The sequence below is a fragment of the Streptomyces xingningensis genome, from assembly GCF_054957865.1.
The window spans coordinates 1-49202 of the sequence record NZ_JBDJPF010000057.1; the positions used below are offsets into that span (position 1 = coordinate 1).

Annotated in this window: 51 protein-coding genes and 1 pseudogene; 18 read left to right on the plus strand and 34 right to left on the minus strand. The window is 69.9% G+C overall.

Translation table 11 applies throughout. The features are described from left to right. Window positions 1-383 (plus strand): annotated as a pseudogene (locus tag ABCR83_RS25075) (hypothetical protein); the annotation flags it as partial. Window positions 384-435: 52 nt separating this feature from the next. Here ABCR83_RS25075 and ABCR83_RS25080 read toward each other — a convergent pair. Then, a complete protein-coding gene (locus tag ABCR83_RS25080; RefSeq protein WP_462697444.1) occupies window positions 436-1326 on the minus strand; it encodes a menaquinone biosynthetic enzyme MqnA/MqnD family protein in 891 nt (296 codons plus the stop codon). A 284-nt stretch (window positions 1327-1610) separates the two neighbouring features. Here ABCR83_RS25080 and ABCR83_RS25085 point away from each other — a divergent pair, with 284 nt between their 5' ends. Continuing rightward, entirely contained in the window at window positions 1611-1814 is a 204-nt protein-coding gene (locus ABCR83_RS25085) for a cold-shock protein (protein WP_030067036.1), read from the plus strand. Between the two features lie 204 nt (window positions 1815-2018). Here the strand turns inward: ABCR83_RS25085 and ABCR83_RS25090 are convergent, their stop codons facing one another. Next, window positions 2019-3794, minus strand: coding sequence for an AMP-dependent synthetase/ligase (locus tag ABCR83_RS25090; RefSeq protein ID WP_462697445.1), 1776 nt, complete (start codon window positions 3792-3794; stop codon window positions 2019-2021). Window positions 3795-3926: 132 nt separating this feature from the next. On the opposite strand from ABCR83_RS25090, the gene ABCR83_RS25095 reads away from it, so the two are divergent. Then, window positions 3927-4964 carry an AraC family transcriptional regulator gene (locus ABCR83_RS25095; RefSeq protein WP_462697446.1) on the plus strand — a complete coding sequence of 346 codons (1038 nt, stop codon included), beginning with the start codon at window positions 3927-3929 and terminating at the stop codon, window positions 4962-4964. Window positions 4965-5046: 82 nt separating this feature from the next. Further along, entirely contained in the window at window positions 5047-5340 is a 294-nt protein-coding gene (locus ABCR83_RS25100) for a lipase family protein (RefSeq protein WP_462697447.1), read from the plus strand. 33 nt (window positions 5341-5373) lie between these two features. Here ABCR83_RS25100 and ABCR83_RS25105 read toward each other — a convergent pair whose 3' ends face one another. From ABCR83_RS25105 to ABCR83_RS25130, 6 genes are all read right to left on the minus strand, one after another. Then, on the minus strand, window positions 5374-6003 hold the full coding sequence (locus ABCR83_RS25105; RefSeq protein WP_462697489.1) for a TetR/AcrR family transcriptional regulator: 630 nt from the start codon (window positions 6001-6003) through the stop codon (window positions 5374-5376). Window positions 6004-6132: 129 nt separating this feature from the next. Continuing rightward, entirely contained in the window at window positions 6133-7503 is a 1371-nt protein-coding gene (locus tag ABCR83_RS25110) for a dicarboxylate/amino acid:cation symporter (RefSeq protein ID WP_462697448.1), read from the minus strand. 50 nt (window positions 7504-7553) lie between these two features. Further along, the gene (locus ABCR83_RS25115) at window positions 7554-7628 is read right to left on the minus strand and encodes a putative leader peptide (protein ID WP_462697490.1); all 75 of its coding nucleotides are present in this window, start codon (window positions 7626-7628) and stop codon (window positions 7554-7556) included. Between the two features lie 189 nt (window positions 7629-7817). Then, entirely contained in the window at window positions 7818-8105 is a 288-nt protein-coding gene (locus ABCR83_RS25120; RefSeq protein WP_462697449.1) for a DUF4229 domain-containing protein, read from the minus strand. 82 nt (window positions 8106-8187) lie between these two features. Beyond that, the gene (gene mqnE / locus ABCR83_RS25125; protein WP_462697450.1) at window positions 8188-9366 is read right to left on the minus strand and encodes an aminofutalosine synthase MqnE; all 1179 of its coding nucleotides are present in this window, start codon (window positions 9364-9366) and stop codon (window positions 8188-8190) included. Between the two features lie 59 nt (window positions 9367-9425). Further along, entirely contained in the window at window positions 9426-9881 is a 456-nt protein-coding gene (locus ABCR83_RS25130; protein ID WP_462697451.1) for an Lrp/AsnC family transcriptional regulator, read from the minus strand. Window positions 9882-10012: 131 nt separating this feature from the next. On the opposite strand from ABCR83_RS25130, the gene ABCR83_RS25135 reads away from it, so the two are divergent. After that, entirely contained in the window at window positions 10013-10144 is a 132-nt protein-coding gene (locus ABCR83_RS25135) for a hypothetical protein (protein WP_462697492.1), read from the plus strand. On the opposite strand, the gene ABCR83_RS25140 is transcribed toward ABCR83_RS25135, so the two are convergent. The 4 genes from ABCR83_RS25140 to ABCR83_RS25155 are packed head-to-tail and all read right to left on the minus strand — an operon-like array spanning window position 10141 to window position 13846. Beyond that, window positions 10141-10836 (minus strand): UbiX family flavin prenyltransferase, encoded by a 696-nt coding sequence (locus ABCR83_RS25140; protein WP_462697452.1) that lies wholly within the window; start codon window positions 10834-10836, stop codon window positions 10141-10143. The two genes, ABCR83_RS25135 and ABCR83_RS25140, sit on opposite strands and share 4 nt — an antisense overlap. A gap of 37 nt (window positions 10837-10873) precedes the next feature. Next, window positions 10874-11434 carry a Uma2 family endonuclease gene (locus ABCR83_RS25145; RefSeq protein ID WP_462697453.1) on the minus strand — a complete coding sequence of 187 codons (561 nt, stop codon included), beginning with the start codon at window positions 11432-11434 and terminating at the stop codon, window positions 10874-10876. 43 nt (window positions 11435-11477) lie between these two features. Beyond that, a complete protein-coding gene (gene mqnP, locus ABCR83_RS25150) occupies window positions 11478-12395 on the minus strand; it encodes a menaquinone biosynthesis prenyltransferase MqnP (RefSeq protein WP_462697454.1) in 918 nt (305 codons plus the stop codon). Continuing rightward, a complete protein-coding gene (locus tag ABCR83_RS25155) occupies window positions 12395-13846 on the minus strand; it encodes a menaquinone biosynthesis decarboxylase (RefSeq protein WP_462697455.1) in 1452 nt (483 codons plus the stop codon). The genes mqnP and ABCR83_RS25155 overlap by 1 nt, the downstream gene beginning before the upstream one ends. Before the next feature lie 88 nt (window positions 13847-13934). On the opposite strand from ABCR83_RS25155, the gene ABCR83_RS25160 reads away from it, so the two are divergent. Beyond that, window positions 13935-14240 (plus strand): PLD nuclease N-terminal domain-containing protein, encoded by a 306-nt coding sequence (locus ABCR83_RS25160; protein ID WP_462697456.1) that lies wholly within the window; start codon window positions 13935-13937, stop codon window positions 14238-14240. Between the two features lie 227 nt (window positions 14241-14467). Continuing rightward, a complete protein-coding gene (locus ABCR83_RS25165) occupies window positions 14468-15895 on the plus strand; it encodes an alkaline phosphatase family protein (RefSeq protein ID WP_462697457.1) in 1428 nt (475 codons plus the stop codon). Between the two features lie 42 nt (window positions 15896-15937). Here ABCR83_RS25165 and ABCR83_RS25170 read toward each other — a convergent pair whose 3' ends face one another. From ABCR83_RS25170 to hemL, 8 genes are all read right to left on the minus strand, one after another. Then, entirely contained in the window at window positions 15938-16468 is a 531-nt protein-coding gene (locus ABCR83_RS25170; protein ID WP_462697458.1) for an SRPBCC domain-containing protein, read from the minus strand. A 91-nt stretch (window positions 16469-16559) separates the two neighbouring features. Further along, on the minus strand, window positions 16560-17717 hold the full coding sequence (ccsB, locus tag ABCR83_RS25175; protein WP_462697459.1) for a c-type cytochrome biogenesis protein CcsB: 1158 nt from the start codon (window positions 17715-17717) through the stop codon (window positions 16560-16562). Continuing rightward, window positions 17714-19483, minus strand: a complete 1770-nt coding sequence (gene resB / locus ABCR83_RS25180) for a cytochrome c biogenesis protein ResB (protein WP_462697460.1) — start codon at window positions 19481-19483, stop codon at window positions 17714-17716. Before resB ends, ccsB begins: the two co-directional genes overlap by 4 nt. Before the next feature lie 3 nt (window positions 19484-19486). Further along, window positions 19487-20257, minus strand: coding sequence for a cytochrome c biogenesis CcdA family protein (locus tag ABCR83_RS25185; RefSeq protein ID WP_462697461.1), 771 nt, complete (start codon window positions 20255-20257; stop codon window positions 19487-19489). After that, complete coding sequence (locus ABCR83_RS25190; protein WP_462697462.1) at window positions 20254-20874, minus strand: TlpA family protein disulfide reductase; 621 nt, start codon at window positions 20872-20874, stop codon at window positions 20254-20256. Before ABCR83_RS25190 ends, ABCR83_RS25185 begins: the two co-directional genes overlap by 4 nt. Before the next feature lie 58 nt (window positions 20875-20932). Continuing rightward, window positions 20933-22126: a polysaccharide deacetylase family protein gene (locus ABCR83_RS25195; protein ID WP_462697463.1), complete on the minus strand. Its 1194-nt coding sequence runs from the start codon at window positions 22124-22126 to the stop codon at window positions 20933-20935. Between the two features lie 112 nt (window positions 22127-22238). Continuing rightward, complete coding sequence (locus tag ABCR83_RS25200; protein ID WP_462697491.1) at window positions 22239-22886, minus strand: histidine phosphatase family protein; 648 nt, start codon at window positions 22884-22886, stop codon at window positions 22239-22241. 38 nt (window positions 22887-22924) lie between these two features. Further along, entirely contained in the window at window positions 22925-24250 is a 1326-nt protein-coding gene (gene hemL, locus ABCR83_RS25205) for a glutamate-1-semialdehyde 2,1-aminomutase (protein WP_462697464.1), read from the minus strand. 127 nt (window positions 24251-24377) lie between these two features. Between hemL and ABCR83_RS25210 the strand changes: the two genes are divergently transcribed. From ABCR83_RS25210 to ABCR83_RS25225, 4 genes are all read left to right on the plus strand, one after another. Next, a complete protein-coding gene (locus tag ABCR83_RS25210; protein ID WP_462697465.1) occupies window positions 24378-24953 on the plus strand; it encodes a hypothetical protein in 576 nt (191 codons plus the stop codon). 6 nt (window positions 24954-24959) lie between these two features. Beyond that, on the plus strand, window positions 24960-25310 hold the full coding sequence (locus ABCR83_RS25215; RefSeq protein ID WP_462697466.1) for a YnfA family protein: 351 nt from the start codon (window positions 24960-24962) through the stop codon (window positions 25308-25310). Between the two features lie 48 nt (window positions 25311-25358). Next, window positions 25359-26102 carry an SDR family NAD(P)-dependent oxidoreductase gene (locus ABCR83_RS25220; RefSeq protein ID WP_462697467.1) on the plus strand — a complete coding sequence of 248 codons (744 nt, stop codon included), beginning with the start codon at window positions 25359-25361 and terminating at the stop codon, window positions 26100-26102. Window positions 26103-26184: 82 nt separating this feature from the next. Continuing rightward, window positions 26185-26565, plus strand: coding sequence for a VOC family protein (locus ABCR83_RS25225; protein WP_462697468.1), 381 nt, complete (start codon window positions 26185-26187; stop codon window positions 26563-26565). 33 nt (window positions 26566-26598) lie between these two features. Here ABCR83_RS25225 and ABCR83_RS25230 read toward each other — a convergent pair whose 3' ends face one another. Next, window positions 26599-27792: an RtcB family protein gene (locus tag ABCR83_RS25230; protein WP_462697469.1), complete on the minus strand. Its 1194-nt coding sequence runs from the start codon at window positions 27790-27792 to the stop codon at window positions 26599-26601. A 167-nt stretch (window positions 27793-27959) separates the two neighbouring features. Here ABCR83_RS25230 and ABCR83_RS25235 point away from each other — a divergent pair, with 167 nt between their 5' ends. Beyond that, entirely contained in the window at window positions 27960-28808 is an 849-nt protein-coding gene (locus ABCR83_RS25235; protein ID WP_462697470.1) for a hypothetical protein, read from the plus strand. A gap of 146 nt (window positions 28809-28954) precedes the next feature. Beyond that, entirely contained in the window at window positions 28955-29650 is a 696-nt protein-coding gene (locus tag ABCR83_RS25240) for a DUF3558 family protein (RefSeq protein ID WP_462697471.1), read from the plus strand. Between the two features lie 77 nt (window positions 29651-29727). Here ABCR83_RS25240 and lysS read toward each other — a convergent pair whose 3' ends face one another. Then, window positions 29728-31461: a lysine--tRNA ligase gene (gene lysS / locus ABCR83_RS25245; RefSeq protein WP_462697472.1), complete on the minus strand. Its 1734-nt coding sequence runs from the start codon at window positions 31459-31461 to the stop codon at window positions 29728-29730. Between the two features lie 174 nt (window positions 31462-31635). Here lysS and argS point away from each other — a divergent pair, with 174 nt between their 5' ends. Further along, window positions 31636-33399 (plus strand): arginine--tRNA ligase, encoded by a 1764-nt coding sequence (argS, locus tag ABCR83_RS25250; RefSeq protein WP_462697473.1) that lies wholly within the window; start codon window positions 31636-31638, stop codon window positions 33397-33399. Window positions 33400-33403: 4 nt separating this feature from the next. Here argS and ABCR83_RS25255 read toward each other — a convergent pair whose 3' ends face one another. The 6 genes from ABCR83_RS25255 to ABCR83_RS25280 all read right to left on the minus strand — a co-directional run bounded on the left by ABCR83_RS25255 (window position 33404) and on the right by ABCR83_RS25280 (window position 39868). Then, window positions 33404-33865 (minus strand): ATP-binding protein, encoded by a 462-nt coding sequence (locus tag ABCR83_RS25255; protein ID WP_462697474.1) that lies wholly within the window; start codon window positions 33863-33865, stop codon window positions 33404-33406. A gap of 188 nt (window positions 33866-34053) precedes the next feature. After that, window positions 34054-35037, minus strand: a complete 984-nt coding sequence (gene hemB, locus ABCR83_RS25260) for a porphobilinogen synthase (RefSeq protein ID WP_462697475.1) — start codon at window positions 35035-35037, stop codon at window positions 34054-34056. Continuing rightward, window positions 35034-36683, minus strand: coding sequence for a bifunctional uroporphyrinogen-III C-methyltransferase/uroporphyrinogen-III synthase (locus tag ABCR83_RS25265; RefSeq protein ID WP_462697476.1), 1650 nt, complete (start codon window positions 36681-36683; stop codon window positions 35034-35036). Before ABCR83_RS25265 ends, hemB begins: the two co-directional genes overlap by 4 nt. Next, window positions 36680-37672 carry a hydroxymethylbilane synthase gene (gene hemC / locus ABCR83_RS25270; protein WP_462697477.1) on the minus strand — a complete coding sequence of 331 codons (993 nt, stop codon included), beginning with the start codon at window positions 37670-37672 and terminating at the stop codon, window positions 36680-36682. The genes ABCR83_RS25265 and hemC overlap by 4 nt, the downstream gene beginning before the upstream one ends. Then, the gene (locus tag ABCR83_RS25275) at window positions 37669-39027 is read right to left on the minus strand and encodes a glutamyl-tRNA reductase (RefSeq protein WP_462697478.1); all 1359 of its coding nucleotides are present in this window, start codon (window positions 39025-39027) and stop codon (window positions 37669-37671) included. The genes hemC and ABCR83_RS25275 overlap by 4 nt, the downstream gene beginning before the upstream one ends. Window positions 39028-39091: 64 nt before the next feature. Then, window positions 39092-39868, minus strand: a complete 777-nt coding sequence (locus tag ABCR83_RS25280) for a redox-sensing transcriptional repressor Rex (RefSeq protein ID WP_462697479.1) — start codon at window positions 39866-39868, stop codon at window positions 39092-39094. 348 nt (window positions 39869-40216) lie between these two features. On the opposite strand from ABCR83_RS25280, the gene ABCR83_RS25285 reads away from it, so the two are divergent. The 4 genes from ABCR83_RS25285 to ABCR83_RS25300 all read left to right on the plus strand — a co-directional run bounded on the left by ABCR83_RS25285 (window position 40217) and on the right by ABCR83_RS25300 (window position 44193). Beyond that, entirely contained in the window at window positions 40217-40495 is a 279-nt protein-coding gene (locus tag ABCR83_RS25285; protein ID WP_462697480.1) for a glutaredoxin family protein, read from the plus strand. A 97-nt stretch (window positions 40496-40592) separates the two neighbouring features. After that, on the plus strand, window positions 40593-41522 hold the full coding sequence (locus ABCR83_RS25290) for an HAD family hydrolase (protein WP_462697481.1): 930 nt from the start codon (window positions 40593-40595) through the stop codon (window positions 41520-41522). Window positions 41523-41954: 432 nt separating this feature from the next. Further along, window positions 41955-42767 carry an ECF subfamily RNA polymerase sigma factor, BldN family gene (locus tag ABCR83_RS25295; protein WP_462697482.1) on the plus strand — a complete coding sequence of 271 codons (813 nt, stop codon included), beginning with the start codon at window positions 41955-41957 and terminating at the stop codon, window positions 42765-42767. A 226-nt stretch (window positions 42768-42993) separates the two neighbouring features. Continuing rightward, window positions 42994-44193, plus strand: coding sequence for a DUF5667 domain-containing protein (locus ABCR83_RS25300; RefSeq protein WP_462697484.1), 1200 nt, complete (start codon window positions 42994-42996; stop codon window positions 44191-44193). A gap of 45 nt (window positions 44194-44238) precedes the next feature. Here ABCR83_RS25300 and ABCR83_RS25305 read toward each other — a convergent pair whose 3' ends face one another. The 6 genes from ABCR83_RS25305 to ABCR83_RS25330 form a co-directional block, all read right to left on the minus strand. Then, window positions 44239-45258: a lysophospholipid acyltransferase family protein gene (locus ABCR83_RS25305; protein WP_462697485.1), complete on the minus strand. Its 1020-nt coding sequence runs from the start codon at window positions 45256-45258 to the stop codon at window positions 44239-44241. Window positions 45259-45272: 14 nt separating this feature from the next. Then, a complete protein-coding gene (locus tag ABCR83_RS25310) occupies window positions 45273-46319 on the minus strand; it encodes an NAD-dependent epimerase/dehydratase family protein (RefSeq protein ID WP_462697486.1) in 1047 nt (348 codons plus the stop codon). 211 nt (window positions 46320-46530) lie between these two features. Beyond that, a complete protein-coding gene (locus ABCR83_RS25315) occupies window positions 46531-46629 on the minus strand; it encodes a 30S ribosomal protein bS22 (protein ID WP_003948845.1) in 99 nt (32 codons plus the stop codon). 110 nt (window positions 46630-46739) lie between these two features. Next, window positions 46740-46949, minus strand: coding sequence for a helix-turn-helix domain-containing protein (locus ABCR83_RS25320; RefSeq protein WP_154080489.1), 210 nt, complete (start codon window positions 46947-46949; stop codon window positions 46740-46742). A 130-nt stretch (window positions 46950-47079) separates the two neighbouring features. Continuing rightward, complete coding sequence (locus ABCR83_RS25325; RefSeq protein WP_462697487.1) at window positions 47080-47877, minus strand: phosphatase; 798 nt, start codon at window positions 47875-47877, stop codon at window positions 47080-47082. A gap of 39 nt (window positions 47878-47916) precedes the next feature. Next, window positions 47917-49089 carry an acetoin utilization protein AcuC gene (locus ABCR83_RS25330; protein ID WP_462697488.1) on the minus strand — a complete coding sequence of 391 codons (1173 nt, stop codon included), beginning with the start codon at window positions 49087-49089 and terminating at the stop codon, window positions 47917-47919. Between the last annotated feature and the right edge of the window lie 113 nt (window positions 49090-49202).

Consider the following 49202-nt stretch of genomic DNA (forward strand, 5'->3'; position numbering starts at 1 on the left):
GCCTGAAGTCCGTGCTCCAGAAGCCCGACAAGTTCAAGGCCGTCATCGCCTCCGGCCCCGACATCGTCCCCGACTCCCACCTGTGGAACGGGCATCCGCAGGAGAAGCTGGCCAACAACCCCAAGCACCTGGCCAAGCAGCTGATCGCCAAGAAGGGCCCGGAGGTCTATCTCGCCTTCCAGGTGGGCACCAAGGAGCCCGCCTCCACCCGTGACCCCATCAACAACTTCATAGCGACCTACACCAAGGGCCCCATTCACACCAAGTTCAATCTCATCCAGGGCGGCAAGCACAACGCCTACACCTATGTGCCCAACATGGCCAACGGCGAACTGATCCAGTGGATCAGCAAGCACATGCAGGGCCCGGTCGCCGCGTCCTGATCCCACCCGGTCCGACCCCTGAGGAGCCCCGGCCCGGAGCCCCGGCCCGCGGTCAGGGCTCCAGCAGGTCCACCCGGACATCCTCCGGGTAGCCGGTGTCCGGCCCGGTGCGCCGCGCGAACTCCCGCACGCCCTCGAGCTGTCGGGGTCCGAAGCGGAAGTCCAGCGTGGTGAAGTAGCGCTCCAGCAGCCCGGCGTCGAACGCCTCCCAGCGCGCCGCCTGCTCGGCGACCTTGCCGACCTCCTCCATGGACAGGTCCCGGGAGGCGAGGATCGCCTCGTGCACCTTGGCCACCGTGTGCGGCTCCCGCTCCAGGTAGTCGCGGCGCGCGGCGAACACGGCGAAGACGAACGGCAGCCCCGTCCAGTCCTTCCACATCCGCCCGAGGTCATGGACCTCCAGGCCGAGCCGGGGCGCATCATGCAGCGAGGCCCGCAGCGCGGCGTCCCCGATCAGCACGGCGGCGTCGGCCTCCTGCATTATCCGGCCGAGGTCCGGCGGGCAGACGAAGTAGTCGGGCCGCACCCCGTACTGCTCGGCGAGCAGCAGCTGAGCCAGGCGCACTGAGGTGCGCGAGGTGGAACCGAGCCCGACGCGCGCCCCGTCCAGCTGGTCCAGCGGCCGCTGGGAGACGATCACGCATGACATCACCGGGCCGTCGCACCCCACCGCGATGTCGGGCAGCGCGACCAGCTCGTCCGCATTGCGCAGGAACTCGACCAGCGAGATCGGGGCGATGTCCAGCTCGCCGCGGACCAGCTGGTCGTTGAGCTTGTCCGGGTCGTCCTTGGTCAGATCCAGGTCGAGCAGCGTGCCCGTGCGGGCCAGGCCCCAGTACAGGGGCAGACAGTTGAGGAACTGGATGTGACCGACTCGGGGGCGGGCCCGGTGCTGCGGTGCCGCGTCGACGACGGTCGCTACGTCTGAGGCTGAATTGTCCACATCCGGAGGCTAGCCCCGTTCGCGCCCGGGGATCGCCCCGGGGGGTGGCACCGCACTGAGCCCGACCATCGGTCTTTTCCGGCCGACGGGCCCGGAAAACCCACCATGAGCGTGATCTTTGACTCTTTCCCCGCGAGAACGTGCCGTGCTAGGCTCGCCGCAAGTTGCAGTTTGGTTTCCCTTGCAGTACAGAGCCTGCGGAGCATGTAACCCGCAGGCTTTTGTAGTTTTCAGACTTCTCGCAGGTTCTGGAGCAGGGCAACCCTTTGGCCCAAGGAGGGCTTATGGCTACCGGAACCGTGAAGTGGTTCAACGCTGAAAAGGGCTTTGGCTTCATCGCCCAGGACGGCGGGGGCCCCGACGTCTTCGTTCACTACTCCGCGATCAACGCTGCTGGCTTCCGCTCCCTCGAGGAGAACCAGCAGGTCACCTTCGACGTCACGCAGGGCCCCAAGGGTCCGCAGGCGGAGAACGTCACCCCGGCCTGATCGCGGCCGACCCGCTGTACCCAAGGAGCCCTGCTCCCCCACTTCGGTGGGGGAGCAGGGCTCCTGCCTTTCGGTCCCCGCGGGGATCTCCGCAGCGATCCCGACAGTGATCCTCGCAGCGATCCCGGCAGTGATCAGGGATTGTCTTTCTCCGGTTTCACTCGGCATTCCCACATTCCCTGCCGCCCATTGCTTAACAGACGCTTAACACTGCTCGTACAGTGCATCGATTTCTTCGGCATAGCGTTCGATGATTGCTGCCCGCCGGAGTTTCAGGGTGGGAGTCAACGCACCGCTCTCCACGGTGAAATCCTCCGGAAGGACCGTAAACACACGGATCCTGGCCGGCCTGGCGAACTGCTCATTCGCCGCATCCACCGCCTCCTGGCACAGCTGCCACACGGCGGGGTGCCGGACCGGGCCGGCCGGACCGAACTCCACCCCCATCCGCGCCGCCCAGACGGTGATCTCCTCGGCGTCGAGGGTGAGCAGGGCGACCGGGTACGGACGCCGGTCGCCGACCATGACCGCACGGGAGATCCAGCGGGACTGCTGGAGGGCGAACTCCATGAGCGAGGGGGTGAGGTTCTTGCCGCTGGAGGTGATGACCAGGTCCTTCTTGCGGCCGGTGATCGTGAGGTAACCGTCCGCGTCAAGACGGCCGAGGTCACCGGTGTGCAGCCAGCCGTCCGCGTCCAGGGCCTCGGCGGTGGCGGTGGGGTTGGCGTGGTAGCCGGAGAAGATCCCCGCGCCGCGGGCCAGCACCTCGCCGTCCGCCGCGATCCGCACCGCACAGCCCGGGATGGGCCGCCCGACCGTGCCGGGGCGGACCGCGCCCGGGTGGTTGAGGGAGATCAGCCCGGCCGTCTCGGTCATGCCATAGCCCTCAAAGACCGGAATGCCGCAGGCCCGCAGGAAGTCCATGGTCTGCGGGGCCATCGGGGCGGCACCGGTGCCGGCCCAGCACAGCCGCCCGCCGAAGACGGCCCGCACCGGCGCGAACAACCGCTCCTCGGCGGCCGCCCAGGCGGCACCCAGCACCGCGCCGAGTTCCTCGCCGCGCTCCCGGGCCTCGGCGGCCGCGAGGCCGGTCCGTACCGCCGCCGCCAGCCGGGCGCGGCCCGGCGCGCCCTCGGCCTCGGCGAGGGCGCACACCTGGGCGTGGACCTTCTCGAACAGCCGGGGCACCGACGGCAGCCGGGTCGGACGGACCTCGGCCAGCTCGGCCACCACCCGGTCGATCCGGCCACCGAAGTAGCACAGGGTGCCGCCCCTGATCAGCGCACCCAACTGGATGATCTGGGCGAGCAGATGGGCGAGCGGGAGGTAGAGGTAGGTGATGTCGCCCGGCCCGCCCTCGACGAGCGACGCGGTGGCGTCATGGTTGGCCCCGAAGTTGCCATGGGTGAGACGGCAGCCCTTGGGCGGACCGGTGGTACCGGAGGTGTAGAAGATGCCGCAGAGATCGTCATCGGTACGGGCCCCGGCCCGCGCCAGCAGCTCCCCCGGCGGCACCCGGTCCGGTAACTCCCCGAGCCCGAGCGCCCCTTCGGCCGTACCGTCGATCACCACCAGCTGCCGCAGCCCCGGCAGCTTCGCCCGGACCGAGGCGACCCGGGCCGCCTGCGCCGCGTCCTCGACCACGGCCACCACCGCCCCCGAGTCGCCCAGCACCCAGGCCAGTTCGTCCTCGCCCGCCGAGGGATAGACCGGCACCACGACCGCCCCGGCGGCCAGCACCGCGAAGTGCACACAGGTCCACTCCGGGCGCGTCTCGCAGAGGATCGCCACCCGGTCGTCCGGCTCCACCCCCAGGGCCATCAGCCCGCGCCCGATGGTGCGCACCCGCTCGCGCAGCCCGTCGAAGCCGAGGTCCGCCCAGCCGCCGTCGCGGGACGTGAAGCGCAGGGCCGGAAGACCTCCGTACCGGTCGGCCGTCCACTCCGTGAACACCGCGAGCGTATCGGGCCGTTGGGACATGACACCTCCACCTGGAAGCCATGGCTCCGGAGCAACCGGATTCGTGCCCTCGACGCTAGAGAGCGGTCCTGGCGTTCCGGGATGACCGGAAGCGTCGGTGCCACTGACCCGGACGCTCAGCAGGATGGCCCCGTGCCCACCACCGGCGGACCGACGATCAGCGTGCACTGCGTACGGGCGGCGCTCGGCGGGGCGCGGCGCCTGGGCATCGACGCCGTGCCGCTGCTGCAGGGCGCGCGGATCCCGCCACTGCTGCTCGGGGACGACCGGGCGCGGGTGGGCCCCGAGCAGTTCACCCACCTGGTGCGTGAGCTGCGGCGGGCCACCGACGACGAGTTCCTGGGGCTCGGTACGGCGCCCAGCAGACCCGGGACGTTCGCCATGATGTGCCATGCCTGCCTGGGCTGCCCCGACCTCGGCGCGGCGCTGGAGCGGGCCGCGCGGTTCTACCGGCTGTTCCCCGGCGGCCCCGACCTCGCGCTCGAACGGCATGGCGAAGAAGTCGTGTTCGCGGTCCGCAACGATCTGCGTGGCATCCCCGAGGGTTGGTTTCTGGCCGAGTGCATGGTCCTCATCTGGCACCGGCTGGCGAGCTGGCTGATCGGGCGGCGGATCACCCTGCACCGGGCCGAATTCGCCCACTCGGCGCCGCCGTACGCGAGCGAGTACCGGGCGATGTTCGGCTGTCCGGTGCGCTTTGGCGCACACCGGACCGGCGCCGCCTTCGACCACCACTGGCTGGCCGCACCCGCGCTGCGCGACGAGCAGGGGCTGGCCGAACTGCTGCGGCGGGCCCCCGCCGATCTGCTCAGCCGCCGCACCTACCGCATGACCGTCACCGAGCAGGTGCGCAGGGCGTTCACCGGGGCGCTGCGCGAGGGGCGGCCGGTGCGGCTGCCGGAAGTCCCGCAGCTCGCGGCGCGGCTCGCGGTGAGCCCGGCGACGCTGCGGCGGCGGCTGACCGCGGAGGGCACCTCCTACCGGCGGCTGCGGGACCAGGTGTTGCGGGAGGCCGCCCTGGCCGGGCTGGCCGGCGGGCGGGAGCCGATCGCGGAACTGGCGGCGCGGCTGGGGTTCTCCGAGGACACCGCCTTTCACCGGGCGTTCCGCCGCTGGACGGGCAGCACTCCGGGGGCGTATCGCGGGGGGCGCCCCGGTCAGCAGATCTGAGCGTTCCGGTCAGCCCGTACCTACCGGTCGGTCACTACGGTTCGCCCCAACTGGTTCAGCACCACTGGACAGTGGTGTGACGGTGACCAACCCGCTGTACGAGCCGGACTGGCGGCGGGTGCTGCGCTCCGCACAGCTGGGCGCCCATGCGCCGGATCACCCCGGGTACCTCTACCACGGGGTGATCGACGAGCTGATCCCCTATGCGGTGGGCAAGCGGCTGCGTGCCGGCTGGTGTGCCAAGGGCGCCTCGGTGCGGTGGACGTCGCTGCCGCTGGGTGAGCGTGTGGCGGGGGTGATCACCCAGTCGATTCCGGCGGCGAACTGGCCGGCGGACCGGTTCGCGGGGCGGGCGGCCGTGGGCAACTGCGGCTGAGCGCCCTGGCGTTGGGGCTTTTCGGCGGACGGGCTACCGAGCCGGGGCGTCCGGCCAGCGCCGCCCGTTCATCAGGTTCTCCAGCCCCACCCAGGCGACGTTCATCAGCGTCGCCGCCGTCTCCCTGGCCGAAGGGACCACGCCGGTACGGTCGTTGGCCCACCCGGCCAGCGACTCGGCGGCGCCCACCAGGGCGTGTGCCAGGCCGGAGGCCTCGCGGTCGGCCGTCGGCCCGGCGCAGCCGGCCGACCGCGCCGTCTCCGCGATCAGCCGGGTGACCACATCGAGTATCCGCTGCCGCAGTTCGGCCACCACCAGGGCGAACGGCTCCCCGTGGGTACGGGCCTGGCAGCTGAGCACGGCCCAGCCCGCGGGGTGCTCCGCGGTGTGCGCGAAGAAGGCGTGCAGCCCGCACCACAGCCGCCGGTCGGCGGGGTCCTCCGGCTCGACGGCGGCCTTGATCCCGGCGATCAGCGCCTCGGCCTCGCGCCGGATGCAGGCGCTGAAGAGCTCTTCCTTGGAATTCAGATAGAGATAGACCAACGGCTTTGACGCCCCCGCCAGTTCGGCTATCTCGTCCATCGAGGCCGCGCTGTAGCCGCGCCGCGCGAAGACCTCCACCGCGGCGTCGAGCATCTGACGCTCGCGCACCGCGCGCGGCATGCGCTTGACCTTGGGCTTGCACTGTGCAGTTGCAGTCGTCACGACAACGTCCCTCCGCCCCCGCTACTTTACCGGCAGGTAATATCACGGAGGGGAGGGACGTCAAGGGTGGCGGTCAGGCCTTGACGATCACGCTACGGCCGCGCCGGACAGCTGCCGCGACCCGCTGTCGGACTCCTCCAGGTCGGCGGCGGTGACGCGGTCATAGGCCGCGCGGTCCAGGATCTTCTCCCGGGAGGCGACGATGATCGGCACGACCGACTGTCCTGCGACGTTCGTTGCGGTGCGGATCATGTCCACGATCGGGTCGATGGCCAGCAGCAGACCCACGCCCGCCATCGGCAGGCCCAGCGTGGAGAGCGTCAGGGTCAGCATCACGGTCGCACCGGTCAGCCCGGCGGTGGCCGCGGAGCCGATCACCGAGACAAAGGCGATCAGGAGGTAGTCCCGGACCTCCAGGTGCACCCCGAAGACCTGGGCCACGAAGATCGAGGCGATCGCCGGGTAGATCGAGGCGCAGCCGTCCATCTTGGTCGTCGCGCCGAAGGGCACGGCGAAGGAGGTGTACTCCTTGGGCACGCCCAGGCGTTCGGTGACCTTCTGAGTCAGGGGCATGGCGCCCACCGAGGAGCGGGAGACGAAGCCCAGCTGGATGGCGGGCCAGGCGCCCTTGTAGAACTGCAGCGGGTTGACCTTGGCGACGGTGGCGAGCAGCAGCGGGTAGACGCCGAAGAGGATGATCGCGCAGCCGACGTAGATGTCGGCGGTGAAGGTCGCGTACTTGCCGACCAGGTTCCAGCCGTACTTGTGGATGGCGTGGCCGACCAGGCCCAGGCTGCCCAGCGGGGCGAGGCGGATGACCCACCACAGGACCTTCTGCAGCAGTTCGAGCACGGATTCGCTGAGGGTGAGCAGCGGCCGGGCCTTCTCGCCGATCTGCAGGACGGCGATGCCGACCACGGCGGCCATGAAGACGATCTGCAGCACGTTCAGCTCGGTGAACGGCGTGATGACGTCCTTGGGGATGATTCCGGTGAGGAAGTCCAGCCAGGAGCCGTGCTTCTTGGGCTCGGCGCCGTCGGCCGCGGTGAGGCCGGTGCCGGCGCCCGGGTCGGTGAGCAGGCCGATCGCCAGGCCGATGGTGACCGCGATCAGCGAGGTGATCATGAACCAGAGCAGGGTGCGGGTGGCCAGCCGGGCGGCGTTGGCGACGTTCCGCAGATTGGTGATCGACACCAGGATGGCGAAGAAGACCAGCGGGGCGATCACCACCATCAGCAGCTGGACGAAGATGTCGCCGATCTTGTCGAGGGTGGTCTGCAGCCAGGTGACATCACCGCTGCGGGCGATCCAGCCGAGCAGGGCGCCGAGGACGAGGCCGAGCAGGATCTGGGCCCAGAAGGGGACCTTGGGGATGCGCCGGCGTGCGGGGGACGCCGTGGGGGACGTGACAGTCGATGACAACGGAAACTCCGGGGACAGGCTCGTCGGAAGGGGCATGGGATGCCAGGGAGGTCCGTACGTACAGGATCTCCGGCCGCGGAATGAGGTCAGCTGCGGCAACAGGCCGCGGACGCACAGCGGCAAAGATCGACGTGCAGGCGCGCCACGAGCGCGAGGCTCATGGGGGATCGGTGCGCTGCTGCTGTCTTCATGTCGACACGTTAACACCCGGGCTTTGAGTAACCCAAAGGGTTGCTTTGGGATCAGGGTGCCCGGAAAGCGCGAACGCCCCGCCCTGGAGCGGGAACTCCGGGGCGGGGCAATCCTGCGATGTGAGGAGGGTTACACAGGATGGGCAATGTGCCCGGTTGCTAGACGCCGTCCTCCTGGCCCGCGTTGGCGGCGATCCGGGCCTTGGCCCGGTCCACCCGCTCGGAGACCTGCACGGACATGGCTTCGCGCGGCTTGCGCAGCAGCACCCAGCTGAGCGGCGCGGAGAGGACGAGTGCGAGGAGCACCATCCAGAAGAGGTTCGAACTGCCCACGCCGAGCGGGACGACCCGCACGTAGCAGAGCCCCCAGACGACGGCGAAGCACACGATGAGCAGGCCGAATCGCAGGGCGGTGTAGCGGAGCGAGGCGTACTTCTGGCTACTCACGGACGGGACCTTCTTCTCAACGGCAACCGAAAGGGTCTCTCCCAGTCAAGCACGAACGGTTGTGGATCAGCCCAGGGGGGACTCAGACCCGCATCGCCTGTGGCGACTCGCGCAGCGCGAGGTCCGGGCCCGGGTACTCGCGGATGACCTCGTAGCGCGTATTGCGCTCCACCGGGCGGAAGCCCGCCTCGCGGATGAGCTCCAGCAGGTCGTCACGGGTCAGCTTGTTGGGCGTTCCATAGTTGTCCGCATCGTGCGTGATCTTGTACTCGACGACCGAGCCGTCCATGTCGTCCGCGCCGTGCTGCAGCGCCAGTTGGGCCGTCTGCACCCCGTGCATCACCCAGAAGACCTTGACGTGCGGCACATTGTCGAAGAGCAGCCGGGACACCGCGAAGGTCTTCAGCGCCTCGGCGCCGGTGGCCATGGTGGTCCGCGCCTGGAGCCGGTTGCGGATCTTGCCGTCCTTCATGTCCACGAAGTCGTGCTGGTAGCGCAGCGGGATGAAGACCTGGAAGCCGCCGGTCTCGTCCTGCAGCTCCCGCAGCCGCAGTACGTGGTCGACCCGGTGGCGGGGCTCCTCGATGTGCCCGTACAGCATGGTGCACGGGGTCTTCAGCCCCTTCTGGTGCGCGAGCCGGTGGATGCGCGACCAGTCCTCCCAGTGGGTTTCGTGGTCGACGATGTGCTGCCGGACCTCCCAGTCGAAGATCTCCGCGCCACCGCCGGTCAGCGACTCCAAGCCGGCGTCGATCAGTTCGTCGAGGATCTCCGACGCCGGGAGGCCGGAGATCTTCTCGAAGTGGTGGATCTCGGTCGCGGTGAACGCCTTCAGCGAGACGTCCGGCAGCGCCTCCTTGAGCGCCTTGAGCGAACGCGGGTAGTACCGCCAGGGCAGCGTCGGGTGCAGGCCGTTGACGATGTGCAGCTCGGTGAGGTGCTCGTTCTCCATCGCCTGGGCGAGGCGGACGGCCTCCTCGATGCGCATGGTGTAGGCGTCCTTCTCGCCCGGCTTGCGCTGGAACGAGCAGTACGCGCACGAGGCCGTGCACACATTGGTCATGTTCAGGTGCCGGTTGACGTTGAAGTGCACGACGTCGCCGTTCTTGCGCGTCCGCACCTCGTGCGCGAGTCCGCCCAGCCAGGCCAGGTCGTCGGATTCGTAGAGGGCGATGCCGTCCTCGCGGGTCAACCGCTCCCCGGCACGGACCTTCTCCTCCAGCTCGCGCTTGAGCCCCGCATCTTTGGCGGATGCAGCCATGAAGGACCGCCTCTCTGTACTTCCGGCACTGCGACCCGATCGAGACTACTCCCCCGGATTCAGACGCCTTCCGGCAGCTCACCCACCCTGTTCTCCCACTTGGTGGACAGCACGATGGTGGTACGGGTCCGGCTCACGCCCTTGGTGCCGGACAGCCGGCGGATGGTGCGCTCCAGGCCGTCCACGTCGCCGACCCGGACCTTGAGCATGTAGGAGTCGTCGCCCGCGATGAACCAGCAGTCCTCGATCTCCTCCAGGTCGCGCAGGCGGCGCGCGACGTCCTCGTGGTCGGCCGCGTCCGAGAGCTGGATGCCGATCAGCGCCGTGACCCCGAGGCCGAGCGAGGCGGAGTTGACGGTAGCGCGGTAGCCGGTGATGACGCCCGCCGCCTCCAGGCGGTTGATCCGGTCCGTGACGCTCGGCCCGGAGAGGCCGACCAGCCTGCCCAGTTCCGCGTACGAGGCCCGGCCGTTCTCCCGGAGGGCCTGGATGAGCTGCCTGTCCACCGCGTCCATTACCTGGAACCTTTCAATAATCAGCGAACTCGCCGTCTTGCATGTAGAATCTAAGGCATACAGGGCCAGAGGTCCTGCAAATCTTTAATCGTTTCCTTACGACACCGACGATCCTTCAGGAGTGAAGCCCCGTGTACACGATCGAGATGGCCTACGCCCGTATGCGCGAGCTGCAGGACCTGGCCAACCGTTCGCGTGCCCACCAGCCCACCGGCCGGCGTGGCAAGGCCAAGGCCCGCTTCTCGCGCACCAAGAAGCGCTAACTTCCGCCGGGGGAGCGCGCGCCGCCGAGCTCTCCCTCCCAGCGGCGGTACAGCTGGTGCGGCACCCCTGCCGCGTCCAGCACCCGCCCCGCGACGAAGTCCACCAGATCCTGGATGTGCGTCGCACCCGCATAGAACGCCGGAGAGGCGGGCAGCACGACCGCGCCCGCCTCGTCGAGCGCCACCAGCTGCTTGAGCGTCTGACCGCTCAACGGCGTCTCCCGCACCGCGACCACCAGTGGCCGCCGTTCCTTGAGCGTCACGCTCGCCACCCGCTGCAGCAGGTCCTTGGACAGCCCCAGGGCGACCCCGGCCACACATGCCGTGCTCGCGGGCACGATCAGCATCCCCTGCACGGGGTACGAACCGGACGACGGCCCCGCCGCGAGATCCCCGGCCGCCCAGTGCCGCACGTCCGACAGATCGACGTCAAAGGTGTGCGGCTTGCCATCCGCGCCCCGTTCCAGCCAGGCACGCAGGTCCTCGGGCCAGTGCGCGTCCCGGAACGCCAGCCCCGTCTCGTCCAGCAGCGTCAGCCGCGATGCCCGGCTGACCACCAGGTCCACGGCCTCCCCCGCGGCCAGCAGCCCGCGTAGCACGGCCGCGGCGTAGGGCGTCCCGGACGCCCCGGACACCCCGACCACCCAGGGCCGGCGGGCACGGTGTCGCGTTGTGTGTTCGTACGGCTCCACGGGCCGAGCCTAACCGCCTGGCGGCGGGGGGTCGTGGTCAGCGGGCGGGGTCGACGGGGAGGCCGGTGGTGTCGAACTCCAGACGGCCGAGGGGGGAGTCCACGGTGACGGTCTTGCCGTAGGGGATGGTGTCGCGGCCGAGGTAACCGTCGGGGCCCGGGTTCCAGAGGGTGACGCAGTGGGCCTGGTAAGGGTCGAAGATCAGGTAGTTGGGAATGCCCTGGGCGGCGTAGCGCCGGTTCTTGACCTCGTAGTCGTTGCGCACGCTGCTCTGCGAGACGACCTCGAAGGCGACCTCGATCAAGTCGGGCGGATACGCACCGAGGTTCTTGGTCTCCTCCGCAGCAGGGATGACAGCCAGGTCCGGGCAGAACTCGTTTCCTTCGTTGAAGGGGAAGGCCACATCGCTGACAATGGCCCACTCGGCCGGCAGCTGGGTCTCCAGCCCGTTCCACAACAGCCGGATCGTGCTGGCATGGAACGGCTTCACCGGGCTCATCATGACGGCGCCCTCGACAATCTCGGTCCGATAGCCGGGGAACATGTCCTCCAGCCTGCTCAGCCTCGAGTGCAGGCGGTCGATCTCCGAGATGGTCACGTCGCTCTCCCTTCCCTGCCCCGATGGTATGCCCGGACCGTAATCACACGCCCAGACCCCGAACCAGGAGATCCAGCAGCGCACACCCGAAAAGGGCAATGCCAATGAAGCCATTGACCGTGAAGAACGCCCTGTTCAGGCGGGACAGATCACGCGGCTTGACGATGGTGTGCTCATAGAGGAACGCCACCGCGACCACCACCAGCCCCGCCCAGAAGAACGCCCCCGCGTGCGTCGCCAGCGCGTACCAGACCAGCAGCCCCGTCGTGATGACATGGCACACCCGGGCCCCGTACAGCGCCGCCGGGATGCCGAAGCGGGCGGGCGTGGACAGCACGCCGTGCGCGCGGTCGGCGGCGACGTCCTGGCAGGCGTAGATGAGGTCGAAGGCGCCGATCCAGATGCCGACCGCGAGGCCGAGCAGCACCGCGTCCCAGGACCACGAGCCGGTGACGGCCAGCCAGGCGCCCATCGGGCCCATCGCCTGGGCGAGACCCAGGATCGCGTGCGGGAAGTTGGTGAAGCGTTTCCCGTAGGGGTAGACCACCATCGGGATCACCGCGATGGGGGCCAGCGCCAGGCACAGCGGGTTGAGCAGCCCGGCCGCGCCCAGGAAGAGCACCACGGCCACCAGCGCACCCGTCCACGCGGAGCGCACCGACATGGCGCCGGTGACCAGTTCGCGGCCGGCCGTGCGCGGGTTACGGGCGTCGATCTCGCGGTCGATGATGCGGTTGCAGGCCATGGCGAAGGTGCGCAGCCCCACCATCGCGACGGTGACCAGGAAGAGCTTCCACCAGTGGATCCGCTCGTCCTGCTGGTACATCGCGGTCAGCGAGGCGGTGTACGCGAAGGGCAGCGCGAAGACGGAGTGCTCGATCATCACCAGCCGCAGGAACGCCTTGATCCTGCCGCTGGACGGCGCGGGCCCGGGGTTCAGTACCCCCTCGGCGGATGCCATCACAGCCCGTACTCCTTCCAGCGCCTGGTCACCCGGTCGGCGACCCCGGGATCGGACTCGATCATCCGCGGCCAGCCGCCGTCCCGGGTGTAGCCCTCCTCGGGCCACTTCGCCGTCGCGTCGATGCCCGCCTTGCCGCCCCAGAACTGCTGGTACGAGGCGTGGTCGAGGTGGTCGACCGGGCCCTCGACGACACTGAGGTCGCGCGCGTAGTCGGTGTTGCCCAGCGCCCGCCAGGCGACCTCGTGCAGGTCGTGGACGTCACAGTCGGCGTCCACCACCACGATCAGCTTGGTCAGCGACATCATGTGCGCGCCCCAGACGGCGTGCATCACCTTCTGGGCGTGCTTGGGGTACTTCTTGTCGATCGAGACGATCGCGCAGTTGTGGAAGCCGCCGGCCTCCGGCAGGTGGTAGTCCACGATGTCCGGCACGATGATCTTGAGCAGGGGGAGGAAGAACCGCTCCGTGGCCCGCCCCAGCGGGCCGTCCTCGGTGGGCGGGCGGCCGACCACGATCGACTGCAGCAGCGGGCGCCGCCGCATGGTGACGCAGTCGATGGTGAGGGCCGGGAAGTCCTCCTGCGGCGTGTAGAAGCCGGTGTGGTCGCCGAACGGGCCCTCCGGCAGCATCCGGCCGGGCTCCAGCCAGCCCTCCAGCACCACCTCGGCATGGGCCGGGACCTGCAGCGGAACCGTCTTGCAGTCGACCATCTCGATCCGCTTGCCCTGGATGAAGCCCGCGAACAGGTACTCGTCGATGTCACCGGGCAGCGGCGCCGTGGAGGCGTAGGTCACCGCGGGCGGACAGCCGAAGGCGATGGCGACCGGCAGCCGCTCACCGCGCCCGGCCGCGGCCTGGTAGTGGTTGCGGCTGTCCTTGTGGATCTGCCAGTGCATCCCGATGGTGCGCTTGTCGTGGCGCTGGAGGCGGTAGAGGCCGAGGTTGCGGATGCCGGTTTCGGGGTGCTTGGTGTGGGTGAGCCCGAGGTTGAAGAAGGAGCCGCCGTCCTCGGGCCAGGTGAAGAGCGCCGGAAGCGCCTCGAGATCCACCTCGTCGCCGGTGAGGACCGTCTCCTGGACGGGCGCCTCCTTCACCTTCCGCGGCGGTACGTGCGCCATCGCACCCAACTTGCCGAAGGCCTCGCGGACTCCGGTGAAGCCGTGCGGCAGCTCGGGCTTCAGCAGCCCGCCGATCTTCTCGCTGATCTCGTCATAGGAGCTCAGCCCGAGTGCCTTGAGCAGCCGCCGGTCGGTGCCGAAGACATTCATGGCCAGCGGCATCGAGGCACCCTTGACGTCCTCGAAGAGCAGTGCGGGACCGCCTGCTTTGTTCACCCTGTCGACGATCTCCCCGATTTCCAGCCGGGGGTCGACTTCGACCTTGACGCGCTTGAGGTCGCCGTCACGCTCAAGCGCTCTGAGGAACGAGCGGAGATCGTCGTAAGCCATGCCCTCCAGTATCGAGCACGCACTACGCTGAACTTGTCACGGGGGCCGCGCGCGGCCCGCACCACGTCACCACTGGGGGCCTCCCGCCATGCTCAGGTATCTGCCGTTCCTGCTGATCCTGGCACTGTGGATCTACGCCTTCATCGACTGTCTGAACACCCCGGAGCATGAGGTCCGGGGGCTCCCCAAGGTGGCCTGGGTGATCGTCATCCTGCTCTTCGGCGAGGTGCTGCTCGGGCCGGTCGCCTGGCTGATCGCGGGCCGCCCGCGGCGGGCGGCCGGGCCACGCCTCGGGGGCGCCGCCCCCGCCGGAGGCGGCTGGGTGGCCCCGGACGACAACCCGGAGTTCCTCCGGTCCCTGAAGCCGGACAAGGACGACGACGCGAAGGGCTGAGCAGGGGCCGGGCAGGGGTGACCCCGGTCCGCCCCTTGGCCCAAACACTCCTCCCTCAATCGGGTAATCCTATTTAGCTGGCAAAGTGGCCATCCTTACCAACTCCCGCCGCTTCACGGCCATTTGACCCTGATTTCACCTACACCCTCCTGTTGCCGACATCCCCGTGCCGGGAGAGTCGACGTGGTCACACTGTGGCCCGACGCGATTTCAGGGAGGGATGAACCATGCCCGAATTGACCAGACGCAGACTCCTGGGCTCGGCGGTGGGTGCGGCCGTCGGCGGCGCGGGACTCGCGCTGCTGCCGCCGAGCGTGCAACAGGCGGTCGCGGCCGGACCGGCCGCGCGCGGTTCACTGCGGGACATCAAGCATGTCGTCCTGCTGATGCAGGAGAACCGGTCGTTCGACCACTACTTCGGCACCCTCAAGGGCGTCCGCGGCTTCGCCGACCCGCATGCGATGCGGCTGTCCGACGGACGGAGCGTCTTCTACCAGCCGGACGCCGAGAACCCCAAGGGCTATCTGCTGCCCTTCCATCTGGACACCCACCGGACCAGCGCCCAGGCCATCCCCTCCACCAGCCACGCCTGGGAGGTGCAGCACGAGGCCTGGCACGGCGGGAAGATGGACCGCTGGCTGCCCGCGCACCGCAAGGCGGACGGCAAGAACGGCCCGTATGTGATGGGCTATCACACCCGCCGGGACATCCCGTTCCAGTTCGCCCTCGCCGAGGCGTTCACCATCTGCGACAACTACTTCTGCTCGGTCTTCGGCCCCACCTGGCCCAACCGGCTCTACTGGATGACGGGCACCATCGATCCCGGCGGCACCCGGGGCGGCCCGATCACCGACAACTCCGCCCCCACGCCGTACCGCTGGACCACCTACGCCGAGCGCCTCCAGGCGGCGGGCGTCAGCTGGCGGGTGTACCAGGAGGAGGACAACTACGGCTGCAACATGCTGGAGGAGTTCCGCCGGTTCAAGGATGCCGGGCCCGGCAATCCGCTGTACGAGCGCGGAATGCGCAGGCTCCCCGAGGGTACCTTCGAGGAGGACGCCCGCAACGACCGGCTGCCCGCCGTCTCCTGGATCATCCCCACCGGCCCGCAGTCCGAGCACCCGGACTTCCTGCCGGCCGCCGGTGCGGACTTCGTCGCCAAGAAGATCGAGGCGATCGCCGACAACCCCAAGGTATGGGCCAAGACGGTCTTCATCCTCAACTACGACGAGAACGACGGCCTCTTCGACCATGTGCCCCCGCCCGTGCCGCCCAAGGGCACCAAGGACGAGTTCGTCCGGGGCCTGCCGATCGGCGGCGGCTTCCGGGTGCCCTGTCTGATCGTCTCGCCATGGACGGTGGGCGGTTGGGCGGCGGGCGAGGCCTTCGACCACACCTCCGCGCTGCAGTTCCTGGAGCGCTGGACGGGGGTGCGGGAGCCGAACATCAGCGCCTGGCGGCGGCGCACCTTTGGCGACTTCACCTCGGCCTTCGGCTTCCAGGACCCGGCGTCGAGGCCGCCGCGGCTGCCCGCCGACACGGAGGAGCAGCTCAAGGAGGCCAAGTGGGAGGTCTCCCACCTCCCCAAGCCCACCCTGCCGGGACGCACCCAGCACGTCCCCCGGCAGGAGCCGGGGTCGCGGCCGAGGCGGTGAGGGATTCCGGGGGCTTCGGCCCCCGGACCCGTCGGCCACGCCTCAGGGGAGCTCCCGCTTCCCCTGCTGGTACTCCGACCGCAGTTCCCGCCACCGGGCCGGCGTCCAGGCGGGCCAGTCGGCCGGATGCCCGGCCAGGGCCTGCAGCAGGTACTCGAAGTGGTGGTGCCAGCCCGCCAGGCAGTCCAGGCGCTCGTCGTCCGTGCCCGGCACCTCATTGGCGAAGTGCAGCAGCGTGCCCCCGACGGAGGCGGGGGCGGGTTCGAGTTCGAAGCGGATCCGGCCGTGCACCTCGACCGTGTACTCGGCCAGGCTCCGCGGCTCCCAGGCGGTGACCCGGCCGGGCGCGATGGTGACCTCGCCCTCCCGGTTGGTGTTGAGCCAGCGCAGCGTGATCGCACCGCCCGCGCGCGGTTCGAAGGGCTCGGCGGCGGCCAGCCAGGTCGGCAGGCCCTCGGGGGTGGCAATGGCGGCCCAGACCCGGGGCAGGGGGTAGGGGAGGGACAGCTCGTAGCGGAGGGTGTGGATGTCGCCATGGGTCTCGGAGGACCCGTAGGGGCTGGGGATCTCCATGGCTCCAGCGGTACCACGACGGCCCGGATCCCGCCTGTCGGAGGGCGGTACCCGGGCCGTCGGGCGGCGCGGACGTCAGACCCCGGAGTATTCAGACCCCGGAGTAGGAGTGCTTGCCGCCGAACAGGAAGTTGACCCCGTAGTAGTTGAAGATGTAGCAGCCGAAGGCGAACAGTGCCAGATAGGCGGCCTTGCGGCCCTTCCATCCGGCGGTGGCGCGGGCGTGCAGGTAGCAGGCGTAGGCGACCCAGGTGATGAAGGACCAGACCTCCTTGGGGTCCCAGCCCCAGTAGCGGCCCCACGCCGCCTCGGCCCAGATCGCGCCCGCGATGATGGTGAAGGTCCACAGCGGGAAGACGGTCGCGTTGATCCGGTAGCCGAACTTGTCCAGCGTGGCGGCGGACGGCAGCCGGGTGAGCGCGCTGTCCCAGGCCATGTGCACCAGGACGCCGAGGCGGGTCCAGCGATGGTCGGCGGGCGTGGTCCTGAGCTTCTTCGCCAGCACGCCCGGGCCGGTCCTGCCCGCCGCCAGGCGCGTCTCATAGCCGTCCCGGAAGCGGTAGAAGAGCGTGGAGACCGCGCCCACATACAGCGACGCGCCGGACAGGATCGCGCAGGAGACATGGATCCACAGCCAGTAGGAGTGGAGCGCGGGCACCAGCTGGTCGCTGGAGGTGTAGAGGACGGAGACGGCCAGGCCCAGGTCGAGCAGGATCGTGGTGACCAGCGGCAGTCCCAGCCAGCGGATGTTCTTCTTGGCGGCGAGCAGACCGAGGTAGACGCCGACCGCGCACATGCCGAAGGTCGTGGAGAACTCGTACATGTTGCCCCAGGGCGCCCGCTGCACGGACAGCGCCCGGGCGAGCACCCCGCCCGCGTGCATCAGGAAGGCGAGCACCGTCAGCGAGACGGCGATCCGGCCGTAGAGGTCGCCCTTCTCGCTGCCCCCCGCGGCACCCGGGCCGTCCGGGATGTCGGCCCGGCTGCCGGGGGCGGCGCGGGTGACGACCTTGGGCCGCTCCAGCACTGCCGTACCGCCGCCGGCTCGCGCGCTCTTGACGGTGACCGCGACCGCCGGCCGTGGCTCGGTGGTGATCGCGGCGGCCGTACGGCCGACCGCGCTGCGGCTGCCGAACACCCACTCGGTGATGTGCGCGATGAAGGCGAGGGTGTAGACGGCCATGGCCGAATAGATCAGCACATTGCTGGTATGGGCCATGTTCTCGTTGGCTGCGGCGGCGAGATTCACGCGCGCGCTCCTTCGGAGGGTTCGGACGATTCGATGGGGTCTACGGGGTCGGCTGGGTCATCCGGGGCCACCGGGGCGTCGCCCTGCAAGGCCGCCGCGAGGTCCGCGAGGTCCTCGGGCACCTTCGCGGACTCGCTGCGTCCGAGACCGGCCAGCTCCACGACAGTACGCCCGTCCGCGCCGCGCACGGCCCGCACCCAGACGCGGCGGCGCCGGATGAACAGCGAACCGGCCACCCCGACCAGCGCGGCGACCGCCCCGGCCAGCGCCGGGCCGTCGCCCGGCTTCTGGGAGATCTGGAAGGTGGCCCAGCTCTTGATGCCGTCGAAGTGCAGGGTGCCCGCACCGTTCGGCAGCGTCATGGTCTCGCCGACCTTGAGGAGATCCGAGAACTTCTTGCCGTCCGGGGTCTTGAACTGCTTCATCCTCGACACATCGAGCTTGTAGACGCTCTGCGGCAGGCCCGAGTCGATGCCCAGGCTGCCTGGGCCGCCTTGGTAGGCGGTCAGCACCAGCACCGGGTTGTCCAGGTCGGGGAACTGGGAGGCCATCCTGCCGGTCCGCAGGTCCAGCGTCGGGACGAAGTTTCCGGTGAAGCCGATCTGGCCCCTCTTGCCGTCCTTGTCCCGGTAGTCCGGGATCTTGAGGATGACATTCTCCGTGATGTTGGGGTCCAGCGGCAGCGAGGCCACCGCGCCCTGCTTGACGATGTTGCCCTGGCCGTCCCGGACGGTGACCACCGGGGCGTAGCCGTGGCCCTGGAGGTAGACCTTGGCCCCGCCGATCTCCAGCGGCTCGTTGACCTTGATGGTGGTCCTGCGCGGGGCGCCGTCGGCACCCTCCTGGTAGGTGAGGTGCGCGGCATAGGTGCGCGGGGTGCCCCGCTGCGGGCCGGTGCGCTCATAGGTGGCGGTGAAGCCGTCCAGGGTGAAGCTGAACGGCGGCAGGTCCGAGGGCCTGAACAGCGAGCCGGACTTGAAGTCGTCGTACTGGGTGAGGGTGTTGGAGAAACCGTCGCCCTCGACGACCAGCTTGCCGCCCTCGGACTTCCACAGCTGCCCGGAGGCGAAGGCCACCAGCATGACGATCAGGGCGACATGGAACAGGAGGTTGCCCGCCTCGCGCAGATAGCCCTTCTCCGAGGCGACCGAGTCATCGGACGCCTCGGTGCGGAACCGCTTGCGCCGCAGCAGCTTGCGCGCCGCGGCCAGCACCTGCTCCGGCTCCGCCTCGGTGCGCCAGGTGGCGTAGGCGGGCATCCTGGTGAGCCGGCTCGGGGCGCGCGGCGGGCGGCCGCGCAGCTGGCCGACGAACTGCCAGGTGCGCGGGACGATGCAGCCGATCAGCGAGATGAACAGCAGCATGTAGATCGCGGAGAACCACACCGAGCTGTAGACGTTGAAGAGCTGGAGCTTCTCGTAGACCGGGGTGAGCGACTGGTGCGCCTGCTTCCAGCTGTCGGTCTTGACCGAGTCGACGCTGGTCTGCGGGATGAGCGAGCCGGGGATGGTGGCCAGCGAGAGCAGCAGCAACAGGAGCAGCGCGACCCGCATCGAGGTCAGCTGGCGCCAGATCCAGCGCAGCCAGCCGAAGGCCTCCCGCCCGGACCAGGCGAGCCGGCCCAGCGCACCGGGTTTGCGCACCCCGCCGAAGGAGCCGGGCACCGCCTCGCCGGTGTCCTCGGCCGGGGCCGTGGACATCCGGTCGGCGGCGGACGCCTCGTCCGGCGCCTCGGCGGGGGCGGGGGTGCTATCGGTGTCGGTCATTGCTCAGATCCCCGGGGTGAATGTGTTGGTCCACGTCTGCAGGTCCTGGACCAGGTAGTCCCATGCGCCCGTGACCAGGAGCACGCCGACCACGACAAGCATCCCGCCGCCGATCCGCATGACCCACGCATAGTGCCGCTTGACCCAGCCGAACGCCCCGAGCGCGCGCCGGAAGGCGACGGCCGCCAGGACGAACGGCAGGCCGAGGCCGAGGCAGTAGGCGATGGTCATCAGGGCCCCCCGGCCCGCGCTCGCCTGGTTGTAGGAGAGGGACAGGGCGGCCCCCAGCGTGGGCCCGATACAGGGCGTCCAGCCGAGCCCGAAGACCACGCCCAGCAGCGGCGCTCCGGCCAGCCCCACCGCGGGCCTGGTGTGGAAGCGGAACTCACGCTGCCCGAACCGGCTCAGCAGGCCCATGAAGGCCAGGCCCAGCACGATCGTCAGGGCGCCGAGGACCGTGGAGATCGTGTCCTGGTACTCCTTCAGGGTCCTGCCGAAGTAGCCGAAGAACGCGCCGAAGGAGACGAAGACGGCACTGAAACCGAGCACGAACAGCGCGGACCCGGCGAGCATCCGGCCCCGCCTGGCCTCGGCCAGGTCCGCGCCGCTGACCCCGGTGACATACGACAGATAGCCCGGCACCAGCGGCAGCACACAGGGCGAGAAGAAGGAGACCAGTCCGCCGAGCACCGCCACCGGCAGCGCCAGCAGCAGCGCTCCGGTCAGCACCGTCTGGTTGTCGCCCGCGGCGGCAAGGGTGTACACGGCGGTCACTGCTCCGCGACCAGCGGGTCGAGGGTCGCGCGCAGGTCGTCCTCGCTCAGCGCCTTGAGGGCCCGCGCGGCGATCTTGCCCTTGCGGTCCACGAAGATCGTGGAGGGGATGGCCTGCGGATTGAGGCTGTCCGCGGGGAAGCGCAGTATCAGCTTGCCGGCCGAGTCGTAGAGGCTCGGATAGGAGACCTCGTGCTCCTTCTCGAAGGCAATGGCCTGGGACGGGTCGGGGTCCCGGGTGTTGATGCCGACGAACTGAACGCCCTTGTCCTGGTACTCCTTGGCGACCTTGGCCAGGCCGTTCGCCTCGGCCCGGCACGGGGAGCACCACGAGCCCCAGACGTTATAGACCAGGATCTTGCCCTTGAACTTCTCGGTGGCGTTGAGTTCCTGGCCTTCCAGCGTCTTTCCGGACAGCTCGGGCGCGTCCTTGCGGGCACCCTGGTCCTTGACGCGGTCCACGCCGCCCTTGCCCTGGATGAACTGGGTCTCGCCACCGCCCCCCGAGCTGCCCGACCCACAGGCGCTCAGCATCAGTGCGGCGAGAACGGAACCCATGGCCGTTGCGGTGGTACGACGGCGGTTGCGGTTGCGTCGAAGGGCGCGGCAGGCACTCATGTGAAAAGTTTCGCATGCCCTTTTCGGCGATCTTCCGCGCCCCCCTCACGGGCCACCGTCAACCGCCGCGCACCCACTTCTGGCCGACCTTCAGTCTGCGCAACCCCTCCAGAACCGCCGGGTCCTGTGCGTCCAGCCAGTCGGCGAGCTGCCGGAAGGAGACCAGCCGCACATCCTTGTGCTTCCCGTCGGCGATGCGTTTGAGTGCTTCCTCGACGGCGTCCATATAGATGCCGCCGTTCCACTCCTCGAAGTGGTTGCCGATGAAGAACGGCGCCCGGTTGGTCTCGTACGCCCGCCGGAATCCGGCGAGATACGCATCGGTGGCCTGCCGCCGCCAGACCGGATACCGGGCCGGCGGGCCCTTGGTCGAGTTTCCCGACTGATTGGCGAGGAGGTTGTAGTCCATGGAAAGCAGCTCGAAGGAGTGGCCGGGGAAGGGCATGAGCTGCAGGGGCAGATCCCACAACCCCTGTTTCTTCCCCGGCCATACCTGGAGCCCGCCCGAAGAACTCGCGTCATACCGCCAGCCGAGCTTTGCGGCGGCGGTCAGCAGATTCTTCTGGCCGAGCAGACACGGGGTGCGTCCGCCGGTGAGTTCCTTGCGGTAGTCGAAGGGCAGCGGATCGAGATCGGCGAATCCGGTGTTCGTCCGCCAGGAGGTGACGAAGGAGACGGCCTGGTGGATCTCCGATTCCCATTGCTCCGGTGTCCACCAGGCGACCGAGCGGGCCCCCGAGCAGAAATGGCCGTTGAAATGAGTGCCGATCTCATGGCCCTCGAGCCAGGCCTCGCGCAGATTCCGCAACGTCGCCCTGATGTGCTCATCGCGCAGATAACCGATGTTGGAGGCACCGACCCGGTTGTTCGGTGGTGCGTACAGTCGCTTCTTCGCCTCCGGCAGGCAGTACAGCCCGGTCAGAAAGAACGTCATCCGCGCGCCGTGCTCCCCGGCGAGCTTCCGGAATCGCGGGAACAGGCCATTGCCGACCTCGCCCGCGCCGTCCCAGGAGAAGACCACGAACTGCGGAGGCCGCTGCCCCGGCTCCAGTCGCTCGGGTGGCGGCGGCTGATTGGGCTGCGGCCCGGCATCGGCGGTGGAACCGTCGCCGATCGGCCTGGCCACGGCCTGCTCCCGCGCCTTCGACACCATCGCATTGCCGCCGGTGTCCGGCGAACAGCCGGCGACGGCCTGCGCGGCGGCGGCGCCCAGCACGGTGCCGAGGAGACCTCTGCGGCCGATGTCGCGCATGTCGCCGTCTCCGCTCGTACTCGACGCGCCCCCGCACCCATGCCATCCATATAAGACGACACTGGGTGCGGGGGCGCGTCGAGTACCGCGGTCCGGCTTACGACCTTGGTCGTTACGCCCCGAAGGCCTTGGCCCCGCCCTTGACCGGCTTGGCCCCCGCCAGCAGATGCCTGGGCACCAGATCCCGGGCCGGCTCGCTGTAACCCACCGAGACGATCTTGTCGCCCCGGTAGGTGAACGTCGTCAGGCTGGCCAGCGTGCACTGCCGCTTGCGCGGGTCATGCCACAGCCGACGCCGCTCGGCGAAGCTCCGCACGATCCAGATCGGCAGCTGATGGCTGACGCACACGGCCTCGCGCCCCCGGGCCGCGTCCCGGGCCGCGCCCAGCGCGGCCATCATCCGCACCACCTGCTCGACATAGGGCTCGCCCCAGGAGGGCCGGAACGGATTCGTCAGGTACTTCCAGTTGGCGGGCTTGCGCAGGGCGCCGTCGCCCACCCCGAAGGTCTTCCCCTCGAAGACGTTCTCCGCCTCGATCAGCCGCTCGTCCGTCGCCAGATCCAGACCATGCGCCTTGGCGATCGGCGTCGCCGTCTCCTGCGCACGCTCCAGCGGCGAGGCGACCACATGGGTGATGTCCCGCCCGGCGAGGTGCTCCGCCACCCGGTCGGCCATCTGCCGCCCCAGCTCGGACAGGTGATAACCGGGCTTGCGCCCGTACAGCACGCCATCCGGGTTGTGCACCTCGCCGTGGCGCATCAAGTGGACGACGGTGATGTCACTCTGCTCCGGACCGCTCACTTCGCCTCCTCCGTCGCCTCGGCCGCCGCCCGGGCCGCCGCCGGCAGCGCCGCCGCCACCCGCTCGACCGCCGCACCGTCATGAACCGTCGAGACGAACCACGACTCAAAGGCCGACGGCGGCAGATACACGCCGTTCGCCAGCATCGAGTGGAAGAACGCCGTGAAACGGAACAGCTGCTGCGTCCTGGCCCGCTCGTAGTCCGTCACCTCACGGTCCGTGAAGAAGACGGAGAACATGTTCCCGGCCGTCTGGAGGCGGTGCGCCACCCCCTCCTTGGCCAGCGCCTCGCTCACCAGGCCGCGGATCTCCGCGGACACCGCGTCCACCCGCTCGTACGCCGCCTCGTCCAGCAGCCGCAACTGCGCCAGGCCCGCCGCCGTCGCGACCGGGTTCCCGGAGAGCGTGCCCGCCTGGTAGACCGGGCCCGCCGGGGCCAGCTGGGCCATCACCTCGGCCCGGCCGCCGAAGGCCGCCGCCGGGAAGCCGCCGCCCATGACCTTGCCGAAGGTCATCAGGTCGGGCTTGACGCCGTCGATCCCGTACCAGCCCGCCCGGCTCACCCGGAAGCCGGTCATGACCTCGTCGGAGATGAGCAGCGCGCCGTTCTTCTCGCAGGCCGATTTGAGCCCCGCGTTGAAGCCCGGCAGCGGCGGCACCACGCCCATGTTGCCCGGCGACGCCTCGGTGATCACACAGGCGATCTCCCCCGGGTAGCGGTGGAACGCCTCGTGCACCGCCTCGAGGTCGTTGTACGGCAGCACGATGGTGTCCCCGGTCTGGGCACCGGTGACGCCCGGGGTGTCCGGCAGCCCGAAGGTCGCCACCCCGGACCCGGCCGCGGCCAGCAGCGCGTCCACATGCCCGTGGTAGCAGCCCGCGAACTTGATCACCTTGGTACGGCCGGTGAAGCCGCGCGCCAGCCGGATCGCCGACATCGTCGCCTCGGTACCGGACGACACCAGCCGCACCTGCTCCACCGGCTCGACCCGGGCGACGATCTCCTCGGCCAGCGCGACCTCGCCCTCGCCGGGCGTGCCGAAGGAGGTGCCCCGCGCGACGGCCCGCTGCACCGCCTCGATCACCTCGGGATGCGCATGGCCGAGGATCATCGGCCCCCAGGAACACACGAGGTCCACATATTCCCGGCCATCCGCGTCCGTGAGGTACGGACCGGTGCCGGACACCATGAACCGGGGCGTACCGCCCACGGCTCGAAACGCGCGCACCGGAGAGTTCACGCCGCCGGGCGTCACGACCGCCGCGCGTTCATAGAGCTTCTGCGAGACTGGGGCTTCAAATGGGTAGCTCACGCTAGCCATGGTCTCAGAGCGCCGAGGACAGTCGCGTCCGGGCGTTTCGCACGCCTGGCACGGGGGAGGTCTCTGAGACGATGATCGGGTTGCGCGGCGGGGGCTGTGCTGCGTAGAAAAGCGATCGGGTGGAGATATGCAGCGCGGTGGCGAACTCGGCGAGGGCACCGACGACCTGGGGCCCGAGCGTTCCCGGCGGTCGCACCGGGGCCGGCACCGCCGTGAGGAACGGCCCCGGACGCCCGGGGATCACAGCACGAGCGGGAGTGGCCGAGTGGGGGTGACCTACAAGTACTTCGGGGCGCCCAACGGTGCCACGGCGGCCCGGGTGCCGATCTCCATGCGTCCCGAGGAGCTCGGTGGTGACGAACTGGGCATGGGCGGCATGTTCACCCGGATCAAGCCGGAGACGGTGGCCGCCATGGTCCTCACCGGCATCCAGGGCATACCCCTGCACAAGGTCCCCCCGCTGGAACTGGTCGTCCTCCACCCCGACTACGCCGTCGTCAAGCTCCCCATGACCGTGGTCGACCCACTGCGCGGCATCGGCGAGGAGTCGGTGGGCGCCGCCGCCTTCATCTGGTCCACCGTCCCCGACCGGGGCGGCCCGCGCGACGCGTTCACGGTCTACCGCCTGCTGCACGAGTGGCAGGACTTCTCCCACCGACTGCACGAGGCGGGCCACCAGCCCTACTGTCTGGTCTGGCCCTAGGAATCCATGCTCATCGCCCGCTCCATCGCCCTCTTCCTGCTCGCCGCCCTGCTGGAGATCGGCGGCGCCTGGCTCGTCTGGCAGGGCACCCGCGGCAGCCACTCCGGCGGGGGGCGCGGCTGGATCTGGATCGGCGCCGGGGTGATCGCGCTGGGCGCGTACGGCTTTGTCGCCACGCTCCAGCCGGATGCGCATTTCGGCCGGATCCTCGCCGCATACGGCGGCGTCTTCGTCGCGGGCTCGCTCGCCTGGGGGATGGTCGCCGACGGCTTCCGCCCGGACCGGTACGACGTACTCGGGGCGCTGGTCTGCCTCGCCGGTGTGGTGGTGATCATGTACGCACCACGAGGCGGCTGACCCGGAATATTCTGCGCGCAGACGCCCGTACGCACCAGGAGGCCCAGCATGAGCACCCGCACCGCAGTCATCACCGGCGCGAGCAGCGGCATCGGTGCCGCGACCGCACGCCAACTGGCCGCCGCCGGCTACCGCGTGGTCCTCACCGCCCGCCGCAAGGACCGCATCGAGGCACTGGCCGCCGAGCTCCCCGATGCCACCGCCCACGCCCTCGACGTCACCGACCGCGCCGCGGTCGACGCCTTCGCCGCCGCCCTGGACCGCTGTGACGTCCTGGTCAACAACGCGGGCGGCGCGCTCGGCACCGACCCCGTCGCCACCGCCGACCCCGCCGACTGGCGCGCGATGTACGAGGTCAACGTCCTCGGCGTGCTCAACGCCACCCAGGCCCTGCTGCCCGCCCTCACCGCGAGCGGCGACGGCACGGTGCTCGTCCTCTCCTCCACCGCCGGCCTCGCCACCTACGAGGGAGGCGGCGGCTATGTCGCCGCCAAGCACGGCGCCCATGTCATCGCCGAAACCCTGCGCCTGGAGCTCTGTGGGCAGCCGGTGCGCGTGATCGAGATCGCCCCCGGCATGGTCAGGACCGAGGGGTTCGCCGTCCACCGCTTCCGCGGCGACCAGGACAAGGCCTCGGCCGTCTACGCGGGCGTGGCCGAGCCGCTGACCGCCGAGGACATCGCCGACACCATCACCTGGGCCGTCACCCGCCCCAGCCACGTCAACATCGACCTGCTGGTGGTCCGCCCCCGCGCCCAGGCGTCCAACACCAAGGTGCACCGGGACCTCTGACCGAGGACCAACAGCCGATCGCCGGGCCGTCCGGGACGGGGTTGGGTTCACCGGAGCGGACGACACCACCGAGGAGACCATCATGCGCGTGACCGGCTTCGACCACCTGGTGCTCAACGTCTCCGACGTCGAGCGCTCGCTCGCCTTCTACAGCGGCCGGCTCGGCCTGGAGCCGGTCCGGGTGGACGAGTGGCGCGCGGGCAAGGTCCCGTTCCCCTCGGTGCGGGTCACCCCCGGAACCATCATCGACCTGGCCGGGCGGGAGCGCGGCGAGTCCAATGTCGACCACATCTGCCTGGTCGTCGACCCCCTGGACTGGCAGACCGTCATCGACTCCGGCGACTTCCACGTCGTCGAGGGCCCCGTGACGCGCTACGGCGCCCGCGGCGACGCCCAGTCGGTCTATGTCCTGGACCCGGACGGCAACACGGTCGAACTGCGCTGGTACCCGCAGGACGCCTGACGCCGGGCCCGGCGCGTCAGCCCTTCCGGCGCGTCAGCCCTTGACGCAGATGACCTGCTTGAGCTTGGCGACCACCTCGACCAGGTCCCGCTGCTGCTCCATGACCTGCTCGATCGGCTTGTAGGCGGCCGGGATCTCATCCACCACGCCCGCGTCCTTGCGGCACTCCACGCCCTGGGTCTGCTCCGCCAGGTCCCGCGCGGAGAACCGCTTCTTCGCCGCGTTGCGGCTCATCCGGCGGCCCGCGCCATGCGAGGCGGAGTTGAAGGAGTCCGGGTTGCCCAGGCCCCGCACAATGTACGAGCCGGTGCCCATGGAGCCCGGGATGATGCCGTACTCGCCACCGCCCGCGCGGATCGCTCCCTTGCGGGTGACCAGCAGATCCATGCCCTCGTAGGTCTCCTCCGCCACATAGTTGTGGTGGCAGGAGATGACCGGATCGAAGGTCACCTTGGCCTTCTTGAAGTCCCTGCGCAGCACATCTTGAGACAGCGCCATCATGATCTCGCGATTGAGTCGCGCATACTCTTGCGCCCAGAACAGGTCGTGCCGGTAGGCGGCCATCTGCGGGGTATCCGAGACGAAGACCGCGAGGTCACGGTCGACCAGCCCCTGGTTGTGCGGGAGCTTGCGGGCCTCGCCTATGTGGTGCTCGGCCAGCTCTTTGCCGATGTTCCGGGAACCGGAGTGCAGCATGATCCAGACAGAATCCTCCGCGTCAAGACAAAGCTCCCAAAAGTGGTTCCCGCCGCCGAGCGTTCCCATCTGCTTCAGCGCCCGGCCCTGACGGAATTTGACCGCCTCCGCGACCCCGTCGAACCGCCCCCAGAAGTCGTCCCACCCCGCGGTCGGGAAGCCGTGCAGCCGGCCCGGATCGACCGCGTCGTCATGCATCGAGAAGCCCACCGGAATCGCTTCCTCGATCTTCGAGCGCAGCCGCGACAGATCGCCCGGCAGGTCATTGGCCGTCAGCGAGGTCTTCACCGCCGACATGCCACAGCCGATGTCCACGCCCACCGCCGCCGGGCACACCGCACCCCGCATGGCGATCACCGAACCGACCGTCGCGCCCTTGCCGAAGTGGACATCGGGCATCACGGCCAGGCCCTGGACCCAGGGCAGGGTGGAGACATTGCGCAGCTGCTGCATGGCGACGTCCTCGACCGTGGCCGGATCCGCCCACATGCGGATCGGCACTCGGGCGCCAGGCAGCTCGGTGTACGGCATATTTTCCTCATTCCCCTGAAAAACCAGATAACGCAAAAGCCGGACCAATCACCTGATTCACGACGGCGGACCAGCGGCCGGGCGGCGCGTGCGGTACACATTGTGTCCAGCGGCTGTCCCGGGGCGGCAACCGTTTTTCGGGCGAAGGGCGAAAGGAGCCACGGACAGTGCAGCGGAGGGCGTACGCACCGGCAGCAGCACTGGCCGCCGCCGTGCTCACAGCGGGTCTCGCCGGATGCAGCTCGGGATCCGGTTCCGGCGGCGGGGCCGACGACCCCAAGCCCGGCCAGGGCGAGGCCGCAACGCCCGCCGCCCAGCCGGGCAAATACCGCAACCTCCCCGAGCCCTGCGGCTATGTGAACCGGGACACCCTGCGCCGGCTGCTGCCCTCCGACGAGGAGCTGAGCGAGCAGGACGCCGAGAAGCTCTACCACGGCCAGGCCACCATCACCTATGACACGGACCGCCGGGTCGGCTGCCGCTGGAAGCAGGAGACGCCGGACGGCACCCGGCACCTGGCCATCGACTTCGAGCGCGTGGTCTCCTACCAGCCGGGGCTCAGCGACGAGGACCGGGCCCAGCAGCTGTACACACGGCTGGCCGACGCCGCGCACATCCCCGCCTCCCCCACGCCCACGGCGCCCCCGTCCTCCCCCTCGACGCCCTCGGCCGGCGCCGGCGGCAACAACGACCCCAGGGCGGCCGGCACCCCGGCCCGCACGGTCGGCCCCTCGGCCTCCGCCACCCCCTCGGCCGGCCCCTCCGCCGGCCCCGACCTGGCCTCGCGCACCCTGGACGACCTCGGCGACGAGGCGTTCATCGACGACAACCTGACGTCCGGCGGCTCCGCGGTGCACCGGGACGTCAAGGTGGTCTTCCGGTCCGCCAACATCCTGGTCACCCTCGCCTACGACCAGTGGCCGGCCGACAAGCGGCACCTCCCCGGCAGCCAGGACATGCAACACAAGGCGCACGCACTGGCCCGAGAGCTCGACTCGGGACACTTCGGCAACTAGCGCCCCGGCCCCCAACCGCCCGGCGAGTAATACCGCCATTTCGGCCGCCACCGCGGCGGGGCCGCGTACCGTGCGCGTAGGGAGGGGACACGCACCACGGCCGCCCCGCGCGGAACACACACCCGCACCGAATGAGCGAAGGATCCATGCACCGACGAACAGCCCCGCGACTCGCCCGAATCCTCGCCTGCGCCGCAGTACCGGTGATGCTCGTAGCCGCCGGCTGCTCCTCGGGCTCCGAGTCCAAGAAGACCTCGAGCACTCCGTCCGCCTCGGCTTCGGCGCCGTCGGCGAAAACCAGCGGCACGCCCTCGGTCAGTGCCGTGAAGTACGCCAAGCTGCCCGATGCCTGCAAGTCGCTCTCGGGGAAGACGATCGACCAGCTGGTGCCGAAGGCGAAGAACAAGGGGGGCGAGCCCTTCGTCGACGGCTGTTCCTGGAACGGCCTGAACGACTACCAGTTCCGCTTCCTGAACATCACCTTCAACAACCTCTCCGCCGACCCCAACCAGGGCTCCGGCGACAAGCGCGCCCAGGAGTTCGCGGACGACCAGGTGCAGAAGGTGTCCAAGGAGGACGGCGCCAAGAACGCCAAGATCCAGAAGGCCGGCGGCGTCGGTGACTCGGCGAGCACGGTCTCCACGGTCACCAAGAACAAGGACGGCGACGAGTTCCAGAACGAGTCGGTCGTCGCCCGCACGGGCAATGTCGTGATCACCCTGAAGTTCAGCGGCACCGGCTACGAGGGCGCCAAGGCACCGGATGCGAGCGACATGATGAAGAACGCCAAGAACGCGGCCAAGGAGGCCGTCGCCGCGGTCGCGGCCGCCAACAAGAAATAGCCGCCAACAAGAAATAAGCGCCGGAACGTTGTTGGAGGGGGGCCGCCGCGGCGGCCCCCCTCCAACACGTTCACCGGCTATGCGCCGAGCAGCTTGCGCACCCGGTCCGCGCCCACCGCCAGCAGCAGCGTGGGCAGCCGCGGGCCGGTGTCCCGCCCGACGAGCAGGTGGTAGAGCAGCGCGAAGAAGGAGCGCTGGGCGACCTTGAGCTCCGGGGTGGGCTTGGCATCCGGCGCCAGCCCGGCCTGGACCTTGGGCACGCCGTAGACCAGCGTGGTCAGCCCGTCCAGCGACCAGTGCTCGTCCAGGCCCTCGAGCAGCAGGCGCAGCGACTCGCGGGCCTGGTCGTCGAGCGCGGCCAGGGCCTCGGTGTCGGGCTCGGCGCGCACCAGGGTGCGCTGCTCGGCCGGGACCTGGGTGTTGATCCAGTACTCGGCCCGGTCGAGCCGGGGCCGGGTCTCGTCGAGCGAGGTGACCGGGTTGCCGGGGTCGAGCTCGCCGAGGATGCGCAGGGTCTGGTCGTCGTTGCCCGCGGTGATGTCGGCCACCGAGGCGAGCGTGCGGTACGGCAGCGGGCGGGGCGTGCGCGGCAGCTCACCGGCGGCGGTGCGGGCGGCCCGGGCGTGGGCGGCGGCGTCGGCCGGCAGCACGCTGCCGTCCGCGACCTTGGCCTCCAGCTTGTCCCACTCGTCGTAGAGCCGCTGGATCTCCTGGTCGAATGCGATCTTGAAGGACTGGTTGGGCTTGCGGCGGGCGTAGAGCCAGCGCAGCAGCGGGGCCTCCATGATCTTCAGCGCATCGCCCGGGGTGGGCACGCCGCCCTTGGAGGAGGACATCTTGGCCATGCCGCTGATGCCCACGAAGGCGTACATCGGGCCGATGGGCTGCTCGGCGCCGAACACCGTGCGGACGATCTGCCCGCCGACCACGAAGGAGGAGCCGGGCGAGGAGTGGTCGACGCCGGAGGGCTCGAAGATCACGCCTTCGTAGGCCCAGCGCATCGGCCAGTCGACCTTCCAGACCAGCTTGCCGCGGTTGAACTCGCTCAGCCGGACGGTCTCCGAGTGGCCGCACACACAGGTGTAGGCGAGCTCGGTGGTCTCGTCGTCGTAGGCGGTGACGGTGGTGAGGTCGCGCTCGCAGGCGGCGCAGTAGGGCTTGTACGGGAAGTAGGCCGCGCCCGAGCCGCTGCCGTCGTCCTCGCTCGCGGCGCCGGAACCCTCGGCCGCCTCCAGCTCCGCCTCATCGAGAGGCTTCTGCTGCTTCTTGGGCTTGCCGGTCGCCTTGTCCTTCGTCCGGTACTGGCCGAGGATCGCGTCGATGTCCTTGCGGTGCTTCATCGCGTGCAGGATCTGCTCGCGGTAGACACCGGAGGTGTACTGCTCGGTCTGGCTGATCGGGTCGTACTCGATGCCCAGCCCGGCCAGTGCCTCGACCATGGCGGCCTTGAAGTGCTCGGCCCAGTTCGGGTACGCGGAGCCGGCCGGGGCGGGCACCGAGGTCAGCGGCTTGCCGATGTGCCGGGCCCATGACTCGTCGATGCCGGGGACACCCGCCGGGACCTTGCGGTAGCGGTCGTAGTCGTCCCATGAGATCAGGTGGCGCACCGGGAATCCGCGGCGCCGGATCTCGTCGGCGACCAGGTGCGGGGTCATGACCTCGCGGAGGTTGCCCAGATGGATCGGGCCGGAGGGGGAAAGGCCGGAGGCGACGACGATCGGTTTGCCGGGGGCGCGGCGCTCGCCTTCGGCGATGACCTCGTCGGCAAATCGGGAGACCCAGTCGGCCTCGGTGCTCTGAGCCTGAGCCACGGCACTTCCTTCCTTACGGTCCTGGCATGCCCATTGTCCCAGACGGCGCCACCGCCCCCGGGGTTGCCCGTCCGACTTCGAACAGTCCGGCGAATTTGCACGCGAAACCTGTGATAGGGGCGTGGGATACTCGGTGCCATCCCCATCGCCGTCTACCGGAATGGCACCCACCCCATGGCTTCGGTTCCCTCCCTCGCTTCCACGCTCCATCAGCGCATCGCGGATGCCCTCTCGGCAGCCCTGCCGGAGGCCGGCGCCGCCGACCCGCTGCTGCGCCGAAGCGACCGGGCGGACTTCCAGGCCAATGGCATGCTGGCGCTGGCCAAGAGGCTGAAGGGCAACCCGCGGGAGCTGGCGGCCAAGGTCGTCGAGGGCCTGCCCCAGGGCGAGTTGATCTCCGGCCTCGAGGTTTCCGGCCCCGGCTTCCTCAATATCTCGGTGGCCGACCGGGCGATCATCGAGACGCTGGCCGCGCGCGCCGCGGACGAGCGCCTGGGAGTGCCGTTCAAGGAGAAGCCGGGCACCACGGTCGTCGACTGGGCGCAGCCGAATGTGGCCAAGGAGATGCATGTCGGCCATCTGCGGTCGGCGGTGATCGGCGACTCGATGGTCAAGATCCTCGAGTTCACCGGCGAGAAGGTGATCAGCCGTCATCACATCGGCGACTGGGGCACCCAGTTCGGCATGCTGATCCAGTACCTTTTCGAGCACCCGCACGAGCTGGATCACAAGGACGAGCGGGTCTCCGGCGAGGAGGCCATGTCCGGCCTCGGCCGCCTCTACAAGGCGTCGCGGGCGCTCTTCGACTCCGACGAGGAGTTCAAGGAGCGGGCCCGCCGCCGGGTGGTGGACCTCCAGGCCGGGGACGAGCAGACGCTGGCCCTGTGGCGGAGGTTCGTCGACGAGTCGAAGATCTACTTCTACTCGGTCTTCGACAAGCTCGACATGGAGATCCGCGACGAGAACGTGGTCGGCGAGTCCGGCTACAACCAGATGCTGGCGGAGACCTGCCGGCTGCTGGAGGAGTCCGGGGTCGCGGTCCGCTCGGAGGGCGCGCTGTGTGTGTTCTTCGAGGACGTCAAGGGTCCGGACGGCAAGCCGGTGCCGCTGATCGTGCAGAAGTCCGACGGCGGCTACGGCTATGCGGCCACCGACCTGTCGGCGATCCGTGACCGGGTGCGGAACCTGGGCGCGGACACCCTGCTCTATGTGGTGGACGCCCGGCAGTCCCTGCACTTCCGGATGGTTTTCGAGACGGCGCGCCGGATCGGCTGGCTGAACGAGGGCGTGCACGCCGTTCAGTTGGCCTTCGGCACGGTGCTGGGCAAGGACGGCAAGCCGTTCAAGACCCGGGAGGGCGAGACGGTCCGGCTGGTGGATCTGCTGGACGAGGCGATCGAGCGGGCCACGGCCGTGGTGCGGGAGAAGGCCGAGAAGGTGGGCCTCACCGAGCAGGAGATCATCGAGAACGGCACCCAGGTCGGCATCGGTGCCGTGAAGTACGCGGACCTGTCGACCTCTGCGTCCCGCGACTACAAGTTCGACCTGGACCAGATGGTCTCGCTCCATGGCGACACCTCCGTCTACCTCCAGTACGCCTACGCCCGGATCCGCTCCATCATCCGCAGGGCGGGGGACACCCGGCCCGCCGCGCACCCCGGGCTGGCGCTGGCGCCGGCCGAGCGGGCGCTGGGCCTGCATCTGGACCAGTTCGGCGAGACCCTGGCGGAGGTCGCGGCGTCGTATGAGCCGCACAAGCTGGCCTCCTACCTCTACCAGCTGTCCTCGCACTTCACGGCGTTCTACGACCAGTGCCCGGTCCTCAAGGCCGACACCGGCGAGCAGGTGGCGAACCGCCTGTTCCTGTGCGACCTCACCGCCCGCACCCTGCACCAGGGCATGGCGCTGCTCGGCATCCGTACCCCCGAGCGCCTGTAGCGGTCTATCCGACGGGGCCCTTCCCGCACCGGGTGGGGCCCGGTCGGGCACCCAGCTCGAACCAGATCAACTTGCCCACCAGCCCCTGGGGTTGGTCCCGCAGCGCGAATCCGCCCCAGCTGTCGGCGCACCACTGGACGAGCCCCAGCCCGCGGCCCTGCTCGGCCTCGTCGTCCGGCAGCGGGACGGCGTCCAGCGCGGGCAGCCGGGGGTTGGTGTCCCACACCGCCACCCGCACCCGGTCCCCCTCGCGCTTGACGCGCACCGAGGCGGGGCCGTCGGAGTAGCGGTAGGCGTTGGTCACCAGCTCCGAGGTCAGCAGCTCGGCGGTGTCGGCGAGTTCGAGGAAGCCGTGCTCCTCGAAGATGGTGCGGAGCGTGCGCCGTGCGATGCACGGCGCCATGGGATCCGATGGGACCTGGAGCGTGTACTCCCAGTCATCGGCGAGTTCGGGGTCATGACTCATGCACGCCTCCGTAGCGTAAGCGTCCTGACACGCACGGTAGTCATGTTCGGTTTGCCGGTGCCAGCCCCGTCCCATTTCGACGAGAGACGACCTATGTGGGTGACGGGGCAGGTTTGAGACGCGCGACGGCGGTGCCCCAACACCGGAGCACCGCCGTCCACTTCAAGCCAAAGAACCCTCGCGAACCCCTAGAGCTGCCGCGCCACCTCGGTCGCCCAGTAGGTGAGGATCTGCTGGGCGCCCGCGCGCCTGATGCCGGTCAGCGTCTCCATGATCGCCCGGTCCCGGTCGATCCAGCCATTGGCCGCGGCGGCCTCGACCATCGCGTACTCGCCCGAGACCTGGTAGGCAACGACCGGCACGTCCACCGCGTCCGCCACCTTGCCCAGGATGTCGAGGTAGGGCAGCGCCGGCTTGACCATCACCAGGTCGGCGCCCTCGGCGAGGTCCAGCGCCAGCTCGCGCATCGCCTCGCGGGCGTTGGCCGGATCCTGCTGGTAGGTCTTGCGGTCGCCCTCGAGCGAGGAGGCCATCGCCTCCCGGAACGGGCCGTAGAAGGCCGAGGCGTACTTCACGGTGTAGGCGAGGACCGCCACGTCCTGGTGCCCGGCAGCGTCCAGCGCCGCGCGGACGACCCCGACCTGGCCGTCCATCATCCCGCTGGGGCCCACCACATGGACGCCCGCATCGGCCTGGACGCGGGCCATCTCGGCGTACCGTTCGAGCGTCGCGTCATTGTCCACCCGGCCCCGGTCGTCCAGGACGCCGCAGTGGCCGTGGTCGGTGTACTCGTCGAGGCAGAGGTCCGACATGATGACCAGCTCGTCGCCGACCTCGGCCCGTACGTCCCGGATGGCCCGCTGCAGGATGCCGTCCGGATCGGTGCCCTGGCTGCCGAGCGCGTCCTTGTGCTCGGGCACGCCGAAGAGCATGATCCCGCCGACCCCGGCCGCCAGGGCCTCGACCGCGGCCTTCCGCAGGGTGTCCCGGGTGTGCTGGACGACGCCCGGCATGGACGAGACCGGCACCGGCTCGCTGATCCCCTCCCGCACAAAGGCGGGCAGGATCAGCTCGGCCGGATGCAGCCGGGTCTCCGCGACCATGCGGCGCATGGCCGGCGTGCTGCGCAGCCGCCGGGGGCGGGCGGCGGGAAACGATCCGTACGTGCTCAACTCCGTGCCCTTCTACGCGATCCGGGCCGCCGCTCGCTCGGGCGGGTGACCGGGTCGCCGGCCTCCAGCGCGGCATCGCGCCGCGCCGCCCCGAACTCCGCGAGCGCCTCGGCCAGTTTGTGCACCGAGGGCTCGGGCGACAGCACGTCCACCCGCAGGCCGTGCTCCTCCGCGGTCTTCGCGGTGGCCGGGCCGATGCAGGCGATGACAGTGACATTGTGCGGCTTGCCGGCGATGCCGACGAGGTTCCGCACGGTGGACGAGGAGGTGAAGAGCACGGCGTCGAAGCCGCCGCCCTTGATCGCCTCCCGGGTGTCGGCCGGCGGCGGCGAGGCGCGCACCGTCCGGTAGGCGGTGACGTCGTCGACCTCCCAGCCCAGCTCGATCAGACCGGCCACCAGCGTCTCGGTGGCGATGTCGGCGCGCGGCAGGAAGACCCGGTCGATCGGGTCGAAGACCGGGTCGTAGGGCGGCCAGTCCTCCAGCAGGCCCGCGGCCGACTGCTCGCCGCTGGGCACCAGATCGGGCTTCACCCCGAACTCGATCAGCGACTTGGCGGTCTGCTCGCCGACGGCCGCGACCTTGATGCCCGCGAACGCCCGCGCGTCGAGCCCGTATTCCTCGAACTTCTCGCGCACCGCCTTGACCGCGTTGACCGAGGTGAAGGCGATCCACTCATAGCGCCCGGTGACCAGGCCCTTGACCGCACGCTCCATCTGCTGCGGGGTGCGCGGCGGTTCGACGGCGATGGTCGGCACCTCGTGCGGCACGGCGCCGTACGAGCGGAGCTGGTCGGAGAGCGAGGCGGCCTGCTCCTTGGTGCGCGGCACGAGCACATTCCAGCCGAACATCGGCTTGGACTCGAACCACGAGAGCGGCTCACGCCGTTCGGCCGCGCTGCGCTCGCCGACCACGGCTATCACGGGCTGCCCGCCGTCCGGCGACGGCAGCACCTTGGCGGCCTTGAGCACCTGGGCGACCGTGCCCAGGGTGGCGGTCCAGGTGCGCTGCCGGGTGGTGGTGCCGGCCACGGTGACGCTCAGCGGGGTGTCGGGCTTGCGCCCGGCGGAGACCAGCTCGGCGGCGGTCGCGACGACCGAGTCCAGCGTGCTGGAGACCACCACGGTCACCTCGCTGGCGCCGACCTCGGACCAGCAGGTGGACGTGGCCGTACGGGCGTCGACGAACCGCACATCACCCCCCTCGCCGTCGCGCAGCGGCACCCCCGCGTAGGCGGGCACGCCCACGGCGGTGGCGATGCCCGGCACCACCTCGAAGGTGATGCCCTCGGCGGCGCAGGCGAGCATCTCCTCGGCGGCACCGCCGTCCATGCCGGGGTCGCCGAGCACCGCACGGACGACCCGCTTGCCGCCGCGCGCGGCCGTCATGACAAGATTGGCCGTGTCCCTAAGAATGGGGACTCCGGCGGCACTTGACGACTCGTCAGTAACCGTCTGGATGGGCATGTCCACCTGCGCGCGGGCATGCGTACGCACCACATCCAGCACCTGCGGATCGGCGATCAGGACGTCCGCGGCCGCCAGTGCCTCCACGGCGCGCAACGTCAGCAGTCCCGGGTCTCCGGGGCCGGCACCGAGGAAGGTGACGTACCCGTGCACGGGGTGGTTCGGGGCGGTGGGGTTCAAAGTGCTCGCTCCCCCATAAGACCGGCCGCACCCTTGTCGAGCATCTCGGCCGCGAGTTCGCGACCGAGAGCCAGCGCGTCGGCGTCCGACGCGGGCACGGGACCGGTGGTGGACAGCTGCACCAGCGTGGCACCGTCGGTCGAGCCGACGACGCCCCGCAGGCGCATTTCGGTGACATCCCGCCCGTCGCCCATGGCGCCTCCCCCGGGGGAAAGGTCGGCCAGCGCACCCACGGGTGCGGAGCAGCCGGCCTCCAGCGCGGCGAGCAGGGAACGCTCGGCGGTCACGGCGGCCCGGGTGTGCGGGTCGTCGAGCTCGGCGAGAACGGCCACGAGGGCTGCGTTCCGCGCAGCGCACTCGATGGCCAGGGCCCCCTGGCCGGGGGCGGGCAAAACCAGGTCGGGGTCGAGGAACTGGGTCGCTTCCCCGATCCGGCCGATCCGGGTGAGACCGGCGGCGGCCAGCACGACCGCATCCAGCTCACCCTTGGCCACAAAGCTCAAACGGGTGTCGATATTGCCGCGGATCGGCACGGTCTCGATCTCCCGGCCGAGCGCCCGCGCCCAGGCGTTGAGCTGCGCCATCCGGCGCGGCGAGCCGGTGCCGATGCGCGGAACCGCCGGAAGCGCCGCGAGGTCCTCGAAGCGCAGGCCGTCGCGGGCCACCAGCACATCGCGCGGGTCCTCCCGGACCGGGACGGCGGCCAGCACCAGCTCCGCCGGCTGCGCGGTCGGCAGGTCCTTGAGCGAGTGCACGGCAAAGTCGATCCCGTCCGCCAGCAGCGCGTCCCGCAGCGCGGTGACGAACACACCGGTGCCGCCGATCTGCGCCAGGGCGGCCCGCGAGACGTCCCCGTAGGTGGTGATCTCGACCAGCTCGACCGGACGCCCGGTGAGCCGCCGCACCGCCTCGGCGACCTGCCCGGACTGGGCCATGGCCAACTGGCTGCGCCGGGTGCCCAGGCGCAGGGGTGTAGTGGTGTCGTTCATACCGACTCCCGTGCTGTGTCGCGCGTTTCCGCGCTGCGCGTATCGGCCCGGCTGACGGCGGCCACCGCCTGCGGGTCGAGGTCGAAGAGTTCCCGCAGCGCATCGGCGTAGCCGGCACCGCCGGGGGTGGCGGCCAGCTCCTTGACCCGCACCGTGGGCGCGTGCAGGAGCTTGTCGACGACCCGGCGCACGGTCTGCGCGATCTCCGCGCGCTGCCGGTCGTCGAGCCCGGGCAGCCGCCCGTCCAGCCGGGCGATCTCGCCGGCCACCACATCGGCCGCCATGGTGCGCAGGGCCACCACGGTGGGCGTGATGTGCGCGGCCCGCTGGGCGGCGCCGAAGGCGGCCACCTCGTCGGAGACGATGGCCCGCACCTGGTCGACGTCGGCGGCCATGGGTGCGTCAGCGGAGGCCTCGGCGAGGGTCTCGATGTCGACCAGCCGGGCCCCCCCGATCCGGTGCGCGGCGGCGTCGATGTCACGGGGCATGGCGAGGTCGAGCAGGGCGATCCCGGGGCGGCCGGCGAGCGCGGCCCGGATGGCCTCGGCCGTCAGGACCAGGCCGGTGGCGCCCGTACAGGACACCACGATGTCGGCCAGCGCCAGCTCGCCCGGCACGGCGGACATCTCCACCGCCGAGGCCGTACAGCCGGGGCCGCCCGGCTCGGTCAGAATCTGTGCCAGCCGCCGGGCCCGCTCCAGCGTCCGGTTGGCGACGGCCACATGCGCCACCCCCGCCCGGGCCAGCGTCGCCGCGGCCAGTGAGGACATCGAGCCCGCGCCGATGACCAGGGCGCGCCTGCCCGCGGCCCACTCCTCGACGGACGGGCCGTCCGAGAGCTGCTCCAGGCCGAAGGTCACCAGCGACTGGCCGGCCTTGTCGATGCCGGTCTCGCTGTGGGCGCGCTTGCCGACCCGAAGGGCCTGCTGGAAGAGGTCGTTGAGCAGCCGCCCGGCGGTGTGCAGCTCCTGGGCGAGGGCGAGCGCGTCCTTGATCTGGCCGAGGATCTGGCCCTCGCCGACGACCATCGAGTCCAGCCCGCAGGCCACCGAGAACAGATGGTGGACGGCCCGGTCCTCGTAGTGCACATAGAGATACGGCGTGAGCTCGTCCAGGGCGACGCCCGTGTGCCGGGCCAGCAGCGTGGACAGCTCGGCCACACCGGCGTGGAACTTGTCCACGTCGGCGTAGAGCTCGATGCGGTTGCAGGTGGCGAGCACCGCCGCCTCGGTGGCGGGCTCGGCCGCGAGGGCGTCGTGCACCAGCGCGGCCTGCACGGCCCGCGTGAGCGCGGCCCGCTCCAGCACGCTCACCGGAGAACTGCGGTGGCTGAGACCGACTACCAGAAGACTCATGCCTGTCCCTCGCTTCGCTCGGGCAAGCCTGCGCCTGGGACGCCCCTCTTGATGATTCGCTCGCTCATGCCGGCATCACGGCGGGGACATCCCCGTCGGGTCCCTTTCTGCCGCCCGTGGCGGTACGGACTCCCGCCCCCGGGCGGGGCCGTGTCGCGGTGGCGGCCTGCGCGGACTCCTCGCCCGCCTTGCGCTGCTCGTGGAAGGCGAGGATCTGCAGCTCGATCGACAGATCCACCTTACGCACGTCGACGCCCTCCGGAACCGACAGCACGGTGGGCGCGAAGTTGAGGATGGAGGTGATCCCGGCGGCGACCAGCCGGTCGCACACCTGCTGGGCGGCACCGGCCGGGGTCGCGATGACGCCGATGGAGACGCCGTTCTCGCTGATGATCGACTCGAGTTCGTCGGTGTGCCGCACCGGCAGCCCGGCGACCGGCTTGCCGGCCATGGCGGGGTCGGCGTCGATCAGGGCCGCGACCCTGAAGCCGCGCGAGGCGAAGCCGCCGTAGTTGGCCAGCGCGGCGCCGAGGTTGCCGATGCCGACGATCACGACCGGCCAGTCCTGGGTCAGGCCGAGTTCCCGCGAGATCTGGTAGACGAGGTACTCGACGTCATAGCCGACACCGCGGGTGCCGTACGAGCCGAGGTAGCTGAAGTCCTTGCGCAGCTTGGCGGAGTTGACGCCCGCCGCGGTCGCCAGCTCCTCGGAGGAGACCGTGGGGACCGAGCGCTCGGAGAGCGCGGTCAACGCGCGCAGATACAGCGGTAGCCGGGCGACGGTGGCCTCGGGAATCCCTCGGCTTCGGGTCGCCGGTCGGTGAGTTCGGCCAGTTGCCACGGTGCTCCTGCGGGTAGAGCGGGGCTGTAGGCGGCGCCTTGTCCCAGGACCGCCCCGTCGAACGCAGGCTATGCCTTTGTGAACGCGTGCACAAAGATGGTGTCCGCTTTGTCCGGCCAAAGTGATGGGTGTCACGCGGAGTTTCGGCCGGATCCGGGAACCAATGTCCGTATCGCAGCGACCGCCACAGCCGTCACATCGGCACCAGAGGTCGGCCGACCGGGACACGGACTCTCACTCCTCACCACACACCCCCGGACACCAATAAATCGCCACATGATGGTAGTCGACCCAGGCGCCCCGAAAGCCCCCGCAGACCGCCCCGCGCCACCGGGCACAATGGCGCTCATGAGCCCGCTCCTCCGCCGCCAGGCCCGCGAGAACCCCGCCGACCACACCGTCACCCTGATCGGCAAGCCCGGCTGCCACCTGTGCGACGACGCCGAGGCCGTGATCGCCACCGTCTGCGGCGAACTGGGTGCCCACTGGGAGAAGAAGGACATCACCGAGGACGAGGAGCTGTACCGCCAGTACTGGGAGCAGATCCCGGTCATCCTCGTCGACGGCGCCCAGCACGACTTCTGGCGGGTGGACCCCGCCCGCCTGCGCAAGGCGCTCGGCGGCTGACCGACCGGCGGGGCGGTAACGCTACTGATGCGTAGAGTTCACGTCATAGCATCGTCCCCGCCCCGGATACCCCGAACAAACTGGCTATGCTCGCGGCATGGCCGCACTCGCATGGCTCACCTTCCGCCGGCGCCCCGCCACCGCACGCAGCGTGCGGGCAGGCGAGGCCGCGGCGGAGGCAGCCCGCAAGTCCGCGCAGGAGCAGGAGCTCCGGGAGTCCGCCGAGCGCGCGGCCGAACCCGAGTTCCCGGTCGTCGGCGACGCCAGGGCCGCCGCGTTCTTCGACCTCGACAACACCGTGATGCAGGGCGCCGCCATCTTCCACTTCGGTCGCGGCCTCTACAAACGCCGCTTCTTCGGCAAGCGCGACCTGGCCCGCTTCGCCTGGCAGCAGACCTGGTTCCGGCTGGCCGGCATCGAGGACCCCGAGCACATCCAGGACGCCCGGGACAGCGTGCTGTCCATCGTCAAGGGCCACCGGGTCTCGGAGCTGATGACCATCGGCGAGGAGATCTACGACGAGTACATGGCCGAGCGCATCTGGCCCGGCACCCGCGCCCTCGCCCAGGCCCACCTCGACGCCGGCCAGAAGGTCTGGCTGGTCACCGCGGCCCCCATCGAGACCGCCACCATCATCGCCCGCAGACTCGGCCTGACCGGCGCCCTGGGCACCGTCGCCGAGTCCGTCGGCGGCGTCTACACCGGCAAGCTGGTCGGCGAGATGCTGCACGGCCCGGCCAAGGCCGAGGCGGTACGGGCGCTGGCCGCGGCCGAGGGCCTGGAACTGGCCCGCTGCGCCGCGTACAGCGACTCCGCCAACGACATCCCGATGCTCTCCCTCGTCGGCCACCCGCACGCGGTCAACCCCGACGCCCGGCTGCGCAAGCATGCGCACGAACGCGGCTGGCAGCTGCGCGACTACCGTACGGGCCGCAAGGCGGCCAGGATCGGCGTCCCGGCGGCCCTCGGCCTGGGCGCCCTGGCGGGCGGCGCCGCCGCGATCGCGCTGCACCGACGCCGCCACTGACCCGCCACTGACCCGCCACTGACCCGCGAGGCTGCGGCCCCGGACCCGCCGTCATCACCGGATCGGGCGACGGAGTGGTGACGTCCCGCCAACTTCCCGAATACGGACCGTAATCACAGTCCACCAGCAGGCAATCCTGTTGTCATACCCCCACGCGGCCACCGACAGTCCTGCCGTGTCCTGATTGCCACAACACGCTGCCCAATCGGCCACACCTTAAGCAAAATCGGTCAACTTCCATTCACAGTTCGATATTTGATCAACCACCAACAGGTGAGAGAGCGAACGGAAACGATGATTTGAGCAACTCGGTGTAGCGCTGCCTGTACGAAGGGTTATTCTCCTCAGACGCAAACCGGTCCCTTGCTTGTCCCTACGACGAGTGAACGGTCCGGTACTGCACGTGATGGAAGCTCTGCCTCTGGGAGTCCCGTGTACCCACACGTCGGGGTTGACGCCTCGGGCCTGGCTACGCTGCGCGCAGCGGTCCTTGACCGTCTGCGCGGCTTCGTCCCCACCGCGTACGCCGTCCCCGCCTTCGCCACGCTCGCCCCCTCCGTAGCAGCCGGCCCGGCCTTCGGCCAACGGAGCCCCTGCTACGCCCTCGCCGAGGGCAGCGCCGCGGTCGGCAGACGCGCCCGCCGCGGCGCGGGGGCGGGCACCACTACCACCACCCGCCGCCCGAGCGCGGACAGCGACAGCGCCCGCATGCTGGACCTGGTCGAGCGCGCCCAGGCCGGCGAGGCCGAGGCATTCGGCCGCCTCTACGACCAGTACGCCGACACCGTTTACCGCTACATCTACTACCGCGTGGGCGGCCGGGCCACCGCCGAGGACCTGACCAGCGAGACGTTCCTGCGCGCCCTGCGCCGGATCGGCACCTTCACCTGGCAGGGCCGCGACTTCGGCGCCTGGCTGGTGACGATCGCCCGCAACCTGGTCGCCGACCACTTCAAGTCGTCCCGGTTCCGGCTGGAGGTGACCACCGGCGAGATGCTCGACGCCAATGAGGTCGAGCGCAGTCCCGAGGACTCCGTCCTCGAATCCCTGTCCAACGCCGCCCTGTTGGAGGCGGTGCGCAAGCTCAACCCCCAGCAGCAGGAGTGCGTCACCCTGCGTTTCCTCCAGGGCCTGTCGGTCGCCGAGACCGCCCGGGTCATGGGCAAGAACGAGGGCGCGATCAAGACCCTGCAGTACCGGGCCGTCCGCACCCTCGCCAGACTCCTCCCGGACGACGCACGCTGACGCCCGTCCTCCGCCATGCCTGAATTCGCCGTCCCCACGTCCCCGATCCCGGCCGCGCAACCCGCCCGCGTAACCCGACCGCCGCACCGCTCGTTGTCCGGGATGCAGACTTCCCGCAATCACGCCATGCCCGCATCCGCTCACTCGATCGAGTGGATGCCCTCAAGGCGTGCAACCTCCAAGTGTTCAGGGGAGTCGATCGTCATGACGAGAGGAGGTGCCGCCAGTGATCGCGAACGTATCGGCGCACCGGCGGGCGAACGCCTTCGCCCAGGCCCTGGAGGACCAGGAACTCCAGGGCACGGCGGCCGCACGGGGCCCATCGGCGGATGACGCCGAGCACGGAAGACTTCTGGCCTTGGCAGACGGGCTCGCCGAACTGCCCGCGCCGGAGCTGGATCCCGAAGTGAAGACCGTGCAGCGGGCGCGGCTGATCGCCGCCATGGAGGTCCAGTTCGCCGATGCCCCCACCGTCCCCGAGCAGCGCAAAAGCGCCTCGGGCGGCAAGGGCGCGCATCGGCAGGGCGGCCCGCTGAGTCGGCTCAAGCCCCGCTCCCGCTGGTCCAAGGGGCTCGCGGCCGGCGGGCTGACGGTGGGCGTGGCGGCCGGGGCGTTCGGCGGCGTGGCCGCCGCCAGCTCCAGCGCCCTGCCCGGCGACACGCTCTACGGGCTCAAACGCGGCATGGAAGACCTCAAACTCGGCCTCGCCGACAGCGACTCCGACCGCGGCTCGCTCTTCCTCGACCAGGCCTCGACCCGCCTGCAGGAGGCCCGTCGGCTCATGGAGCGCGGCCGGTCCGGCCACCTCGACCACGAGTCGCTGAGCGAGATCCGCAAGACCCTCTCGGGCATGCGGCACGACGTCTCCGAGGGCCACCGGCTGCTGCGCGCGGCCTATCAGCGCGATGGCTCGCTCGCCCCCATGCAGCTGCTGTCCTCGTTCACCTCCTCGCATCTCGAGGGCTGGAGCCAGCTGCGCGACAAGCTGCCGCTGCCGCTCAACGACGTGCGCGATCAGGTCAGTTCGGCCTTCCAGGCCATAGACGATGAGATCGAGCCACTGCGCTCCCTGCTGCACGGCCATGGCAAGCACGACGCCCGAGGTCACGGCGAATCCTCCGCGCACCAGGGTTCCCCGGGCAGCGCGGGGCACAGCGCCCCGGCCCCCCGGTCGTCCACCAGCCCCGAGGGCAAGCGCTCCGGCGGTCGGTCCGCACAGCCGTCCACCGGCAGCCAGGAAGACCACGGCGGCCTCCTCGGCCCGGGCGGGCTGCTCCACCCCGTCGTGCCCGGCGACCCCTCCAGCCCGTCCGGCGGTTCGCACGGCAAGGAGGACAAGCCGTCCAAGCAGCCGGAGATCACTCTCCCGCCCATCCTCCCCGGCATCCTGCCGGGCCTGGGCCTCCATGGCGAGGACGCCAAGTAACCCATCGCGGCAGGGCTGTTCAGGCGGCGGTCGGTGTTCTTCTGCTCAGAAGAACACCGACCGCCGTTGCACAAGCAGCTTGTAAAGCGTGTGCTGAATCGTTTCGCGCACCTGGTCGGTGAGGTTGAACATCAGCATTGGATCGTCCACGGCTTCCGGCGGATAGCCGTCCGTGGGAATCGGCTCTCCGAACTGGATGGTCCACTTCGTGGGCAGCGGGACCATCCCCAGCGGCCCCAGCCAGGGAAAGGTCGGCGTCAGCGGGAAGTACGGGAAGCCCAGCAGCCGGGCCAGCGTCTTTGAATTGCCGATCTTCGGGTAGATCTCCTCGGCCCCGACGATCGAGCAGGGCACGATCGGCGCCCCCGCCCCAAGTGCCGTGGAGACAAAGCCTCCCCGGCCGAAGCGCTGCAACTTGTACCGCTCGGAGAACGCCTTCCCGATCCCCTTGAAGCCCTCCGGCATCACACCGACCACCTCGCCGCGCTCAAGGAGCTGTTGGGCATCCTCGGCGCAGGCCAGGGTGTGCCCGGCCTTGCGGGAGATCTCATTGATCACCGGCAGCATGAAGACCAGGTCCGCCGCGAGCATCCGGATGTGCCGCCCGGCCGGATGGTGATCGTGCACGGCGACCTGCAGCATCAGACCGTCGATGGGCAACGTCCCGGAGTGGTTGGCGACGACCAGCGCCGCGCCCTTGTCCGGGATGTTCTCCAGCCCCCGCACCTCCACCCGGAAGTACTTCTCATAGAACGGGCGGAGCGCGGACATCAGCACCTGGTCGGTGAGTTCCTTGTCAAAGCCGAAGTCATCGACCTCATACTCACCGGTGATCCGGCGGCGCAGAAAGCTCAGGCCATGGGCGAGCTTCTGGTTCCAGCCGTCCTCCCGCTCCGGCGCCGGCTCGACGGCCGCCGCCCCGGGCGGCGCGGGCTGCTCCTCGCGCGGTGGCGGCACCGGCGCCAGGGGCGTCGCGGCCCGGCCGGTACGGCCCGAACTCATCCGCTTGCCACGCCGCTTGGACCGCGGTTCCTCGCCGAACGGGATGACCTTCGCATCCGCCATGGTGCGTGCGCTCCTCACTTGTGGTCGCGGCCGGCAGGCACTGCCGCGGCGATCCGGTCGACGGTACGGGCGAGGGTCTCGGGCGGCAGCAGGCCGGGGCCACGGCTGAGGATGAAGTCCGCGAACGCGCCGGGCGTGGTGTACCGGGGATGAAAGCCCAGTGTCTCCCGCATCTGATCGGTCTGGACGACCCGGCCATGGGTGAGCAGGCGGATCTGCTCGGGGGAGAAGTCCAGCACCCGGGCCGAACGCAACACGGCACCGAACCAGGTGACGGTCGGCAGGAGGAACGGGAGGGTGGGGCGCCCAAGGCGCCTCGCGGCCTGGGAGAGCAGCAGCACGCCATCGCCCGCGATGTTGAACGTCCCGCTGTTGAGCGTTCCCTGGCGCGGCTCGCCCGCACCGATCCGCAGCGCCTCGATCGCATCGTCCTCGTGCACAAACTGGAGCCGGGGGTCGAAGCCGACGACGGAGGGCAGTACGGGCAGCGCGAAGTACTCGGCGAACGGCGAATCGGCGCAGGGCCCGAGGATGTTGGCGAACCGCAGCACACACACCGCCACATCCGGGCGACGGCGGGCGAAGCCGCGCACATATCCCTCGATCTCGACCACGTCCTTGGCGAAGCCGCCGCTGGGCAGCGACTTGGGCGGCGTGGTCTCGGTGAAGATCGCGGGATCGCGGGGCGCGGAACCGTACACATTCGTGCTGGACTTGATGACCAGGCGCTTGACGGACGGGGTCTTCTGGCAGGCACCCAGCAGTTGCATGGTGCCGATGACATTGGTCTCCTTGACCAAGGTCCGGCTGCCGCGCTTGCCCAGCGGGGTGCCATTGACGTCCATGTGCACCACGGTGTCGACGGTGTGCTCCGCCAGGACCCGCGCGATCGTGGGATGGCGAATGTCCGCCCGTATGAAATCGGCCCCGCCGAGGTGGTGCTCGGGTGGCACCGCGTCCACCCCGATGACCCGGTCGACACCGGACTCTCGCTGGACGCGACGGACGAAGCGGCCGCCCAGTCGGCGCGCGACTCCGGTGACGAGCACGACCTTGCCCAAGATCAGCGCCTTTCTTTCCGTCGGGTCCCCCTCAGCCGACGGGAGATGCCCTGTGGCGGTCACCGTAGCGGCTCGTTGTTGCGCTGTGATGACCGCCCACTGCACGGAGCGACATTTCAAGCCGTAGCGAAGGCCTTACGCAACGCAAACACCGCAGCCCTCCCACCGTCGAGACGGTGGGAGGGCTGCGGGACGAACACAGCGGCGCTGCTTACTTCTTGTTGCGGCGCTGAACGCGAGTGCGCTTGAGCAGCTTGCGGTGCTTCTTCTTCGCCATCCGCTTGCGCCGCTTCTTGATAACAGAGCCCACGACTACCCTCGCTTACATCGATTCACTCGGTGCGGGGCGTCCGAGCCCACACGACCTACATCGGGCCAGCCTACCCGGCACCGGGCGAACAACGTAATCCGAGGTCCTCGTCAGGCGGTTTCCACCCCCACAAAAGACTCACGGAGGTACTCGTGCACCGCCTGCTCTGGGACCCGGAAGGACCTTCCCACCCGGATCGCCGGCAGATGACCACTGTGTACCAAGCGGTACACGGTCATCTTGGACACGCGCATCACCGCGGCAACTTCCGCCACGGTCAGGAACACGACCTCGTTGAGAGGCCTTTCGCCAGCAGCCATGACACACACCTGAACCTTCCGCACATGACGCGCACCGGCTTCCCCTCCGGTGACTCCTCGTCGCTGCGCGCTCACTCCCCAGACTAGGGGCGGGTGATGCGAGTGGGGAAGAGGAGCAGCCATCGGCCGCCTACCGTGACAGACACGCTCGATTGAGTACATAGCGAGTAAGCGGCAGGTAGTAATCAGACCGCACAGCGTCATCAAGCGGAACGACGACGGACACCCGCCCCTCGGCCTGACCGACGAACAGCGCGGGGTCGTCCGAGTCCGCCAGCCCGATGGCCTCAAAGCCCAGCTGACCTGCCCCGCAGACCCATCCGTGATCCCCGATGACCAGGCCCGGCAACGGCCCTTCACCGTCCGCCGCGGCGGCCAGTACGGTACGAAGCGGGAGGGGCGAATGAGTGTGTGCGCCGGGCTCATTCGAGGATCTCCGTGCGCCGGGTTCACGCACCATCGCGACTCCTTGGACGTAGTCAAGGTTGTATGTGCGTACGCCAAACCGGGTCGTTATGTCGACACCTCGACCCTGCGCGGGGGTGAGGACACGGCATCCGGCCGCCGACAGTCCAGCGGCCAAGGAGGCGTAGAAACCCAGGAGCCGGTGGGGGTGCCCGGTGCCGATCAGCACCGGAGCGCCCGCCGCGGCCACCGCGGCGAGGCGGTCGGCGAAGGCACCGAGTGCCATCAGTGTGCGATCGGGGTCAATCACATCTTGCCCTGAAGTGTGTGTGGGATCGGCCGAAACTCCACACCTACTCCCCATCAGGTGCAACAACTCCTTAAAGCGCCAGTCATTTTCAGGCTCCAGTCCCATCAGCACCCGGGGGTCGCCGGCGACGAATCTGCGGTAACGGTCCAGGCTCCGCTCCCGCGTCGTGGCCACGGTCCCGGCGAGCCGGGCGGCGAGCAGATGCGCGCGCAAGCGTTCCACGGTCGGCTAACGGCCGGTCAAAGCCCTTGGCTACGGCAGCAGTCCATGCGCCGGAAAAACCGCCCGCCGGGTGGCCAGAATCGCCTGGTCGAGCCGGTCGGCCGGGTCATAGCCGTGGTGGTTGAAGTCCCGCCACTGCGGCCGCAGTCCGTCCGTCATCCGCGGCGGGCCCAACTGGCGGGTGCGGCGGAAGACTTCGCGCTGCCACTCCTCCGGCACCTCGGCCTCCGGCGCCACCGGCCGTCCGGCGGCGATGGCGACCAGATGGGTCCAGGACCGGGGCACCACGTCCACCACGGCATAGCCGCCCCCGCCCAGGGCCACCCAGCGGCCCTCCGTGTGCTGATGCGCCAGTTCATGGCAGGCCTCGGCCACCAGCCGCTGTGCGTCCAGGGAGACCGCAAGATGCGCAAGCGGGTCCTCGAAGTGCGTATCGGCGCCGTGTTGGGTCACCAGCACCTGCGGCCGGAAGGCCGCCAGGAGTTCCGGTACCACGGCGTGGAAGGCCCGCAGCCACCCCGCGTCCCCCGTCCCGGCCGGCAGGGCCACATTCACCGCGCCGCCCTCCGCCTCCCCCGCTCCGGTCTCCTCCGGCCATCCGGTCTGCGGGAAGAGCGTACGGGGATGCTCGTGCAGCGAGATCGTGAGCACCCTGGGGTCATCCCAGAACGCCGCCTGCACGCCGTCGCCATGGTGGACGTCCACATCCACGTAGGCGACCCGCTCAGCACCGAGTTCCAGCAGCCTGGCAACTGCGAGGGCGGCGTCGTTGTAGACGCAGAAGCCCGCTGCCGACCCCGGCATGGCGTGATGCAGCCCACCCGTGAAGTTCACCGCGTGCACCGCCTGGCCCTGCCATACGGCCTCGGCCGCACCGACCGACTGGCCCGCGATCAGTGCGGCCGCTTCGTGCATTCCCGGAAATGCCGGATCGTCCGGCGTGCCGAGGCCATAAGTGGCGTCGGCGGACCGCGGGTTGGCGGACGCCGCCCGTACGGCCGCGATGTAATCCTCGCGGTGGACGAGCCGTAGCGTCGAATCCCCAGCCGCCCTGGCCGCCACCACCTGGACCGCCCGGTCCAGGCCGTACGCCTCCACCAGGCGCATGGTCAGTGCCAGGCGAACCGGGTCCATCGGATGCCCGGGCCCGAAGTCATAGCCTGTTACCGCCTCGTCCCACATCAACTGTGCGCGACCACTCATGGACGCCACCGTATCGGTAAATGCAAAAGGCCGGAGGCCCGAGTCGATGTGTAAACACTCAACTCGGGCCTCCGGCCCAATAATTGCTCGGCGGCGTCCTACTCTCCCACACG

What these genes read in the sequence shown, in the direction of transcription:
- ABCR83_RS25085 (WP_030067036.1), top strand. Translation starts at nt 1,611, where the DNA reads ATGGCTACCGGAACCGTGAAGTGGTTCAACGCTGAAAAGGGCTTTGGC.
- ABCR83_RS25090 (WP_462697445.1), bottom strand. Translation starts at nt 3,794, where the DNA reads ATGTCCCAACGGCCCGATACGCTCGCGGTGTTCACGGAGTGGACGGCC.
- ABCR83_RS25105 (WP_462697489.1), bottom strand. Translation starts at nt 6,003, where the DNA reads ATGCCGCGCGCGGTGCGCGAGCGTCAGATGCTCGACGCCGCGGTGGAG.
- ABCR83_RS25110 (WP_462697448.1), bottom strand. Translation starts at nt 7,503, where the DNA reads ATGCCCCTTCCGACGAGCCTGTCCCCGGAGTTTCCGTTGTCATCGACT.
- mqnE (WP_462697450.1), bottom strand. Translation starts at nt 9,366, where the DNA reads ATGGCTGCATCCGCCAAAGATGCGGGGCTCAAGCGCGAGCTGGAGGAG.
- ABCR83_RS25130 (WP_462697451.1), bottom strand. Translation starts at nt 9,881, where the DNA reads ATGGACGCGGTGGACAGGCAGCTCATCCAGGCCCTCCGGGAGAACGGC.
- mqnP (WP_462697454.1), bottom strand. Translation starts at nt 12,395, where the DNA reads ATGGCATCCGCCGAGGGGGTACTGAACCCCGGGCCCGCGCCGTCCAGC.
- ABCR83_RS25155 (WP_462697455.1), bottom strand. Translation starts at nt 13,846, where the DNA reads ATGGCTTACGACGATCTCCGCTCGTTCCTCAGAGCGCTTGAGCGTGAC.
- ABCR83_RS25160 (WP_462697456.1), top strand. Translation starts at nt 13,935, where the DNA reads ATGCTCAGGTATCTGCCGTTCCTGCTGATCCTGGCACTGTGGATCTAC.
- ABCR83_RS25165 (WP_462697457.1), top strand. Translation starts at nt 14,468, where the DNA reads ATGCCCGAATTGACCAGACGCAGACTCCTGGGCTCGGCGGTGGGTGCG.
- ABCR83_RS25170 (WP_462697458.1), bottom strand. Translation starts at nt 16,468, where the DNA reads ATGGAGATCCCCAGCCCCTACGGGTCCTCCGAGACCCATGGCGACATC.
- resB (WP_462697460.1), bottom strand. Translation starts at nt 19,483, where the DNA reads ATGACCGACACCGATAGCACCCCCGCCCCCGCCGAGGCGCCGGACGAG.
- ABCR83_RS25190 (WP_462697462.1), bottom strand. Translation starts at nt 20,874, where the DNA reads ATGAGTGCCTGCCGCGCCCTTCGACGCAACCGCAACCGCCGTCGTACC.
- ABCR83_RS25195 (WP_462697463.1), bottom strand. Translation starts at nt 22,126, where the DNA reads ATGCGCGACATCGGCCGCAGAGGTCTCCTCGGCACCGTGCTGGGCGCC.
- ABCR83_RS25200 (WP_462697491.1), bottom strand. Translation starts at nt 22,886, where the DNA reads ATGCGCCACGGCGAGGTGCACAACCCGGATGGCGTGCTGTACGGGCGC.
- hemL (WP_462697464.1), bottom strand. Translation starts at nt 24,250, where the DNA reads ATGGCTAGCGTGAGCTACCCATTTGAAGCCCCAGTCTCGCAGAAGCTC.
- ABCR83_RS25210 (WP_462697465.1), top strand. Translation starts at nt 24,378, where the DNA reads ATGCAGCGCGGTGGCGAACTCGGCGAGGGCACCGACGACCTGGGGCCC.
- ABCR83_RS25215 (WP_462697466.1), top strand. Translation starts at nt 24,960, where the DNA reads ATGCTCATCGCCCGCTCCATCGCCCTCTTCCTGCTCGCCGCCCTGCTG.
- ABCR83_RS25220 (WP_462697467.1), top strand. Translation starts at nt 25,359, where the DNA reads ATGAGCACCCGCACCGCAGTCATCACCGGCGCGAGCAGCGGCATCGGT.
- ABCR83_RS25225 (WP_462697468.1), top strand. Translation starts at nt 26,185, where the DNA reads ATGCGCGTGACCGGCTTCGACCACCTGGTGCTCAACGTCTCCGACGTC.
- ABCR83_RS25230 (WP_462697469.1), bottom strand. Translation starts at nt 27,792, where the DNA reads ATGCCGTACACCGAGCTGCCTGGCGCCCGAGTGCCGATCCGCATGTGG.
- ABCR83_RS25240 (WP_462697471.1), top strand. Translation starts at nt 28,955, where the DNA reads ATGCACCGACGAACAGCCCCGCGACTCGCCCGAATCCTCGCCTGCGCC.
- argS (WP_462697473.1), top strand. Translation starts at nt 31,636, where the DNA reads ATGGCTTCGGTTCCCTCCCTCGCTTCCACGCTCCATCAGCGCATCGCG.
- ABCR83_RS25255 (WP_462697474.1), bottom strand. Translation starts at nt 33,865, where the DNA reads ATGAGTCATGACCCCGAACTCGCCGATGACTGGGAGTACACGCTCCAG.
- hemC (WP_462697477.1), bottom strand. Translation starts at nt 37,672, where the DNA reads ATGAACGACACCACTACACCCCTGCGCCTGGGCACCCGGCGCAGCCAG.
- ABCR83_RS25275 (WP_462697478.1), bottom strand. Translation starts at nt 39,027, where the DNA reads ATGAGTCTTCTGGTAGTCGGTCTCAGCCACCGCAGTTCTCCGGTGAGC.
- ABCR83_RS25285 (WP_462697480.1), top strand. Translation starts at nt 40,217, where the DNA reads ATGAGCCCGCTCCTCCGCCGCCAGGCCCGCGAGAACCCCGCCGACCAC.
- ABCR83_RS25290 (WP_462697481.1), top strand. Translation starts at nt 40,593, where the DNA reads ATGGCCGCACTCGCATGGCTCACCTTCCGCCGGCGCCCCGCCACCGCA.
- ABCR83_RS25305 (WP_462697485.1), bottom strand. Translation starts at nt 45,258, where the DNA reads ATGGCGGATGCGAAGGTCATCCCGTTCGGCGAGGAACCGCGGTCCAAG.
- ABCR83_RS25320 (WP_154080489.1), bottom strand. Translation starts at nt 46,949, where the DNA reads ATGGCTGCTGGCGAAAGGCCTCTCAACGAGGTCGTGTTCCTGACCGTG.
- ABCR83_RS25330 (WP_462697488.1), bottom strand. Translation starts at nt 49,089, where the DNA reads ATGAGTGGTCGCGCACAGTTGATGTGGGACGAGGCGGTAACAGGCTAT.